This is a genomic window from Kosakonia oryziphila, assembly GCF_900094795.1.
Classification (GTDB): domain Bacteria; phylum Pseudomonadota; class Gammaproteobacteria; order Enterobacterales; family Enterobacteriaceae; genus Kosakonia; species Kosakonia oryziphila.
In genome coordinates this window covers 1-56,933 of record NZ_FMBC01000007.1, presented here as the reverse complement: position 1 = coordinate 56,933, position 56,933 = coordinate 1, and the positions used below count along the sequence as shown (strand labels likewise).

Annotated in this window: 54 protein-coding genes and 5 pseudogenes (1 of these 59 running past the window's edge); 32 read left to right on the top strand and 27 right to left on the bottom strand. The window is 52.5% G+C overall.

Annotation, left to right across the window (positions count from 1 at the left end):
* The 4 genes from GA0061070_RS05005 to GA0061070_RS04990 all read left to right on the top strand — a co-directional run.
* On the top strand, positions 1-96 hold the 3' end of the coding sequence (locus GA0061070_RS05005; protein ID WP_090134192.1) for a MarR family winged helix-turn-helix transcriptional regulator. The gene continues 357 nt to the left of window position 1, outside the view; 96 of the gene's 453 nt are visible here — the last part of the coding sequence; its start codon lies beyond the left edge, outside the window; the stop codon is at positions 94-96.
* 68 nt (positions 97-164) lie between these two features.
* The gene (locus GA0061070_RS05000) at positions 165-440 is read left to right on the top strand and encodes a metal/formaldehyde-sensitive transcriptional repressor (RefSeq protein WP_090120487.1); all 276 of its coding nucleotides are present in this window, start codon (positions 165-167) and stop codon (positions 438-440) included.
* A gap of 32 nt (positions 441-472) precedes the next feature.
* Positions 473-1,591: an S-(hydroxymethyl)glutathione dehydrogenase/class III alcohol dehydrogenase gene (locus tag GA0061070_RS04995; protein WP_090134190.1), complete on the top strand. Its 1,119-nt coding sequence runs from the start codon at positions 473-475 to the stop codon at positions 1,589-1,591.
* Between the two features lie 153 nt (positions 1,592-1,744).
* Positions 1,745-3,439, top strand: coding sequence for a methyl-accepting chemotaxis protein (locus GA0061070_RS04990; RefSeq protein WP_090134188.1), 1,695 nt, complete (start codon positions 1,745-1,747; stop codon positions 3,437-3,439).
* Between the two features lie 70 nt (positions 3,440-3,509).
* Here GA0061070_RS04990 and GA0061070_RS04985 read toward each other — a convergent pair whose 3' ends face one another.
* The 4 genes and pseudogenes from GA0061070_RS04985 to GA0061070_RS04975 form a co-directional block, all read right to left on the bottom strand.
* On the bottom strand, positions 3,510-4,199 hold the full coding sequence (locus GA0061070_RS04985; RefSeq protein WP_090134186.1) for a DUF2076 domain-containing protein: 690 nt from the start codon (positions 4,197-4,199) through the stop codon (positions 3,510-3,512).
* 162 nt (positions 4,200-4,361) lie between these two features.
* Positions 4,362-5,643 (bottom strand): annotated as a pseudogene (locus GA0061070_RS04980) (molybdopterin dinucleotide binding domain-containing protein); the annotation flags it as partial.
* Positions 5,574-5,825, bottom strand: a complete 252-nt coding sequence (locus tag GA0061070_RS25925) for a hypothetical protein (RefSeq protein ID WP_425256037.1) — start codon at positions 5,823-5,825, stop codon at positions 5,574-5,576. The pseudogene GA0061070_RS04980 and the gene GA0061070_RS25925, both read right to left, overlap by 70 nt.
* 139 nt (positions 5,826-5,964) lie before the next feature.
* Positions 5,965-6,888 (bottom strand): LysR substrate-binding domain-containing protein, encoded by a 924-nt coding sequence (locus tag GA0061070_RS04975; protein ID WP_090134184.1) that lies wholly within the window; start codon positions 6,886-6,888, stop codon positions 5,965-5,967.
* 300 nt (positions 6,889-7,188) lie between these two features.
* Between GA0061070_RS04975 and hglS the strand changes: the two genes are divergently transcribed.
* The 6 genes and pseudogenes from hglS (at position 7,189) to rimL (ending at position 14,751) form a co-directional block, all read left to right on the top strand.
* Positions 7,189-8,532, top strand: coding sequence for a 2-oxoadipate dioxygenase/decarboxylase HglS (hglS, locus tag GA0061070_RS04970; RefSeq protein ID WP_090134182.1), 1,344 nt, complete (start codon positions 7,189-7,191; stop codon positions 8,530-8,532).
* A gap of 44 nt (positions 8,533-8,576) precedes the next feature.
* Positions 8,577-10,085, top strand: coding sequence for a carboxylesterase/lipase family protein (locus tag GA0061070_RS04965; RefSeq protein WP_090134286.1), 1,509 nt, complete (start codon positions 8,577-8,579; stop codon positions 10,083-10,085).
* Between the two features lie 152 nt (positions 10,086-10,237).
* Entirely contained in the window at positions 10,238-11,047 is an 810-nt protein-coding gene (locus GA0061070_RS04960) for a DUF4225 domain-containing protein (protein ID WP_090134180.1), read from the top strand.
* A gap of 651 nt (positions 11,048-11,698) precedes the next feature.
* Positions 11,699-12,214: pseudogene (locus GA0061070_RS04950) on the top strand (type 2 periplasmic-binding domain-containing protein); the annotation flags it as partial.
* Between the two features lie 269 nt (positions 12,215-12,483).
* Positions 12,484-14,139, top strand: a complete 1,656-nt coding sequence (locus GA0061070_RS04945; RefSeq protein WP_090134176.1) for a glucan biosynthesis protein D — start codon at positions 12,484-12,486, stop codon at positions 14,137-14,139.
* Between the two features lie 45 nt (positions 14,140-14,184).
* On the top strand, positions 14,185-14,751 hold the full coding sequence (gene rimL, locus GA0061070_RS04940) for a 50S ribosomal protein L7/L12-serine acetyltransferase (protein ID WP_090134174.1): 567 nt from the start codon (positions 14,185-14,187) through the stop codon (positions 14,749-14,751).
* A 42-nt stretch (positions 14,752-14,793) separates the two neighbouring features.
* Here the strand turns inward: rimL and GA0061070_RS25450 are convergent.
* Both GA0061070_RS25450 and ydcK read right to left on the bottom strand, forming a co-directional pair.
* Positions 14,794-14,910, bottom strand: a pseudogene (locus tag GA0061070_RS25450) (cytochrome b); the annotation flags it as partial.
* A gap of 122 nt (positions 14,911-15,032) precedes the next feature.
* Complete coding sequence (gene ydcK / locus GA0061070_RS04930) at positions 15,033-16,013, bottom strand: YdcK family protein (protein WP_090134172.1); 981 nt, start codon at positions 16,011-16,013, stop codon at positions 15,033-15,035.
* A 114-nt stretch (positions 16,014-16,127) separates the two neighbouring features.
* Between ydcK and tehB the strand changes: the two genes are divergently transcribed.
* Positions 16,128-16,724: a tellurite resistance methyltransferase TehB gene (gene tehB, locus GA0061070_RS04925; RefSeq protein WP_090134169.1), complete on the top strand. Its 597-nt coding sequence runs from the start codon at positions 16,128-16,130 to the stop codon at positions 16,722-16,724.
* Positions 16,725-16,849: 125 nt separating this feature from the next.
* Here tehB and pepT read toward each other — a convergent pair whose 3' ends face one another.
* The gene (pepT, locus tag GA0061070_RS04920) at positions 16,850-18,079 is read right to left on the bottom strand and encodes a peptidase T (protein WP_090134167.1); all 1,230 of its coding nucleotides are present in this window, start codon (positions 18,077-18,079) and stop codon (positions 16,850-16,852) included.
* A gap of 106 nt (positions 18,080-18,185) precedes the next feature.
* Here pepT and GA0061070_RS04915 point away from each other — a divergent pair, with 106 nt between their 5' ends.
* The 3 genes and pseudogenes from GA0061070_RS04915 to GA0061070_RS04905 all read left to right on the top strand — a co-directional run bounded on the left by GA0061070_RS04915 (position 18,186) and on the right by GA0061070_RS04905 (position 21,734).
* The gene (locus tag GA0061070_RS04915; protein ID WP_090134165.1) at positions 18,186-19,781 is read left to right on the top strand and encodes an ABC transporter substrate-binding protein; all 1,596 of its coding nucleotides are present in this window, start codon (positions 18,186-18,188) and stop codon (positions 19,779-19,781) included.
* A 327-nt stretch (positions 19,782-20,108) separates the two neighbouring features.
* Positions 20,109-20,306: pseudogene (locus GA0061070_RS04910) on the top strand (IS3 family transposase); the annotation flags it as partial.
* A 759-nt stretch (positions 20,307-21,065) separates the two neighbouring features.
* Positions 21,066-21,734, top strand: a complete 669-nt coding sequence (locus GA0061070_RS04905; RefSeq protein WP_090134163.1) for a DUF3313 domain-containing protein — start codon at positions 21,066-21,068, stop codon at positions 21,732-21,734.
* Here GA0061070_RS04905 and GA0061070_RS04900 read toward each other — a convergent pair.
* A complete protein-coding gene (locus tag GA0061070_RS04900; protein ID WP_090134161.1) occupies positions 21,721-22,635 on the bottom strand; it encodes a DMT family transporter in 915 nt (304 codons plus the stop codon). The two genes, GA0061070_RS04905 and GA0061070_RS04900, sit on opposite strands and share 14 nt — an antisense overlap.
* A gap of 173 nt (positions 22,636-22,808) precedes the next feature.
* Between GA0061070_RS04900 and GA0061070_RS04895 the strand changes: the two genes are divergently transcribed.
* Positions 22,809-23,684, top strand: a complete 876-nt coding sequence (locus GA0061070_RS04895; protein WP_090134159.1) for a helix-turn-helix domain-containing protein — start codon at positions 22,809-22,811, stop codon at positions 23,682-23,684.
* On the opposite strand, the gene GA0061070_RS04890 is transcribed toward GA0061070_RS04895, so the two are convergent.
* On the bottom strand, positions 23,661-24,845 hold the full coding sequence (locus GA0061070_RS04890) for a benzoate/H(+) symporter BenE family transporter (protein WP_090134157.1): 1,185 nt from the start codon (positions 24,843-24,845) through the stop codon (positions 23,661-23,663). The two genes, GA0061070_RS04895 and GA0061070_RS04890, sit on opposite strands and share 24 nt — an antisense overlap.
* Positions 24,846-24,921: 76 nt before the next feature.
* On the opposite strand from GA0061070_RS04890, the gene GA0061070_RS04885 reads away from it, so the two are divergent.
* Both GA0061070_RS04885 and GA0061070_RS04880 read left to right on the top strand, forming a co-directional pair.
* The gene (locus tag GA0061070_RS04885) at positions 24,922-25,515 is read left to right on the top strand and encodes a helix-turn-helix domain-containing protein (protein WP_090134155.1); all 594 of its coding nucleotides are present in this window, start codon (positions 24,922-24,924) and stop codon (positions 25,513-25,515) included.
* A gap of 228 nt (positions 25,516-25,743) precedes the next feature.
* Positions 25,744-27,702, top strand: a complete 1,959-nt coding sequence (locus GA0061070_RS04880; protein WP_090134285.1) for a peptidase U32 family protein — start codon at positions 25,744-25,746, stop codon at positions 27,700-27,702.
* Between the two features lie 30 nt (positions 27,703-27,732).
* On the opposite strand, the gene GA0061070_RS04875 is transcribed toward GA0061070_RS04880, so the two are convergent.
* Both GA0061070_RS04875 and GA0061070_RS04870 read right to left on the bottom strand, forming a co-directional pair.
* Entirely contained in the window at positions 27,733-27,987 is a 255-nt protein-coding gene (locus GA0061070_RS04875; protein WP_090134153.1) for a hypothetical protein, read from the bottom strand.
* A 70-nt stretch (positions 27,988-28,057) separates the two neighbouring features.
* Positions 28,058-29,020 (bottom strand): LysR family transcriptional regulator, encoded by a 963-nt coding sequence (locus tag GA0061070_RS04870; RefSeq protein ID WP_090134151.1) that lies wholly within the window; start codon positions 29,018-29,020, stop codon positions 28,058-28,060.
* Positions 29,021-29,116: 96 nt separating this feature from the next.
* On the opposite strand from GA0061070_RS04870, the gene GA0061070_RS04865 reads away from it, so the two are divergent.
* On the top strand, positions 29,117-29,797 hold the full coding sequence (locus GA0061070_RS04865; RefSeq protein ID WP_090134150.1) for a nitroreductase: 681 nt from the start codon (positions 29,117-29,119) through the stop codon (positions 29,795-29,797).
* Between the two features lie 742 nt (positions 29,798-30,539).
* On the opposite strand, the gene GA0061070_RS04855 is transcribed toward GA0061070_RS04865, so the two are convergent.
* Positions 30,540-30,842: a hypothetical protein gene (locus GA0061070_RS04855; protein WP_090134148.1), complete on the bottom strand. Its 303-nt coding sequence runs from the start codon at positions 30,840-30,842 to the stop codon at positions 30,540-30,542.
* Between the two features lie 904 nt (positions 30,843-31,746).
* Here GA0061070_RS04855 and GA0061070_RS04845 point away from each other — a divergent pair.
* Entirely contained in the window at positions 31,747-32,202 is a 456-nt protein-coding gene (locus GA0061070_RS04845; protein ID WP_090134145.1) for a hypothetical protein, read from the top strand.
* A gap of 190 nt (positions 32,203-32,392) precedes the next feature.
* On the opposite strand, the gene GA0061070_RS04840 is transcribed toward GA0061070_RS04845, so the two are convergent.
* Positions 32,393-33,280 (bottom strand): LysR family transcriptional regulator, encoded by an 888-nt coding sequence (locus GA0061070_RS04840; protein ID WP_090134143.1) that lies wholly within the window; start codon positions 33,278-33,280, stop codon positions 32,393-32,395.
* A 126-nt stretch (positions 33,281-33,406) separates the two neighbouring features.
* Between GA0061070_RS04840 and GA0061070_RS04835 the strand changes: the two genes are divergently transcribed.
* Positions 33,407-34,921 (top strand): MFS transporter, encoded by a 1,515-nt coding sequence (locus GA0061070_RS04835; RefSeq protein ID WP_090134142.1) that lies wholly within the window; start codon positions 33,407-33,409, stop codon positions 34,919-34,921.
* A 192-nt stretch (positions 34,922-35,113) separates the two neighbouring features.
* Here GA0061070_RS04835 and GA0061070_RS04830 read toward each other — a convergent pair whose 3' ends face one another.
* Positions 35,114-36,334 (bottom strand): MFS transporter, encoded by a 1,221-nt coding sequence (locus GA0061070_RS04830; protein ID WP_090134140.1) that lies wholly within the window; start codon positions 36,332-36,334, stop codon positions 35,114-35,116.
* Between the two features lie 305 nt (positions 36,335-36,639).
* Here GA0061070_RS04830 and GA0061070_RS25785 point away from each other — a divergent pair, with 305 nt between their 5' ends.
* The gene (locus GA0061070_RS25785) at positions 36,640-36,882 is read left to right on the top strand and encodes a triphosphoribosyl-dephospho-CoA synthase (RefSeq protein ID WP_279616056.1); all 243 of its coding nucleotides are present in this window, start codon (positions 36,640-36,642) and stop codon (positions 36,880-36,882) included.
* A gap of 33 nt (positions 36,883-36,915) precedes the next feature.
* On the top strand, positions 36,916-37,479 hold the full coding sequence (locus tag GA0061070_RS04820; RefSeq protein WP_167353531.1) for an RBBP9/YdeN family alpha/beta hydrolase: 564 nt from the start codon (positions 36,916-36,918) through the stop codon (positions 37,477-37,479).
* 130 nt (positions 37,480-37,609) lie between these two features.
* Here the strand turns inward: GA0061070_RS04820 and GA0061070_RS04815 are convergent, their stop codons facing one another.
* The gene (locus GA0061070_RS04815; protein WP_090134137.1) at positions 37,610-38,005 is read right to left on the bottom strand and encodes a RidA family protein; all 396 of its coding nucleotides are present in this window, start codon (positions 38,003-38,005) and stop codon (positions 37,610-37,612) included.
* A 118-nt stretch (positions 38,006-38,123) separates the two neighbouring features.
* Here GA0061070_RS04815 and GA0061070_RS04810 point away from each other — a divergent pair, with 118 nt between their 5' ends.
* Positions 38,124-38,708, top strand: a complete 585-nt coding sequence (locus GA0061070_RS04810; protein ID WP_090134135.1) for a TetR/AcrR family transcriptional regulator — start codon at positions 38,124-38,126, stop codon at positions 38,706-38,708.
* Between the two features lie 182 nt (positions 38,709-38,890).
* Here the strand turns inward: GA0061070_RS04810 and GA0061070_RS04805 are convergent, their stop codons facing one another.
* The 5 genes from GA0061070_RS04805 to GA0061070_RS04785 all read right to left on the bottom strand — a co-directional run bounded on the left by GA0061070_RS04805 (position 38,891) and on the right by GA0061070_RS04785 (position 43,759).
* Positions 38,891-39,778 (bottom strand): metal ABC transporter permease, encoded by an 888-nt coding sequence (locus tag GA0061070_RS04805; RefSeq protein WP_090134133.1) that lies wholly within the window; start codon positions 39,776-39,778, stop codon positions 38,891-38,893.
* Positions 39,775-40,632, bottom strand: coding sequence for a metal ABC transporter permease (locus GA0061070_RS04800; RefSeq protein ID WP_139109730.1), 858 nt, complete (start codon positions 40,630-40,632; stop codon positions 39,775-39,777). The genes GA0061070_RS04805 and GA0061070_RS04800 overlap by 4 nt, the downstream gene beginning before the upstream one ends.
* Positions 40,633-40,639: 7 nt before the next feature.
* Positions 40,640-41,470 carry a metal ABC transporter ATP-binding protein gene (locus GA0061070_RS04795; protein ID WP_090134130.1) on the bottom strand — a complete coding sequence of 277 codons (831 nt, stop codon included), beginning with the start codon at positions 41,468-41,470 and terminating at the stop codon, positions 40,640-40,642.
* Positions 41,457-42,347, bottom strand: coding sequence for a metal ABC transporter substrate-binding protein (locus GA0061070_RS04790; RefSeq protein WP_208598152.1), 891 nt, complete (start codon positions 42,345-42,347; stop codon positions 41,457-41,459). The genes GA0061070_RS04795 and GA0061070_RS04790 overlap by 14 nt, the downstream gene beginning before the upstream one ends.
* A gap of 650 nt (positions 42,348-42,997) precedes the next feature.
* Positions 42,998-43,759, bottom strand: coding sequence for a sulfite exporter TauE/SafE family protein (locus tag GA0061070_RS04785; protein WP_090134126.1), 762 nt, complete (start codon positions 43,757-43,759; stop codon positions 42,998-43,000).
* Positions 43,760-43,914: 155 nt separating this feature from the next.
* Between GA0061070_RS04785 and GA0061070_RS04780 the strand changes: the two genes are divergently transcribed.
* On the top strand, positions 43,915-44,826 hold the full coding sequence (locus GA0061070_RS04780; protein WP_090134125.1) for a LysR substrate-binding domain-containing protein: 912 nt from the start codon (positions 43,915-43,917) through the stop codon (positions 44,824-44,826).
* Between the two features lie 91 nt (positions 44,827-44,917).
* Here GA0061070_RS04780 and GA0061070_RS04775 read toward each other — a convergent pair whose 3' ends face one another.
* Positions 44,918-45,076, bottom strand: coding sequence for a hypothetical protein (locus GA0061070_RS04775; RefSeq protein ID WP_341844368.1), 159 nt, complete (start codon positions 45,074-45,076; stop codon positions 44,918-44,920).
* Positions 45,077-45,282: 206 nt separating this feature from the next.
* On the opposite strand from GA0061070_RS04775, the gene GA0061070_RS04770 reads away from it, so the two are divergent.
* A complete protein-coding gene (locus GA0061070_RS04770; RefSeq protein WP_090134123.1) occupies positions 45,283-45,612 on the top strand; it encodes a hypothetical protein in 330 nt (109 codons plus the stop codon).
* On the opposite strand, the pseudogene GA0061070_RS04765 reads toward GA0061070_RS04770, so the two are convergent.
* From GA0061070_RS04765 to GA0061070_RS04745, 5 genes and pseudogenes are all read right to left on the bottom strand, one after another.
* Positions 45,596-45,956, bottom strand: a pseudogene (locus GA0061070_RS04765) (DUF4225 domain-containing protein). The gene GA0061070_RS04770 and the pseudogene GA0061070_RS04765 overlap by 17 nt on opposite strands.
* A gap of 18 nt (positions 45,957-45,974) precedes the next feature.
* Positions 45,975-46,337, bottom strand: coding sequence for a recombinase family protein (locus tag GA0061070_RS04760; RefSeq protein ID WP_208598150.1), 363 nt, complete (start codon positions 46,335-46,337; stop codon positions 45,975-45,977).
* Between the two features lie 175 nt (positions 46,338-46,512).
* Positions 46,513-46,641, bottom strand: a complete 129-nt coding sequence (locus tag GA0061070_RS04755) for a DUF2474 domain-containing protein (protein WP_007372080.1) — start codon at positions 46,639-46,641, stop codon at positions 46,513-46,515.
* On the bottom strand, positions 46,641-47,651 hold the full coding sequence (cydB, locus tag GA0061070_RS04750; protein ID WP_090134121.1) for a cytochrome d ubiquinol oxidase subunit II: 1,011 nt from the start codon (positions 47,649-47,651) through the stop codon (positions 46,641-46,643). The genes GA0061070_RS04755 and cydB overlap by 1 nt, the downstream gene beginning before the upstream one ends.
* Complete coding sequence (locus tag GA0061070_RS04745) at positions 47,651-48,991, bottom strand: cytochrome ubiquinol oxidase subunit I (RefSeq protein ID WP_090134283.1); 1,341 nt, start codon at positions 48,989-48,991, stop codon at positions 47,651-47,653. The genes cydB and GA0061070_RS04745 overlap by 1 nt, the downstream gene beginning before the upstream one ends.
* Before the next feature lie 182 nt (positions 48,992-49,173).
* On the opposite strand from GA0061070_RS04745, the gene GA0061070_RS04740 reads away from it, so the two are divergent.
* From GA0061070_RS04740 to GA0061070_RS04710, 7 genes are all read left to right on the top strand, one after another.
* Positions 49,174-50,580, top strand: a complete 1,407-nt coding sequence (locus tag GA0061070_RS04740) for an aminotransferase-like domain-containing protein (protein ID WP_090134120.1) — start codon at positions 49,174-49,176, stop codon at positions 50,578-50,580.
* Between the two features lie 345 nt (positions 50,581-50,925).
* The gene (ydcS, locus tag GA0061070_RS04735) at positions 50,926-52,068 is read left to right on the top strand and encodes a putative ABC transporter substrate-binding protein YdcS (RefSeq protein WP_090134118.1); all 1,143 of its coding nucleotides are present in this window, start codon (positions 50,926-50,928) and stop codon (positions 52,066-52,068) included.
* A gap of 17 nt (positions 52,069-52,085) precedes the next feature.
* Positions 52,086-53,099 carry an ABC transporter ATP-binding protein gene (locus GA0061070_RS04730; RefSeq protein ID WP_090134116.1) on the top strand — a complete coding sequence of 338 codons (1,014 nt, stop codon included), beginning with the start codon at positions 52,086-52,088 and terminating at the stop codon, positions 53,097-53,099.
* A 1-nt stretch (position 53,100) separates the two neighbouring features.
* Positions 53,101-54,036, top strand: coding sequence for an ABC transporter permease (locus tag GA0061070_RS04725; RefSeq protein ID WP_090134114.1), 936 nt, complete (start codon positions 53,101-53,103; stop codon positions 54,034-54,036).
* A complete protein-coding gene (locus GA0061070_RS04720) occupies positions 54,026-54,832 on the top strand; it encodes an ABC transporter permease (RefSeq protein ID WP_090134112.1) in 807 nt (268 codons plus the stop codon). The genes GA0061070_RS04725 and GA0061070_RS04720 overlap by 11 nt, the downstream gene beginning before the upstream one ends.
* A gap of 24 nt (positions 54,833-54,856) precedes the next feature.
* Positions 54,857-56,281: an aminobutyraldehyde dehydrogenase gene (gene patD / locus GA0061070_RS04715; RefSeq protein WP_090134110.1), complete on the top strand. Its 1,425-nt coding sequence runs from the start codon at positions 54,857-54,859 to the stop codon at positions 56,279-56,281.
* 267 nt (positions 56,282-56,548) lie between these two features.
* Positions 56,549-56,770 (top strand): hypothetical protein, encoded by a 222-nt coding sequence (locus tag GA0061070_RS04710; RefSeq protein ID WP_090134107.1) that lies wholly within the window; start codon positions 56,549-56,551, stop codon positions 56,768-56,770.
* Positions 56,771-56,803: 33 nt separating this feature from the next.
* On the opposite strand, the gene GA0061070_RS25445 is transcribed toward GA0061070_RS04710, so the two are convergent.
* The coding region (locus GA0061070_RS25445) for a hypothetical protein (RefSeq protein WP_230887330.1) at positions 56,804-56,933 on the bottom strand (130 nt) is incomplete at its 5' end.

Here is a 56,933-nt window from a genome sequence, read left to right as displayed (position 1 = left end):
GCAATGGCTGAATTGACCCATCAGATGGGAAGTGAATCACTTAGCTTAACAACGCAGAAGATGAGGCATCTCGCTAAAATCAGCACTTCTTTGTGATCCTGCCAGCGTTGCCAGGATATGATATTTTTGCTTAGTATACTCCTCTATAGTATTAAGGAGGTTGTATGCCCCATTCACCAGAAGACAAGAAACGCGTTTTGACACGGGTGCGCCGTATCCGTGGTCAGGTCGATGCGCTTGAACGTGCGCTGGAAAGCGGTGAGCCCTGCATCGCCATTTTGCAGCAAATCGCCGCCGTGCGCGGCGCTGCCAACGGCCTGATGGGCGAAATGGTTGAAATTCACCTTAAAGATGAGCTGGTCAATGGCGACACCACTGCGGACCAGCGCGCGGTTCGTATGGCAGAAGTCGGTCATCTTTTGCGCTCTTATCTAAAATAAGCACCAGGGTATTCACAAAAAGGAAGAGACTTATGAAATCACGTGCAGCCGTTGCCTTCGGGCCGGGTCAACCGCTTAAAATTGTCGAAATCGACGTTGCGCCGCCGAAAAAAGGCGAAGTGCTGGTACGCATCACCCATACCGGGGTTTGCCATACCGACGCGTTTACGCTCTCGGGTGACGATCCGGAAGGTGTATTCCCGGCGGTACTCGGCCATGAAGGTGGCGGGATTGTTGTTGAAGTCGGAGAGGGCGTTACCAGCCTGAAACCGGGCGACCATGTAATTCCGCTGTACACCGCAGAGTGTGGCGAATGTAAGTTCTGTAAATCCGGAAAAACGAACCTCTGCCAGGCCGTACGCGCCACGCAGGGTAAGGGTCTGATGCCGGACGGTACCACCCGTTTTTCTTACAACGGCGAGCCGATTTTCCACTATATGGGTACCAGTACCTTCAGCGAATACACCGTGTGCGCGGAAATATCGCTGGCAAAAGTGAACGAACAGGCACCACTGGATAAAGTCTGTCTGCTCGGTTGCGGGGTCACTACCGGTATTGGCGCGGTGCATAACACGGCGAAAGTGAAAGAGGGCGACACCGTTGCGATCTTCGGTCTTGGCGGTATCGGTCTGGCGGCGATTCAGGGCGCGGTTCAGGCAAAAGCCGGTCGGATTCTGGCTATCGATACCAATCCGGATAAATTCGCGCTGGCGAAAGAGATGGGGGCAACTGACTTTATCAACCCGAAAGATCATGAGCGTCCCATTCAGGATGTGATTGTTGAGATGACCGACGGCGGTGTTGATTTCAGTTTTGAATGTATTGGTAACGTTAACGTCATGCGTTCTGCGCTTGAGTGCTGCCATAAAGGCTGGGGCGAAAGCGTGATTATCGGCGTTGCGGCCGCGGGCCAGGAGATTAGCACTCGTCCATTCCAACTGGTGACTGGTCGCGTATGGCGCGGTTCCGCTTTTGGCGGTGTGAAAGGCCGCAGCCAGTTACCGGGCATGGTGGAAGATGCGATGGCGGGTAAAATTCGCCTTGATCCGTTCATTACTCATCGTATGCCGCTGGAGCAGATCAATGACGCGTTTGAACTGATGCACGAAGGTAAATCTATCCGCACCGTTATCCATTTCGGCGATAACTAATCCTGCCTCAAGCCAGCGGTGTAACCGCTGGCGCTATCAATATCCAAATCTGTGATCGCTGTTACGATTTTCTCCATAAGAAAAATCCAATTATTGCCGATGCATATATATCATCGTGATGAATGCATTAGACAAATATGAGAGTCGATAGCCATGGATAAAAAAGCAGCAATGCAAAGACCGCAACGCATTGGTTTTATGCACAATATTCGATTGGTTCCCCTGTTTTCCTCCATTCTCAGCGGTATTCTGGTGCTGTTTGCGCTCAGCTCCGGCCTGGCGGGATATTTTCTGATGCAAGCGGATCGCGATCAGCGTGATGTGACGCAGGAAATCCAGGTTCGCATGGGATTATCTAACAGTTCTAACAACTTACGTACAGCTCGTCTTAATCTTATCCATGCCGGCGCGGCAAGCCGTATTGCCGAAATGGAAGACATGAAAAATAACATCACGGAAGCGGATAAACGTATTCAACAATCGCAGGATGGTTTCAAGGTCTATATGGCGCGCGAAGTTAAAACGCCAGAGGACGTTGCGCTGGATGACGATCTGACTCGCCTGTTTAACGCCTATATCGCAGGCATGCAGCCGATGTTGAAATACGCGAAAAACGGCATGTTTGAAGCCATCATCAACCATGAAAGCGAGCAGGCACGCCAGCTTGATGCCGGGTATAACACCGTGCTGCTGAAGGCGATTAAGATCCGTACCGACCGCGCAGAACATCTGACCGAGTTGGCACATAACCGTACGCAGTTAGGGCTTATTTTTATGGCCGCCGCTTTCGCGTTTGCGTTGGTGCTAACGGTCATCACTTTCACCGTGCTACGCCGCGTGGTGATCAATCCGCTGAAGCGTGCAGCGCAACGTATTGAGCGCATTGCCTCCGGTGATTTGACCGTTGCGGATGAACCAACTGGCCGCAGCGAGATTGGCCGTCTGAGCAATGATTTGCAGGCGATGCAGCACTCGCTGGTCACAACCGTAGCTACAGTTCGCCAGGGGGCGGAAGAGATCTATCGTGGTACCAGCGAAATCTCCGCCGGTAACACCGATCTCTCTTCGCGCACCGAGCAGCAGGCGGCGGCAATTGAAGAAACGGCCGCCAGCATGGAACAACTGACCGCGACGGTGAAACAGAACGCCGATAACGCACACCATGCTAGCGGTCTGGCACGCGACGCGTCCGGCAAAGCGACCAAAGGCGGACAGATTGTCTCTGGCGTGGTGCAGACGATGGGCAACATCACCACTAGCTCACATAAAATCTCTGAAATTACCGCAGTAATCAACAGCATTGCCTTCCAGACCAACATCCTCGCGCTCAACGCCGCAGTAGAAGCGGCGCGTGCCGGTGAGCAGGGCCGCGGTTTTGCCGTGGTGGCTAGCGAAGTGCGTACGCTGGCGAGCCGCAGTGCGCAGGCGGCAAAAGAGATCGAAGCGCTGATCAGCGAATCCGTCAGCCTGATTGAGCAAGGTTCCGGTGAAGTGGTTTCTGCTGGCGAAACGATGGATGAGATTGTGACGGCAGTGAAACGTGTAACCGATATCATGCTGGAAATTGCGGCGGCATCCGATGAGCAGAGCAAAGGTATCACCCAGGTGAGCCAGGCGATTACGGAAATGGACAACGTAACGCAACAAAACGCCTCACTGGTAGAAGAAGCGTCCGCCGCAGCCGCCTCGCTGGAAGAGCAGGCTGCGCGTCTGACCGAAGCGGTAGGCGCTTTCCGACTGACCGGTGCCGCGCCGCAGCGCCAGAACAGCGCGTCTTCGCCAACAGCAAAACCGTTTAAACCACAGCGTACTGCGTTGGCAGATGGCGATAACTGGGAAACCTTCTGATAATCCGCAAACAAAGAAGAGAGGCCGCGAGGCCTCTCTTCTATCCAACTTCTATCCAACGCTTACCGCGTTAAATAAAGCTGTCGTCATCATTGCTGTAGTCGTTGTCATCAAAATCGTCGTTCTGCCAGGCGTCGTTGTTATTTCCGAACTGATCATCCTGGTTGAGAAAGCGGGTGTCAGAGACGTTATTAACGTCGCCGTATTGATTGCCGACAAACGGCTCACCACCTGCGGGAGTTGCCGGTTCTTCGATAATATTCACGATCTCTTCTGGCCGCGACTGATGGAACATACTGGTCAGCATTTCGGCCAGCACAACGCCACCGGCCACGCCGGCGGCAGTTTGTAGCGCGCCTGCCATAAAACCGCCGCTACGGGGAGCAGCGGCTGGCGCTGCCGCCCGTGAATAATCCTGGACTGGTGGTTGTTGTTGCGCCTGAGCATTCCAGCCGTTGTCCGGCTGAGGGGCGCTTTTCCCACCACCAAACAGGCCGCCGAGGAAACTGCCTCCCGTCGAGGGCTTGCTTTTTTGCGCGGCTAATTCGCTTTCAAGCGCCTGAACACGGGCTTGCATGCGTTTCAGCGCCGCTTCCTGAATCAAAATCGATTGCGCCATATAGTAAGGGGCTGCAGGCTGCTGTCGTACGAATTCCGCGATCTGACGCTCTGCATCTGCATCTCGTTGGCTGTTTTGCTGTCCGGTCTGTTTCAGACGTTCGAAAAGGCCGTTGATAAGCTGCTGTTCTTCATATTGCATGACAATAACCTTCGCTCTCCAGGGTGGATACCATGTAGTTTATCAGCGGCGACAACCTGTGTCTGGCGAGTGAAATGTTTGTTTAAGATTGGTTGCAGGTTGGCTGAAATCCGCTCTGCATTTGGGCCTTAGGAGAAAAAGGCCCGAATGCAGGCGGGAAGGTCAGGCAATACGCCGGGTTGCGCGTGTTTGCGCCGGAGTGACGCTAACGGGGATTGATTTTGAGGTGGGCGTACCGGTACCGTCGCCAAAACGGGTCAAAGGAACAAGTGGGTTCGTCTCCGGGTAGTAAGCCGCGAGGTTGCCGCGCGGAATATCGTAGGCGACGAGGCGAAAATCCGCCACGCGACGAATCACGCCGTCAGTAGCCAGGGTTTCAATATCCACGCGATCGCCATCGCTCAGGCCAAGCGCAGCAATATCGGCCGGATGCATAAACAGCACATCGCGCTGACCATAAACCCCACGGTAGCGATCGTCGAGACCATAAATCGTAGTGTTGTACTGATCGTGTGAGCGTAACGTCTGCAACACAAACGGTGCGACAATTTCCGGGCAGACCGCGTCAGGCAGTGTTGCGGCACTGAATTCCGCTTTACCGGACGGCGTATTGAAACGCAGCTCTGCCGCAGCATTGCCCAGCCAGAAGCCGCCGGGTTCATCGCAACGGGAATTGAAGTTTTGAAAACCGGGAATAGTGGCAGCGATATGATCGCGAATCAGGTTGTAATCTGCGGCCAGAGCCAGCCAGTCGAGTTGCGCTGTTCCTAACGTCGCATGGGCAATCCCGGCGACAATCGCTGTTTCTGAGCGCTGTGTTGCTGCCAGCGGTTTGCCGATCCCTTCGGATGCATGCACCATGCTGAAGGAGTCTTCGACGGTGATAAACTGGCGGCCCGAGGCTTGTACATCCTCTTCAGTGCGGCCCAGCGTCGGCAGAATAAGCGACTGTTTACCCGGCATTAAATGGCTACGGTTGAGTTTGGTGCTGATATAGACCGTTAGCCCGCAACGGCGTAGCGCTTTGCAGGTCAGCGGCGTGTCCGGTGCGGCGGCAGCAAGGTTACCGCCCAGCGCCAGCAACACTTTCACTTCATCGCGCAGCATCGTCTGAATAGCTTCAACCGTATGGTGACCGTGCTCGCGCGGCGGTTCGAAATGAAAGTGGCGGGCAAGGTTGTCGAGTAATGTCACCGGCGGTTTTTCATCGATCCCCATCGTGCGGTTGCCCTGCACATTGCTGTGGCCGCGCACTGGGCACAGCCCCGGCGCCCGGTTTACCCAGATGGCCGCCGAGCAGTTGCAGGTTGGTAATTTCCCGCACCGTATCCAGTGAGTGTTTGTGCTGGGTAATGCCCATCGCCCAGGAGCAGATCACCCGCTCTGCCGTCTGCCAGACCGCAGCCGCATTACGCAACTGCTGCTGGCTGAGGCCGGACTGCTGCTATTATCATCACCCCAGGTGCAACCGGGGCAGTCGAAACCCCGTGCTTTGTTCATGCGCAACAGATTGCGCATATTTTTGAGGACATTTTTGCTGTCAATGACGAAGCGAGTAGTGGCTTCCAGAGAGCCCAGACCACCGGCAGCGGCGTGGTAGGGTTTAATCGCTGTTTTAAATTTCATTGGTTCTTCCGGATGCGGGGTATTACAGCGCAAGTCTATTTTGCGTAACAACAACCCTTAATCAACAACCACTTTTTATCACACAATTAACGAGATGTTTACCATTTGCGCAACAAGAAGAACCGGCTAAAAACCGGGGTTACCCCGGCATGATTTTACGGATCGCGCTGATAAGCGTATGCGCAGCAGGTGGCAGCGGTGTATCGACACGAGTGATAATCCCGACCGGATCGCCGATTCCCAGTGGCGGGATCGGCAGGGCAACCAGCGAGCCGAGACGCAAATCGTCTTTTACCGCGCCAGACGGCACAAACCAGACATAGTCAAAACCAACGGTTAACTGGCGCGACAGCGAGGCGGAGAGCGTCTCGATACAACCAGCGGGCAGTTTGCAATTCTGGCTGGCCAGCAGTTGTTCAGCGTTATCACGCGGGGGAGTACCTTCCGGCAATACCACCACTGGCCACTCCAGTACCCGGCTTAATGTGATAGTACTTTGCAGCAGGGGATGATTCGGGCGCACCACCAGTTTCAGTGATTCCAGAAACAGCAGCTCATAATTAAGGCCGCTCATTAGATCTGGATCTGACATCCGGCCAATGCCCAGATCGAGCTTGCCGGATTTCAGCCCGGCCAGCAGCATTGGATTAGTGGCGGTAGCGACCTGAATTTTAAGGTCCGGCTGTTGTTTATGGAGCTGACCAATCACCGCCGGCAAAATACCCAGCGCGGCGGTCGGCAGGGCACCGATACGGATCAGATCGCTTTTCTGTTCCGTTTTATGATCCAGCGATTGCCCGGCAATATTGATAGCATCCAGCACACGTACCGCGTGCGTCAGAAACTGCTCGCCCACATGCGTCAACTGTGCGCCGAGACGGCCGCGCTCGAACAGGCGCTTGCCGGTCAGTTGTTCCAGTTCATTCAGGGTCTTCGACAGCGCAGGTTGACTTAAATTAAGGGTTTCAGCCGCGCGCCCCAGCGTTCCTTGCTGAGCAACAGCCACGAAAGTATGTAAATGGCGCAGGCGAATGCGCTGTGAAAAGAGACCATTTTTTTCCATAGGATAATGTTAAAAACTTAGCGAATTCGATGACAGGTAATGTTATTTATTTTGATAACTTGATTGCAAAATACTCTTAACATTTAATTCATTTGAGTTACAAATGGATTTTCCGCGCTGTGTGACGAAACTTACAACTTTGTATGAGTTTTTCCGGCGATTTCCATAATCTTTCGTTATGTTTTTTTGCGTTTCAGCGGCATCCGTTGTCTGCCACGATCACATTTTGTAAATTTCCCATCACGCGGATGGATGTGCTTCCTACACTCCAGAAGAAGAGCACACAGGAAGGAAAATGAAATGGGTTACGACATCACGGCCGATGAGATTCGCGAACAATTTTCACAGGCCATGTCGGCAATGTACCAGCAGGAAGTTCCGCAATACGGCACACTGCTGGAACTGGTAGCTGATGTGAACCTTGCCGTTCTGGAACACAATCCCCGGTTGCACGAACAACTGGTCAATGCGGATGAACTGACGCGGCTTAATGTTGAGCGCCACGGCGCGATCCGTGTGGGTACTGCGGAAGAGTTATCCTGGCTGCGGCGGATGTTTGCCGTTATGGGGATGTACCCGGTGAGCTATTACGATCTGTCACAGGCGGGCGTACCGGTACACTCTACCGCGTTTCGTCCGGTGGATGATGCCGCGCTGGCGCGCAATCCGTTTCGCATTTTTACCTCGCTGCTGCGGCTGGAGTTGATAGAGAACGAGTCGTTGCGCAACAAAGCGGCAGCGATTCTGGCGAAGCGCGATATCTTTACGCCGGCTTGCCGCCAGTTGATTGAACTGCATGAACTGAATGGCAGTTTTACCGCGCCGCAGGCCGAGGCTTTTGTGCAGGAGGCACTGGAGACCTTCCGCTGGCATCGTCATGCTACGGTCGATGAGCAAACCTACCGGGCGTTGCACAACGAGCACCGACTGATTGCCGATGTGGTCTGCTTCCCTGGCTGCCATATCAATCACTTAACGCCGCGCACGCTGGATATCGATCGTGTGCAGGCGCTGATGCCGAAATACGGTATCGAGCCGAAGGTTCTTATCGAAGGGCCGCCGCGCCGTGATGTGCCGATTTTACTGCGTCAGACTAGCTTCAAAGCGCTGGATGAACCGGTGCTGTTCAACGGTGAACACCAGGGAACGCATACCGCACGCTTCGGTGAAATTGAGCAGCGTGGCGTGGCGCTGACGCCAAAAGGGCGTGCGTTGTACGATCAGTTATTGGCAGAGGCGGGCACAGGCAAAGACAATCTCACGCACCAGTTACATTTACAGGACGTGTTCAAAGCCTTCCCGGACAGCGAAATGCTGTTGCGCAAGCAGGGTCTGGCGTGGTTCCGCTACCGGCTGACGCCGACCGGCGAAGCGCATCGCCAGGCGATCCGCCCCGGCGAGGATCCGCAACCGCTGATCGAACGCGGCTGGGTAGTGGCGCAGCCCATCATCTATGAAGATTTTCTGCCGGTCAGCGCGGCGGGGATCTTCCAGTCCAACCTCGGCAATGAAACCCAGGCGCGCAGCCACGGCAATGCCAGCAAAGCGCAGTTTGAAATGGCACTCGGTTGCCCGGTATTCGACGAGTTTACCCTTTATCAGGAGGCATCTGAGCGTAGCAAACGACGTTGCGGTCTGCTGTAAAACAGGTAATCTCCAGAAATCAGTTATTTCTGGATAATATTGTTATGGAGAAACCTTCTGCGCCGCTGGCGCACACCTGCCACGGCAGTGTTCTGGGTTGTCGCGAAGCGGCATTTGATATCTGGCGTGGTATTCCGTTTGCCGCGCCTCCCGTTGGCCCGCTGCGCTGGCGTGCGCCGCAGCCGGTGGAACCCAGGCAAGGGGTTCGCATCGCCGACTGTTTTTCTGCCGCCAGTTGGCAAGACGGCGAGTCTTGTCAGCAGATTGGCGGTGGCGATCCGGGGCAATTCTCTGAAGATTGCCTCTACCTTAATGTCTGGTCGCCCGCCAAACGCGAAAAACCGCTGCCGGTAATGGTCTGGTTGCACGGTGGCGGGTTTATCATGGGGTCCGGCGGGCTGCCGCCGTACGACGGCAAAGCGCTGGCCGATCGCGGCGTGGTGCTGGTGACGCTCAATTATCGGCTCGGCCATCTCGGCTTTTTCGCTCATCCGTCGCTGGAAGCCGAAGAGGGCGAACGCGTATATAACTTCGGCCTGCTCGATCAAATCGCCGCCTTGCGCTGGGTGCAAGAGAATATTGCCGCGTTTGGCGGCGATGCGAAAAACGTTACGCTGTTTGGCGAATCTGCCGGGGCGCGTAGCGTGATGGCGCTGATGGCTTCTCCACTGGCAAAAGGGCTGTTTCATAAGAGCATTATTCAGAGCAGCTATACCTTGCCGGATACGCCGCGGGAAGCCGCACTGGTAAAAGGCGAAGCGATTGCTGCGCATTTTGGCCTGACAAACGCCAGTGCAGAGCAGTTGCGGGCGATCCCGGCCGATGCGTTCTGGCCGCTGGTTGCGCCGCTGAAAATTGCTCCCGCGCCGATTGTCGGCGACAAGGTACTACCGGAATCGACACTGGATGTGTTTTTTGCCGCAAAGCAGCACCCGATGCCGGTGATTATTGGCTCGAACAGCGATGAAGCCAGCATAATGGCGGAGTTTGGCGTCGATCTTGCCGGACAAATTGAGAAAATGCGCCGCGAACAGCGTCTTGGGTTAGGGCTGATTAAATTGCTTTATCCGGGTGTGAAGGGCGATGCCGAGCTGGGTCGCCAGGTGTGTCGCGATATGGCATTTACCACGCTCGGGCTGGTGGTGATGCAGGCACAACAGCGGGTGCGACGACCCTGCTGGCGCTACTGGTTTGATTACGTCGCGGAAGCGGCACATGACACTTATATCAACGGCGCGTGGCACGGTAACGAAGTACCGTACGTATTCGACAACCTTATGCTTGCAGAACCGGCGTGCAGCTACGTAAACCCGCGCGATCTGGCGTTTGCCGCGCATCTTGCCGATTACTGGGTGCAGTTTGCCCACCATGCCAACCGCCATTGTGAATCGCTTGCTGGTCCGGTGAACTGGCTGGCCTGCGCGCGCGGGCGCGACAGACTCCTGCGTATCGGACTGAATAAACATGCAGGATTTCGCATGGTTAATCGCTTTATGCGTACGCGTCTGAGCTTTTTTCGCCGGGTGATGCACCATCACGTTAAGCTGGATTAGCTGTCGGCTCTTGCGCTGATTAGGCAGGGTGTTTCATTTAAGGTCGTATCGGAGAAAACAGGGATATCGAGACCGACATATTTCCGGCTGAGACAGTTTACAGCTGAAAATAGAGGTATCATTGGCGACGTAATGTACAGGGAGAACAAAAAATGGACGCTGCATTGCTTGATATGATGCGCTCAGGTGGAAGAAATAAAAACTGGGCGGAGACAATGGTTAATCTGGAAGCCCGTAAGCTGATTAATACAGCTAATACGCTGTCTGCTTTCCACCTCAATGATGGTCAGACTCGAATGAAATTTGTCCAGGAGATAAAAGAGGTTGTTGAGCAGCAGTTCGTCGCGGCCCGGCGTGCAAAATCTGATGAAGAGTGCATGGCCTGCATAAAAAAACTCAGGGCAGAAAAAGAAAACCTTGATGAGCAGGCCCGGATGCTGCGCATGAAGATGGCCAAATTGTACGCTAAAGTGGAGTTCGTCCGGGAAAATAACAAAATTGTCGGGTATGTAATCAGTGCTGTTAAAATTATTGTTTACGGACTAACCACCATCACTGGCGGAATAATGATCGCAACGATGCCAGCCGTCGGTATGCTAGCGGGTGCTATACTTGTTGCCGATGGATTGAATGGAATATCAAAAGAAGTGAACCATTTAAATGGTGGGAAACCAGGATATGAAGGATATTTAGCTAATAAGTGTATGGATGCTGCACAATTTATGGGTTTCAAGCCTGAGTCCGGACTAGCGGTCTACAACTCTATATCACTGGCGGCCAGTGTTTACAGTATAGTTGGGTTGTCCAGAAGACCGGAGGCATGGCGACTTTTCCGTTACCTGGCAGGCGACTTTTACAGGAAAGTAAACACCATGAGCAAACCAAGGCTAACCATGAAAATAGCCGGATATGGCGTTAAGGCCAAAGTGATATTTGACCTTATAAGTACAGATAGTAACTAAGCCTTATTTACCCTACAGAACCGCCAGCATTTAAATGAAATTACTGGCGGCTGAAGAAATGTAACTAATGTAGATACAACAAGGGTTGATATTCCAAGAGGTATAGTTTCATCCGACGATGAGAAAAAAACAGCATAAATAAATAATAAAAACATAATAACGACTGTGAAAAAAGTCCTTTTAAACCTCTTAGCCAAATCTCTGACAACTTCTTCGAACGTACCGCCAAAGTTATCGATATTATGCTGAAGTTTCTGTAATTCCTTCGCCGTAAAACCTGATGCCAGAAGACGCTCTTTACTGAAGTCCGTTGTCATTTCATCAAATTCCTTATCCTAATCAATCCGACACTTGTTCTTCGGTTTTTGTAGGTCTGCATAGTTTAATCCTGACTTCAATAGCGTAGATTCACTCATTTTCACAGTGTTTCCACCTTTCATCCATAAAATTATAGATTCCTCATGACGAATATACGAAACAAACTGACAAAATGACTATTACCAGCAGCAAAGGAAATTAAATAATTTATACAACAATATCAATGGATTAACTTATTATCGTGTTTTTTTATACCATTGACCGTCAACCCCCGATTACGGTTCGTTCAGCGATGAGAGTGACAGCGAGACAGTCAAACGCCTGATTACCGATAACATCATCTGCAAAGCCGCACAACTGAAGTGCAGTTGGGTAGAAACCTCGTTTGGTATTCCTTCGCAACTGGTCGATAAAAGCGGCGACGGGATGGAAGCCACTGCGGAAGGGCTGAAAGGGAAAAGCATCGGCGTGTTGCAGGGGGCGATTCAGGAAACTTACGCTAAAGAGCACCGGGAAAAGTACGGTGTCATGGTGGTGTCGTATAAAGATCAGAACATGGCGTGGGGAGATTTGCTGAACGGCCGTATTGACGCCTCACTGGTGATGTCGGCGGCGGAGCAAACAGGTTTCCTCAACAAGCCGCAGGGGAAAGGGTTTGGCTTTATCGGCAAACCGGTATCTGACGATACGATCCTCGGCAGCGGCATCGGTTTTGGGCTGCGCAAAGGTGACAATGCGACGAAAAAACAGCTTGATGCCGCCATTGATAAAGTACGTGCTGACAGCACCATCAAAACCCTGGCGGAAAAGCACTTCCCCGGTATTGATGTTAGCGTGAGCGCACAATAACGATTCACTGCTCTGGCCCCTGCTGTCTGATGTCCGGCAGGGGCTTTTTTCTCTCTGCGCGATTCCAGCGTTATACCTCGCTTCATATTATTTTCAGCCTGATCTTATCGACAGGAAATATTTTCGCATTTGCGTAAATTCTCAACTGCCAACAATTGGATTCTCAATGAATTTTGTCTAGAGTGTGCGTTCAATAAAGAAATGCTTTTGTCGCTATTTCGCACAATTGCGAAATGCCATTCTACGACCAGAAGGACGTGTTACCAGGCATGAACCGCAGACGATTTATTCAGGCATCCATGGCCCTTGCTGCAACCTACGGCACCACCGGTGTTGCATCTCTTTTCTCCCGCGCGGCGTTTGCGGCAGAGACGGATATTGCTGATGGACAGAGCCGCCGTTTTGACTTCTCTATGCTGCAATCAATGGCACACGATCTGTCGGAGCAGCCATGGGGAGGTGCGCCGAAAGCTTTGCCGAATACGCTGGCAAACCTGACGCCGCAGGCTTACAACAGCATCCAGTATGATGCTCAGCATTCGCTGTGGAATAACGTCAAAGGGCGTCAACTGGATGTGCAATTCTTCCACGTCGGTATGGGTTTCCGCCGCCGCGTGCGCATGTTCTCGCTGGATCAGGAAACGCATCAGGCGCGTGAGATTCACTTCCGCCCGGAGCTGTTCAACTATCACGATGCGGGCGTGGATACCAAACAACTGGAAGGCCAGAGCGACCTCGGTTTTGCCGGTTTCCGTGCCTTTAAAGCGCCGGAACTGGCGCGCCGCGATATCGTCTCTTTCCTCGGCGCAAGTTATTTCCGCGCGGTGGACAGCACCTTCCAGTACGGTCTCTCCGCGCGCGGCGTGGCCATTGATACTTTTACCGATCAGCCGGAAGAGTTCCCGGACTTTACCGCCTTCTGGTTCGAAACCGCGAAACCGTCTGATACCTCTTTTACTGTCTATGCGCTGCTTGACAGCCCGAGCATCACCGGGGCATACAAATTCGTGATCAACTGTGAAGAGAGCCAGGTGATCATGGATGTGGATAACCGCTTGTATGCGCGCAAAGACATCAAACAACTCGGCATCGCGCCGATGACCAGCATGTTCAGCTGTGGCAACAATGAACGTCGCGTTTGCGACACCATTCATCCACAAATTCACGACTCTGACCGTCTGGCTATGTGGCGTGGCAACGGTGAGTGGGTCTGTCGTCCGCTGAATAACCCGCAGAAATTGCAGTTCAACGCTTTCCAGGATGAAAACCCAAAAGGCTTTGGCCTGTTGCAACTGGATCGCGATTTCTCCCATTACCAGGATGTGATGGGCTGGTATAACAAACGTCCAGGTTTGTGGGTCGAGCCGCGCAACCGCTGGGGAAAAGGGGCGGTAAGCCTGATGGAGATCCCGACTACCGGCGAAACGCTGGATAACATTGTGTGCTTCTGGCAGCCAGAAAAACCGGTGAAAGCGGGCGACGAGTTTGCTTTCCAGTATCGTCTGTACTGGAGCGCGATGCCGCCGGTGCGTTCACCACTGGCACGCGTCTACGCCACCCGTACCGGGATGGGTGGCTTCCCTGAAGGCTGGGCGCCGGGCGAGCATTACCCGGAAAAATGGGCGCGCCGCTTTGCCATCGATTTCGTCGGCGGCGATCTGAAAGCTGCCGCGCCGAAAGGCATTGAGCCGGTGATCACGCTCTCCAGCGGCGAAGCGAAACAGGTGGAAATTCTGTATGTAGAACCGTTCGACGGTTACCGCATTCTCTTTGACTGGTATCCGACCAATGATTCCACCGATGCAGTGGAGATGCGTATGTTCCTGCGCTGTCAGGGGGATGCCATCAGTGAAACCTGGTTGTATCAATATTTCCCGCCCGCGGCGGACAAGCGTAACTACGTTGACGACCGCGTGATGCGTTAATCGTCCTTCGCCCCCGTTTGGGGGCGAAAGTTTTCCGGAGGCGCAATGGCAACGGAACACCGCTCAGATACCACCATTCCCGTTAACGACCGTATTACGCTACATGCCGCAGACGATCGATTTGTGCATGAATTACACCAATTGATCGTGAAAAATCGCGACAATTTGCAGCAGTTTCTCGACTGGCCGCAGTATGTTCGCACGGTGGACGATACGCGTAAGACGCTACAGAGCAATATGCTGCTGCACCAGCGTGGCTACGCGAAGATGTTTATGATCGTCGTTGATGAGGTTGTCACTGGCGTGCTGGCGTTTAATTCCATCGAACCGCTAAACAAGACAGCCTATATCGGCTACTGGTTGGATAAAGAAGCTCAGGGGCAGGGGATTTTGTCGCAGGCGTTGCAAGCGATGATGGCTTTCTATACCCGCCGGGGCGATGTACGGCGCTTTGTTATTAAATGCCGGGTGGCGAATCATGCCAGTAATCAGGTGGCGAAACGTAACGGTTTTACGCTGGAAGGCTGTCTGAAACAGGCGGAGTTTCTCAACGGCAACTATGACGATCAGAATATCTGGGCAAAAATTATTGTGGATAATTGTTGCGTGTAAATAGCGGCGCATTTTGCCTCCGTCAGCTAACATAAATAGCCTTTATCGCTTGCGGGCTCCGGACATACTTTCAAATACCCCGTCGCGTAGTATTAACGCGTGTAATAAGGCGGCGGCCAGATGCAGCATCACCGTAATAAATAGCGCTAACGCCACCAAGACCCAATGAACCCGGGCGCGTTGGATGACGGTAACGCCTACGGCATGGGGAGCGCCTGGCAGATACTCCGCCAGGCGAGAAGATTACTTAATCACAACATTGTCTTTCCAGCGGGAATCATTTATATCGCCCCAGCCAGCGGCGTGCGGGTAATACGCTGATCGCTGTTAATGACTTTGGGGCCGCGCAGCAGAATATTTTCGCCCTCCAGTGCCTCGACAACCGCATCGTCGCTTAGCGTTACCTGGTGCTCGACCAGCACATTTCCACGAATGCACGCGTTGCCCTGAACCACAACTTTTTCGTCGAGTTGAAGCGGGCCACCGCTCAGATGCGCATTGCCGCCAACCAACACATGGTGTTTGAGCACACAATTGCCTTCCACCACGGCGTTTTCCGCCACCTGAGAGCTGTAACGTAACGTCGGGATGTCATCGTCCCCGGTGCCAGCGATCACTCTGGCGTTACCGTAAACTTTGGCACAGTCGCACACCCAGACATCGTTCAGGTCATTCCCTTCAAGCAGGGCAAAATCGAAAATTTCTGCCCGATGTTCAATAAAGGCGTAATTGACGATAGCATCGCCATAGATCTGCGCCTGATGCACCACGCGCGAGTGGGTAACGGTGGCCCGGTCATAAATTTGCAGGATTTGCTCGCATTCTGGCGTTAACCCTTTAGCGGCAAAGATATTGCAACCGTGCAGAATACGCGCATCGCCGCGTAAACGGCACTCACCGCGCACCGTCGATAGCTGAACAGTGACGTTGTCACTTAATTCGGCGCCGTGGCTGATTTCACAGCCATCCACCCAGGCGTTATCTTTGATCACCACGTCATGGCAGATAACGCAGGGCTGTGTGATCCGCGCGTTGCCAATGATGCGGCTGCCGAGAAAAACCATGCTGTTTTCAGCATAAATCCAGCAGTTTCCTTGTTGATCGACGACGTTCTCTTCATCGTTCCAGCCGCCATAACCGCCAGCTTTGACGTCATTAAAATCACGCAGCGCGATAATCTGGCGCAGCGCAACCGTTTTTTTCTCGCCGCCAATCTGATAACTAAAAGTGCGCGACTCATCACTGAGACGATATTTATTCATGCTACGTATCTCCCGTCAGCCTGAGTTAAACGTAGCAAATTTTCTGCCGCTGGCTATCGGCGGATGAAATTTATAAAATGCATGCTAAATGCACATTAAAGGTACTGACTGACCATGACAAATCGCCCTGAAAATTACTTTACGGAAAAATATGCGCTGACCGCGACACACTCGGAAGTGCTGAACGCCCTGAAATACATCCAGCCGGGAAAAGCGCTGGATCTGGGCTGCGGCAATGGCCGCAATAGCCTGTGGCTGGCAAGCCAGGGTTTTGAGGTTACCGCCTGGGATAAAAACCCGAACAGTCTTAACAACCTGAAAGCGATTCGCGATGCCGAAGGGCTGGAAAACCTGCATATTGATGCGGCGGATTTAAACACCCTGCAATTCGACGGTGAATACGATTTTATTCTCTCTACCGTGGTGCTGATGTTCCTCGAAGCGCAAACCATTCCTGGTCTTATCAATAACATGCAATGTTGCACTAAAGCCGGGGGATATAACCTGATTGTAGCGGCGATGGATACGGCGGATTTCCCGTGTACGGTCGGGTTCCCGTTTGCCTTTAAAGAGAGTGAACTGCGCAAATACTACACAGGTTGGGAGATGCTGAAATACAACGAAGAGGTCGGCGAACTGCACCGCACCGACGCCAATGGTAACCGCATTAAACTGCGCTTCGCCACGATGCTGGCGCGCAAACCTGCCTGAACCCGTCTTACTGCGGGCAGCAGCTGCCCGCACTTGCTGGTTTTTTAGCGGTGTCACACTCACTGTTCGCCGTTTTAGGGTTTTAACAGCCGCTTAGTAGCGAGCATCACCGGGTTGCTGGCGCGTTAGCGCGCTGCCAGCAGGCAGAGTTGCAACGCCACGTTATACGAGGCTTCAAACGATTTCAGTGGCAGAAATTCAAAGCGCGAATGGAAGTTATGCGCACCGGTAAAGAAGTTCGGCGTCAGCAACCCCTTGGCTGAGAGCGCTGCGCCATCGGTACCACCACGCATCGGCGTCGGTTTCGGCGTAATGCCAAGCGATGTCATCGCTTCAAACATCAAATCGATCGCCCGACGATCGTCGCCGATAGCATTACTGATATTGCTGTAGGTATCGCTGATGCTGTATTCCACTTTGGCGGTGGGATATTGGGCAGCGATTTTGGCGGCAACATCGGCGATTTGCTGCTTACGGCGGGCAAAACTGTCACTGTCAAAATCACGGATACTGGCGCTCAAATCGGCATGTCCCTGTAGTGCATTGATACCGTTAAACCAGACATAACCTTCGCGGCCAGCGGTGTGTTCCGGCGTTTGTTGTCGGTCAAAATGGCTGATGTAATCCATTGCCATCAGCAGCGGGTTAACCAGTACGCCTTTTGCTGACATCGGGTGTGCGGTCACCCCGGTAAAGCGGATCTGCGCGCTGGCGGCGTTAAAGTTCTCATAGACGATCTCGCCCAGTTCGCAACAGTCGATGGTCCAGGCAAAATCAACGTCAAAACGGGTTAAATCCAGCGCTTTCGCCCCACGCAGCCCAACTTCTTCATCCGGCACAAAGGCCACCACAATATCGCCGTGGCGATGTTCGGCGGTGAGGTTTTCCAGCAGCGTCATGACGACGGTTACCGCCGCTTTGTTATCCGCGCCGAGCACGCTGGTGCCATCGCTGAAAATAATCTCTTCATTGGCATAAGCCAGAATCTCCGGGTGTTCCGCCACACGCAGCCAGATATCTTCGCGAGCATTCAGGCAGAGATCTTCTCCTTGAAAACGCAGGATCTGCGGATGAACATGCGGCGACAAACCGACATCAACGGTATCAATATGGGTAATAAAACCGATGCGCGGCGCGCCCGGAACATTGCCTTTTTTCACGGCGGTCACTGTCGCATGATCATCAATCACGATCTCATCCAGCCCCAGTGTTTTCAGCTCATTCGCCAACTCACGTGCCATATCAAACTGCCCGACAGTGGTCGGCAGTGTTGTCGCCGCGGGATCGCTCTGGCTGGTGATAGCGAGGTAACGAAAGAAGCGATGAGTTAATTGACTGGTGAGCGACGACGACATAGCGATTCCTTCTTTATTTGAATTATCAGGTGATTGCAAATTCACTTTAATGTTATTTATGAAAGGGCAAACAACAAGCATTTAAAAGAAAACAACAGGAAAAACTATGATTAGCAAACCGACAACACTTGCTCTGGTAGTGGCTTCGCTTGTAGTCAGTTCTTCTGTCACCGCTAAGACCCTGGTCTATTGTTCAGAGGGATCGCCAGAGAACTTCAACCCGCAACTTTACACCTCCGGCACCAGTGTGGATGCCAGCGCCGTACCGATTTACAATCGGCTGGTGGATTTTAAAGTTGGCACCACCGAGTTGCAGCCGAGCCTTGCGGAAAGCTGGGACGTGAGCGAAGACGGTAAGGTTTATACCTTCCACCTGCGCAAAGGAGTGAAGTTTCAAAGCAATAAATACTTCACGCCGACACGCGATTTTAATGCCGACGATGTGATCTTCTCGTTTATGCGGCAAAAAGATGCTAATAACCCGTACCACAATGTCTCAAACGGTACCTATTCCAACTTTGAAAGCCTGGAATTCGGTTCGTTGATCACCGCTATCGATAAACTCGACGACCATACCGTGCGCTTTACGCTGGCACATCCGGAAGCGCCGTTTGTCGCCGATCTGGGGTGGTATTTTGCCTCGATACTTTCCGCTGAATATGCCGACGCGATGCTGAAAGCTGGCACGCCGGAACGGGTAGATATGGATCCGATCGGCACCGGGCCGTACCGTCTGGCGCAGTACCAGAAAGATTCGCGCATTCTGTTTACCGCGTTTGATAATTACTGGCAGGGCAAAGCGAAAATCGACCGCCTGGTGTTCAGCATCACCCCGGATGCCTCAGTACGTGTGGCAAAACTGGAGAAAAACGAGTGTCAGGTGATGCCGTTCCCCAATCCGGCGGATCTGCCGCGTCTGAAAGAGAATAAAGATATCACCCTGTTGAGTAAGGCCGGGCTGAACACCGGTTTCCTCGCCTTCAACACGCAAAAAGCGCCGCTGGATAATGTTAAAGTACGCCAGGCGCTGGCGATGGCCATTAATAAACCGGCCATTATTCAGGCGGTATTCCAGGGCACTGGCACGGCGGCGAAAAATCTGCTGCCACCGGGGGTGTGGAGTGCCGACAGCGAGCTGAAAGATTACGATTACGACCCGGAAAAAGCGAAAGCGCTGCTGAAAGAGGCCGGGCTACCGGCGGGTACCACCATCGATTTGTGGGCGATGCCGGTTCAGCGTCCCTATAATCCGAACGCCAAACGCATGGCGGAGATGATTCAGGCAGACTGGGCGAAAGTGGGCGTGCAGGCGAAAATCGTCACCTATGAGTGGGGAGAATACCTGAAACGCGTGAAGGGCGGCGAACATCAGGCGGCGCTGATGGGCTGGACGACGGCTACCGGCGATCCGGATAACTTCTTCGGTCCGCTGTTTACCTGTACCTCGGCCAATGGCGGCTCTAACTCGGCGAAATGGTGCTACAAACCGTTTGATAACCTGATCGCTGAAGCGAAAGCCACCACCGATCACGAGAAACGCGCGGCGCTTTACAAACAGGCGCAGCAAATGATGCACGACCAAATGCCTGCTGTGATGATTGCCCACTCAACGATTTTCGAACCGGTACGCAAAGAGGTGCAGGGCTATGAAATCGATCCATTTGGCAAACATATTTTCTGGCAGGTGGATGTGAAAAAATAACCTTTTGCCGCCTGGCTTACTCAGGCGGCAATAAGTAAATTACACAGAAATTGCCTTAAAATTTTTAGGAATTTTCGAGGGTGGGGTCAACACATTCAAAACAACTCTGCTTTACCGACGCCTTTATTATAAAACTTAGAGTGGGTTATGTTGGGGATAGTTATAGTGAGTGTCCGGATTATGGCAATTGTGTAAAATTTGACTATCGAATGGAAGGGTATGGCGCTGTACGATGTGTTAAAAACGGCCATTATTTTAGGTTATCTCGTGACCAGGTGCTCAAGCCTAAAAGAAACAGGGATTTTTCTATTGGTTGGGGAGGGAATTAAAGGAAATTGCCTGGATAATATTGTGATGAAGAACTTCTCCGGTACGCTGAAATCGGGATGTTTTTATCTGAACCAGTTCAGTTATGTTAACGAACCAAGGAAAAGGAAAGCGCTAGAGGACTATATCCATTACTACAACAACGAGCGGATAAACCTGAAATTGAAAGGCCTGAATCCGGTAGGATACCGAACCCAAGCCCTGAAAGGTGCTCAACATGAACTGCCCAACTTTATTGAGTCAGTCCATAACAGCTGTGGCCCTTTCATGATCTATCACCAAGGGAAAAGACCTGGGTTGTTAGGGTCAATGCACCCGGCTCCAGGAATATAAATACCATCTCCAGGACAATTGCCATCTTTATATTGAGCATTCGATGAAGTAGTGGCAGCATGTGACAAAGTTGATACGCCAAAAGATAGGGATGCGCTGAGTATTAGTAACTTTAATAATTTCATATTTTTTCCTGAAGGTTAAATAATTAAAATCAAGAAAATAATTATTACCATCATTAGCATAAACGAAAGCTAAACAGCCATATATTTTGCCAGCCTGTGGACGCTGTCGCAATTAGCGACTTTTTTGAATATAGCGGCTCAATGTTAAATGCTCGGGATTCGATCCGCAGGTTTTCCGCCAGGTTTACCACGTAATGTGAGCCGGGAGCATTTTTCATTTGCAGTTAATGTGAGCCGAAATTGGTGATGATTGCGAGTCGGAGGGATTTCGATTATGCACCGCTACAGTCAGGGATACTGAGGCCATTCTTTTCTCTTTATTTGTCGTTATTCCCTCGCCAAACAGAAAATCACAGGCATTGTAGTGAATAAATTCAGCACGAATAATAGATTATCTTCGGTAGGCAATTTTTTGATCTCGCGCAGTTTTTTGCCCTGCCGTACTGTGAATGCATTTGCTATAACTTAATTGCAATCGTGCACTCACAGGGAATTTCTTATGCGTAATCATGCGTTAGTTAGCGTTGCCTTATTGACCGGTCTGCTGGCGTTATCAGGTTGCGCTTCAAAAGTGACCGCGCCGGAAAAATACTCCGGTTTTTTGAAAGATTATTCAGGCTTGCAGGAAACCACCTCCGCAACCGGCAAACCGGTATTGCGCTGGGTGGCACCGGGATTCGACCTGGCAAAATATGACAGCATTGTTTATCACCCGGTAACGTATTATCCGGCTGCCAAAGCCACCAGCCAGGTAAATCAGCAGGTACTGGATGGTGTGCTCAGTTACACCAACAGCAAACTAAAAGCCGCCGCCGCAGCGCGCAAACCGCTGGTCACCTCGCCGGGGCCGCACAGCCTGATCTTCCGCGGTGCGATTACCGGTGTTGACGCCAGCAAACAGGGATTGCAGTTCTATGAAGTGATCCCGGTTGCCTTGGTAGTTGCCGGTACGCAGATGGCAACTGGCCACCGTACCATGAATACGAATCTCTACTTTGAAGGCGAGCTAATTGACGCCCAAACCAATGCGCCGGTACTGAAGGTGGTGCGCAAAGGCGAGGGCAAAGATGTGAGCAATGAAAAGGCGCAGGTCACCGTCGCTTCCCTGAAACAGGTGATTGACGATATGGCGACCGACGCCACGATGTTTGATATCAGCAAGCGTTAGCTTTCCGTCGCCATCCGCGTCCGCCCGGCCAGTTTTCCGGGCGGGCAAACATCACCAGATTGCCGGTAAGGATCAGCAGTAAGCCGGCAATCGCATTCAGATGCCAGACATAACCCTCATAAAAGGTCGAAATGCTCAGCGCAACCAGCGGAAACAGCAAGGTGCTGTATGCCGCCTTGCTCGGACCAATTCGGCCAACCAGCGTAAAATATGCGCCAAAGCCGATCACCGAACCGAACAGCGCCAGATAGACCAGCGCGCCGAGGTAACTTGCCGTCCACTGCGGTGTAAAATCGTCGCCGCGCAGCAGACCAATGACTCCCATGATCAGCGTACCATACAGCATCGCCCAGCTATTGGTGGTCAGGGTTTCCAGCCCTTTACGTTGATGGCGCAGACTTATCATATTGCCAAACGAAAAACCCAGCGTCCCCAGCATCGACAGACCAATACCCAGCAGCAGCGTGCTGCTCCAGCCGCTGGTGACCAGATCTTGCCAAAACAGCGTCACAATACCGGTCAGCCCTAGCGCCGCAGCAACAAAGAAGCGCGCTGGCGGTTTTTGCCCGAAGAACAGGTAACTGTTGACGGCATTAAACAGTACCGCCATTGAAAAGATCACCGATTCCAGCCCGGTGTTAATCCACGTGGTGGCGGTATAAAAACACCAGAAGTTAAAGCCGAAGACACAACTGCCTTGCAGCAGACAAAACAGGTGATCGCGCAGCGGTAAACCACGCAGTTTGCGCCGGACCAGCAGTATCAGCATGATTGCCGCCGTTGCCAGCGCAAAACGCCAGAAAATCGACACTGGCGCTGCCACCGGGCCTTGTTGCAGAAAAATAGCAATCCACGTCGTTCCCCAAATAATTACCACCAGACCGTACAGCAATGCGTTCATAGTTATTTCCGATACGAAAAACGAATCCTGAGTGTGGCAAAACGCGGGCAGGGACGATTGCAGGAGATTGCGCCGGACTTGCATATTCTTGCGTTTTTCTTTGCACAACGCTGGAATCCGGCTTCAGCTATTCATAGACTGGGATTCTGGTTGAACAATGATGATGTCCGCGAATGCCTGACCACTACGAAGCCTTTGAAAACCTGAGCAAACACAACGCCGTATTGCACAATTCGGTGGCGCTTAACTCTGGCATTCAATTAGCAGTCTGGTCGAACAAACGCGACAACATTACGCAGTACTGCAATCACCATACGCTGAGCCTGTACGTGGCCGATGGCTATGAGAGTTACCACAAAACCGCGTATGGCTGGAAAAACGGCGGCGGGCCGGATCGTTTTTGTCTGATGCCGAAAGAGAGCGAATCGGTGTGGGACATTCGCGATGATTTGACCTTCGTCCACCTTTACTGTACCGATGAGCATCTGCGGGACGTCGGTGAACGGGTCTGGGATCGCAGCCCGGCCGCGTTCACCCTTGATGAGAAAACCTTCTCGCAGGATGCGCGCATCACCGCACTTTATCGCCAGTTTCTGCTGGATTGCGACTGGCAGCAAAATGCCAACCAGCTTACTTTGAGTACTGCTTCGACACTGCTGCTGACGCATCTTGTGCAGCACTACAGCAATGTGCAGTGGCAATTGCCCGTGGTGAACGGCGGTCTGGCCCCGGCGGCGCTGCGTAATGTGCTGGATTATATCGAAGCGCATCTTGCACAGGCGTTGTTACTGTCGGATCTGGCGGCGCAGGTTGCGCTCAGTGAATATCACTTTGCTCGCATGTTTCGCCAGTCGATGGGCGTTGCGCCGCACCAGTTTGTGATGCAGCGCCGGATGGTACGGGCGAACGATTTGTTGCTCAACAGCGCACTTCCTCTGACCGATATCGCCCTGGCCTGCGGTTTTAGTTCCGCCAGCCACTTCAGCAACCGTTTTAAAGCGGCGAAAGGGCTGACACCGTCACAGCTACGCGCGACGCGCCAGCGTTAATGTGCCGTAGCAGATACCGCCAGCCACTAATCCCCAGAATGCCGAACTAATGCCCAGCAGCGTGACGCCGCTGGCGGTCACCAGGAAGGTGACAACTGCGGCATCGCGATCCGTTTCCTTAACCAGCGCCTGATGAAGGCTACCGCTGATAGTACCCAGTAGCGCCAGCCCGGCGAGCGTCTGGATCCAGCTCAATGGCAGGGCGGCCAGCAAACCGGTGATCGAGCCGCCAAATATTCCCGCCAATAGATAAAACAGGCCAGCCGCTGCCGCGGCCACCCAGCGTTTGCTGGCGTCCGGGTGCGCATCCGGGCTTTGGCAAATGGCGGCCGTAATTGCTGCGATACAGATCGAATAGACACCAAACGGCGACAACAGCAGCGCCAGCGCGCCGGTAAAAATAATCAGCGGTGAAACCGGAATGGGGTAACCGGACGCCTGCATTGTGGCGAAGCCGGGGGCATTTTGTGACGCCATCGTCACCAGAAAAAAGGGAATGCCGATGCTGATAAGCGATGCCCAGTGAAATTCCGGCGCGGTGTAAACCGGAGAGACGACAGAAAATGTTACTCTTTCCGTGACAACGTCACCATGTATAACGGCGACCAGCGCACCAATAAGTAAAGTTGCAACAATAGCATAGCGCGGGGCGAGGGCTTTACAGACCAGCCAGGCCAGTAGCATACTGCCGCACAATGCAAAATGGTTCTCAATATTAGTGAAGATCTGTAAACCAAAACGCAGCAGAATACCGGCCAGCATCGCGGCCGCCAGCGTGTGCGGAATGATTTTCATCAGCCGGGCGAATAACCCAGTGACGCCGCACAGCACGATGAGCGCGTTGGCAAAGACAAAAATACCGACCGCTTCACCGGGTGTTGCGCCTTGCAGGCTGGTCGCCAGCAGCGCCGCGCCGGGGGTAGACCATGCAGTGAGCACCGGCATGCGATACCAGAGCGTCAGCGCCAGCGTGCTGATGCCCATGCCGAAGCCAAGTGCGGTCATCCATCCGGCGATTTGCGCAGGGCTCGCGCCAGCAGCGGAGGCCGCCTGCCAGATAATGGCGGCAGAACTGGCGTAACCAACCAGCACGGCGACGAAGCCCGCAAGAATGCTGGTAAACGGCAGTGAAGACGTTGTGGAAAGTGTTGCAGGGCGCATTGGTACTCCTTGTGCGTTATAGCATCCAGATAATTTAGCATTGTGCGTTATAGCGCACAAGTAAGCAGGAGGAATAATGGATCTCACCGTTTATCTGGCAACCATGCTGAAAAGCCTGCGTCAGGGCCGCGGCTGGAGCCTTTCCCGGTTGGCAGAGGAGACGGGCGTTTCCAAAGCGATGCTCGGGCAGATAGAACGTAACGAGTCCAGCCCGACCGTGTCGACGTTATGGAAAATCGCCACCGGCCTGAATGTCCCTTTTTCCACCTTTATCGCTCCGCCTGAAGAGGAAAGGCCGCAGGCCTACGATCCGCAGCAGCAGGCGATGGTGATCACGCCGATTTTTCCGTGGGATGAAAAACTGCACTTTGATCTCTTCTCTGTTAATCTCGCGCCTGGTGCTATCAGCGAGTCCACGCCACACGAAGCTGGGGTTATAGAGCATGTGATTGTGATTAGCGGTGTGCTGGATATGTGCACTGGCGGGCAGTGGCGAACCATTGTGGCGGGCAGCGGCCTGCGTTTTGCCGGGGATGAAGCGCACGCCTACCGCAACAGCACCGCACAAACGACGCATTTCCACTCGCTTATCCATTACCCAAAAGAAAAAGCCGCAGGCAAGCCTGCGGCAAAAACGACGACGATTAACGAATCAGATAACCCAAAATAATTCGTGGTACAGGAGAGCTAATGCCTCTGTAACCTGAAGTATGCCGGGTTAACAACATGACGAGGAATGTCCGGGTCACTACCTTACTGTTAAGCAAAACGCAGCGGAAATAGCAATTTCGACATTGCATTACCATCTGGCGCAAATTCCCCTTGTGGCAGGTGGTGAAACGCCCCGGTTGTGACTACAATAGCCGCCATTTTGTACATAATGGATAACGACGATTGTATGCGCCTGCAACCCCATCATCTTGAACTGTTAAGCCCGGCCCGCGATGCCGCCATTGCCCGTGAGGCTATCCTGCACGGTGCGGATGCCGTCTACATCGGCGGGCCGGGTTTTGGCGCTCGCCACAATGCCGGTAATAGCTTGCAGGATATCGCCGAACTGGTGCCGTTCGCCCATCGCTACGGCGCGAAAGTGTTTATTACTCTGAACACCATTCTTCATGATGACGAACTGGAACCGGCGCGGCGCCTGATAGGCGATCTCTACCAGGTGGGTGTTGATGCGCTGATTGTGCAGGACATGGGTATTCTGGAGCTGGATATTCCGCCGATTGAGTTGCACGCCAGCACCCAGTGCGATATCCGCAGTGTGGAAAAAGCCAAATTCCTTTCCGATGTGGGTTTCAGCCAGATCGTTCTGGCGCGCGAACTCAACCTTGAGCAGATCCGCGCTATTCACAACGCGACGGATGCCACCATTGAGTTCTTTATTCACGGTGCGTTATGTGTCGCGTATTCCGGGCAGTGCAATATTTCCCATGCGCAAACCGGGCGCAGCGCCAACCGTGGCGACTGCTCGCAGGCCTGTCGTCTGCCGTACACCCTGAAAGATGATCAGGGACGCGTGGTGGCCTATGAAAAACACCTGTTGTCGATGAAAGATAATGACCAGACCGCCAACCTGGCGGCGCTGATCGACGCGGGCGTGCGCTCCTTCAAGATTGAAGGGCGTTACAAAGATATGAGTTATGTGAAGAACATCACCTCGCATTACCGCCAGATGCTTGATGCGATCATTGAAGATCGCGGCGACCTCGCGCGCGCCTCCGCCGGGCGTACCGAGCACTTTTTTATTCCCTCGACGGATAAAACGTTCCATCGCGGCAGCACCGATTACTTTGTTAATGCCCGCAAAGGTGATATCGGTGCCTTTGATTCACCGAAATTTATCGGCCTGCCGGTAGGTGAAGTGCTGAAAGTAGGCAAAGATCATCTCGATATCGACGTCACCGAGCCGCTGGCGAACGGTGATGGTTTGAACGTACTGGTGAAACGTGAAGTGGTCGGTTTTCGTGTCAACGTGGCGGAGAAAACTGCTGAAAACCGTTATCGCGTTTTCCCGAATGAAATGCCGGAGGTGCTGAAAACCCTGCGTCCGCATCACCCACTGAACCGCAACCTCGATCATAACTGGCAGCAGGCGTTGCTGAAAACTTCCAGCGAGCGGCGGATCGCGGTGGATATTGAGCTGGGCGGCTGGCAGGAACAACTGGTGTTAACGCTGACCAGCGAAGATGGTGTCTCGGTGACACATACGCTGGAAGAGCAATTCGATGAAGCCAATAATGCGCAAAAAGCGCTGGATAACCTGAAAGATGGCCTAATGAAGCTGGGGCAAACCCGCTACTACGCCAGAGAGGTTCAGGTAAATCTGCCAGGCGCGCTGTTTGTGCCTAACAGCCAGCTAAACCAGTTACGCCGTGAAGCGGTGGAGATGCTGGAAGAGGCGCGTCTGGCCAGCTACCAGCGTGGTAGCCGTAAAGCGGTAGCCACACCGCCTCCGGTCTACCCGGAAACGCATCTTTCATTCCTGGCTAACGTTTATAACCATAAAGCGCGTGAATTTTATCATCGCTATGGTGTACAGCTGATCGATGCTGCTTTTGAAGCGCATGAAGAGAAGGGGGACGTACCGGTAATGATCACCAAGCACTGCCTGCGTTTTGCCTTCAACCTGTGCCCGAAACAGGCGAAAGGCAATATCAAAAGCTGGCGCGCCACGCCGATGCAACTGGTGCACGGTGATGAAGTGCTGACGCTAAAATTTGACTGCCGTCCGTGCGAAATGCACGTCATCGGGAAAATTAAAAACCACATCCTGAAGATGCCGCTCTCCGGCAGTGTGGTGGCATCCATCAGCCCGGATGATTTGCTGAAGACGTTACCGAAAAACAGATAGCAAGACGGGTGGCTAAGCCACCCGTTTCTTTTAGCGGTTATTTTCCGGCAGTGGCGGTTTCTTGGCGTGATCGCTTTGGTGCTTGTCGTCATGTTTTTCATCATGACGCGGCGCTTTATCACCCTTGTGTTTTGGCGGCGGCACTTCACGCGACGGCTTCTTATCACCTTTATGGTGTTCTCCGGTCGGGTATTGATCCTGCGGTACTGGAGCACGGTTGTCAGCGAATACCATTGAAGAGAAGCTCACGGCCAGAATGGCAGACATTAGTGCAATCTTTTTCATATTACGTCCTTACACGCGCTATTGCGTGGCGCTGATTTCACGCCCAAAAAGTGAAGATTTTATGGAGCCGTTAACCTTCTTTAATATACCTGGAAGATGGCGGCAGATAGCGCCAGTAGGGCGGTGAACCGAAACTCGCCAGTAAGAAATCGATTAGCACGCGGGTGTTGAGCGACGGGTATTTCCCGCCAGGGTAGAGCAAATAAATCGATTGCGCTTCGGCGGAATAAGTTGGCGAAAATTCTGGCAGCAAATCTACCAGTTCACCACGGTTCAGCATCTCGCCTACCTGCCAGTCCGGGTAAAGCAGTATCCCTGCGTCATTTATTGCCGCCTGGAGTAACAATTCGCCATTGTCAGAAACAATTTTTGCCTGCGGGAAAAACTGATATTGCTGTTCGCCCTTGTGAAAGCGCCAACGTTGCAATCCCGTTTTTCCGCGATAAGCCAGTAACTGATGATGCTGTAGTGCTTCCGGTGATTCCGGCCGCCCGTGACGGCGAAGGTAGGAGGGCGTTGCCACCAGGTGACAGCGCTGGCTGGCGATCAAACGGCCATGCAGTTCTGAATCTTTCAGCGAGGCGATGCGCAGCAGCAGATCCGTGCCGTCGGCGAACGGATCGATATAGTCATCATTCAGGTTCAGCTCGATGTACAGCGCCGGGTAACGCGCACTCAGTTCGCTGATGCGCGGCCCGATATGCCGTAAACCGAAGGAGGTTGGGGCGTTAATGCGAATGCGACCGCCGGGTTCGTTGCGTCGTTCGCCCACCTGCGTTTGCGCATCGGCAAGCTGCTGGAGCATGACGCGAAAGGCTTCGGCATAGATATGACCGGCATCGGTGGTGGTCACCGCGCGGGTGTTGCGATACAGCAGTTGCGTTTCCAGCGCCTGTTCCAGTTGCTGAACAACGCGGGAAAGCGACGAGGCGGCAAGCCCTTCGTTACGCGCCACTTCTGACAAGTTCCCTTCGCGCACAATGGCGAGAAACAGGTGCATCGAACGGGCGCTAATCTGGTTGAGTGATTTCATCTTTGCGTGATCCGCAATGGTCCATAGCGCATTGTAGTGTTTTTACGCACAGGATTCATCGCTAAGCTACGCGAACAATAATCACCGGAGAGTATGATGAATAACCCTGTTTTAGCATTCGATGAAACCGTCCGTTCGCGTTCTTCCGTCCGTGCGTTTTTACCTACACCGCTCAGCGATGAGCAGATCCGAGCGGTTTTGCAGGATGCGCAATACTCACCGTCGAACTGCAACACGCAGCCGTGGCATGTGCATGTGGTTTCCGGCGAGACCAAAGCTCGGCTGGCAAAAATGATGACAGTTAACGACCTGGAAGGGCGACAGACACCGGATTTCACTTTTTCTTATGAAGATTTCCACGGTGACTATATTGAACGTGCGTACGAACAGGCAAGGCTTTACTACGAGGCCATTGGCATTGACCGTGACGACAAGGTGCGCCGCAAAGAGGCCTACCTGCGTAACTACCAGTTCTTCAATGCGCCGCACGCTGCGTTTCTGTTTATGCCGTCCTTTGGCGATAACATCCGCGTCGCATCGGACATTGGCATGTATGCGCAAAGTTTTCTGCTCTCTCTGACTGCGCGCGGTTTTGCCGGTATTCCGCAAACTATGCTTGGTTTTCACGCCGATATGATCCGCAACGAGTTGGGTGTTTCCGACGAATACCGGCTGCTGTTTGGTATCTCGTTTGGCTATGCCGATACAAGCGCCGCTGCCGCCAATACCCGCATGCCGCGCGTACCGGTGGAAAACAGTGTGGTGATGCACGGGTAAGATATGCTGGCCGGGGCAGGCCGAACGCTGGCACGGTTCAAGCTCCAGGCCAGATAGATCAGCGCTGCCATTTGTTTCAATAATGGCTATAGCCCAACTTATTTGTAGGCCGGATAAGGCAACGCCGCCATCCAGCAATCAACGCGCAAGTCGCCGCTGCACTGCCGACAAAGTGCGACGGCGTATTCAGCCGCTCACCAGGCGAATCACTGCCCAGTAACACGCCAGTCGCCGCTTCACCATTGTGGTCGGAAAATGAATAAAATTTTCAGTGCGCAAACATGAACCAAAACGTCCAGCGCCCCCTCATTTGCTGGACGTCGATTCAGATTCTTATAGGAATAAGAAAAATTTAGAGCCTGGCCCATTAGACTATTTTATTTGCCATTTTGGTCCAGGGCAGTGCTCACACAACATGTTATGGCATTTTGAACGCCGCTTGCGGCGGCCCTTAGGGCGAGCGAAGCGAGTAATCCTCACGTACTGCGTGTACGCTCCGGTTGTTATGCGCTGTCCGTGCCCAAACTGGCTGCAACAATAAACGCTTACTGGGCCAGGCTCTTATAATTTATATATATTATTAATGAAGGCTCAGAATTATTTGAAACCGCCTTTGACCAATGTTCCTGTCTCATCATGAGTCCAGGTAATGGCGCCTGGACAAGCAGCCGAACCTCTCGATAAAGTAGAAATGGTTCCCTGTAATTTGCCATTGTTTCCGGTTGGCGGAAGGAATTTTACTTCATATAGAGGTATCATTTCTGAAGCTACTGAATAATACCATAAACTGCCGTTTACCATCTTTAGTGTTTTTAGTAGGCTGAATACCTGTATAGCCAATACCACCGCCTCCGGTGAAACCAAACTGGTTAGCAAAATAAAACTCATCGACTGGGGCTGCTGCATTGATTGTTATACCAAAAGTAATTTGATTTATTGGTTCTGAAGATTTTATCTTCCAGTTCATACTGGGAGTTGCAGCAACACAGAAACCAGCGAAACCGAGCAGACCAGTAGCAATAATGCTTTGTTTAAAAAAACTCATAAAAACTCCTTAATTGAGTGTATAAAACTTCCTGTATAACAAAAAGATATTAGCACAACTTGCTTTCCAGGCAATGCCAATAACATACTGATAAGACTATGAAAATACACTATAGAATGTATGTGCCATTAATATGGTAAGTTTAACAGAAAAAACATCAATAACAATTCGGTGATGATATTTTGCTTCATCACCAGACAGTATCTTTTTATCAAAATAATCATCATCAAGCCCTGCATTATAGAAGTTATAGGTGATTCCTCAAGGGCCATGATTGCAATATATATCACTGGCATGAATGAATCGTCCATAACGAGAAACAAGTACCTTCTCCCACTTCGCTTTTAGCTCATTCATGATGAACATATTGTTGTTACTGAATGCATGTGCCGTAAAATATCTCTATTTTTTAATTACATTGAACTCATTACTATGTTTACAGCAGCATTAACCTTAAACACCATAGCAAGGACATAATCAATTGCATACAGAAAAGGTAAAGTCTGTGAGTGATTATGTCTGTTCCTCACTCACAGCGGACTTATATTAGTCACTCCCTGACTTTTTATCGTCCAGAACATCTATATGAGGTTTCATATATTTTCTTCATTTTCTGAGAGGTGCTTCCCAGTAATTCCCGTTGCGGCCTATCTCTCCTCATCGTATCTTGTTGCCGCACCTGCAAACACAGGTGTCGGGGTTAGCCTCCTGATAAAACTTAGTGACGGTACAAGCCTAATTTTGTACTGTACAGCCTGCTATATCTCAATGGTGGGCTGGACGGGGGCGCTGCAAAGCGCGCCGGTTTCACTAAGGCCGGTAAGGCTAACTTCGTTCAGTCCGCCACCCGCGAGATTAGCCTCTCCGGTGGCGAAGTTAAAAACACACTTAGTGAGGCTGCCTTATGGCTACAACCCCCAACCACATTCATTCTCTGTTAGCACTGCCTTTTTCCTGTTCAACCGATTTCACTGAGCTGGCCGACAACTGCGAGCGCTTTGCCGAAGTGCTGGTTGAAACCCATGAACCAGCGGAAAAACTGGCGCTTTGCGGCAAACTCGGTTCCTGCCTTAATTTATTACACACGACGTTACATGAGCCAATCCCCGCGCATTTAACTGAATCACTGACCGTCGAGTTTTTACCTTATATTCCGGAGTTCGCACCGGAAAGCGATGCGCTGTGCCGTTATTGTGAAGAGCTAACGCGGTTGCTGATTAATGGTTCGCTGTCCGCTGATCAGTCCCGCGTGATAGGGGATTTATTGCTGGATTTGGTGATGTTTTTTGCTGAGCGCCTGAAAGCGCCGCGCTGGATAAAAACCGGGCAGGGCGTTATAGCGCTGGACGTGCTGAATTAAATCCTGGCGAGGATGAAAAAAAAGAGTTTGCTGTTTATTGCAGCAAACTCTACTTCGATCCACTCCACTGACTTCAGCAGCTAAAACCCCATATTCTGGTTGTGTGCGCTAAAACAGAAAGCCGCCGACTATTCACTTTTCGTTACTGATATGCAGCATTTCGGCTTCAATTACACGGTTTGTGCGTGAATTAGCCAATCCAGTTTGCCGCCATAAAATCGATAAAACAGCGTATCCGGGGAGAAAGATAACGGCTGGCTGGCCACAGCGCGGAAAAAGTACCCTGAGTGATACAACAACCAGCTAAAACCTCTTGCAGATCTCCCTGGCTGAGTGCTTCTCGCACGGCGAAATCAGGGACATAACTGATACCCAGCCCTGAGGTGCTGATACGGATCACTGCTTCGATATTATTGGCGGTTAACACGGACGCAGGTTTGTAATCGCCTGTTATACGTAACCCCTTTAGTTCCCACGGCTGGATAAGCCCGGTCGAAGGGAAGCGGAAGAGAACGCATTTATGGTTTTTCAGATCGTCGGGGGAGGCTGGTTCACCATGCTCGCGCAGATAAGCCGGGCTGGCACAAAGAACAAAACTAAACTTGCCGAGTGTTTTTGATGTCAGTCTGGAGTCGGCTATTTTCCCGCTGCGTATTGCCACATCGAACCCTTCATCGACAATATTGACCAGCCGATCGCTGAAATCCAGCTCCAGCTCAATATCAGGATAACGCCGGGTGAAGGACGGAAGCAGGGGAAGCAGCAAACGGTAGCCGATAACAGGGAGCGACACTCTTAGTTTTCCGGCGGGTTGCTCCACCGTGGTGGTCAGTTCGGCCTCGGCTTCGCGCAACTGCTCCAGAATATGCTGGCAGCGTGACAGTAAAACTGTCCCTTCAGCCGTGAGGCTGACGTTACGTGTGCTGCGATTAAAAAGTCTTACACCCAGTTTATTTTCCAGCCGGGCTACGTTTTTACCCACTGCCGATGCGGAAATGCCCAGCGACCTCGCAGCCTGTACAAAGCTGAGGGTTTCCGCTGTTCTTACAAAAGAAGTAAGCGAGGTGAAACTGTCCATCGATTATAAACTTTTTGTCTCTTCATAAGGTATTCCCAGTCTATTTATCTAATTTAAAATCCGCAATAACATGGCCGGACATTGTTTATTTCCTTTTTAAGAACGCTGAATTTTAAAGGTAATCTCATGTCCTCACTCATCGCATCCTCTTCCCGTGCCACCAGAATGACCGCCGCGATGGCTGTGTTCCTGGCGGCTATGTTATTACCGTTGAGCTTCACCGGTGGCGTTGTTACCACACCTGCCATTAGCCATGCGCTGGGAGGCAGTCCTGCTGCGCTCACCTGGCTGACGAACGGCTTCATGTTGACCTTCGGCAGTTTGCTGCTGACAGCAGGTATTGCTGCGGATATGGCAGGCAGAAAGCGAATATTTATCGCCGGATTAATCATTTTTTGCGTCAGCAATCTGTTTATTTATTTGGCGCAAAGCACCGCCATTATCGGCGTATTCAGGGCGCTACAGGGCATCGCTGCGGCAATGACGTTAGCCGGAGGCAGCGCAGCGCTGGCGCAGTTATATAACGGAAATGCCCGAACCCGGGCGTTTAGTCTGCTTGGTACCATGTTCGGTGCCGGATTAGCTTTCGGGCCGCTGCTTATTGGACTGATTACCGACGTTTTTGGCTGGCGCTGGGTTTATGCTTCAATGGCAATGCTCTCTGGTATCGTCGCGCTGACCGGGAGCGCATTTTTACCGCCGTCAGAAAAACAGCCGCCGCAGAAAGCGGATATCGCTGGCATCGCGCTCTTTACCCTGGCGCTGATCCTGTTCACTTCAGCTGTGATGCTGTTGCCGGTTTATGGATTTTTATCCCTGCCTGTGCTGGCTTTGTTTATAGCTTCCACGCTGCTTATTCGCTGGTTTGTGAATCACTGCCGAAAAATTAAACATCCTGTTTTTGATATTGCGCTCTTACGCAGCCCACGCTTTGCAGGAGTCCTGTTATTGCCGGTTGCCACCTGTTATTGCTACGTTGTGCTGCTGATAATTATTCCGCTGCACTTTATGGGCGGTGACGGGTTAAGCGAGACACAAAGTGCGTTTTATCTGCTGGCCCTGACGGGACCGATGTTGGTATTTCCCTCGCTCGCAGCCTTTCTGACCCGATGGTTTACGCCTGGTGCGGTTTCGGCCACCGGGTTGATTTTAGCTGCCGCCGGTTTACTTGCGCTTGGGCAGGCATTGCAGGGTGGCAGCATCAGTCTGCTGTTGTTTTCACTGGTGATCATCGGCGCAGGTGCGGCGCTTCCGTGGGGGCTAATGGACGGGCTTGCTGTTTCTGCCGTCCCGGTGGAACAAGCCGGTATGGCGGCAGGGTTGTTTAATACGGTTCGCGTTGCCGGTGAAGGAATTGCACTGGCGATGGTTACGGCATTGCTGGTGGCGATAAACCATCTGAAGCTTAGAGAGGTGGCCGCTGATTACTCACCCGATGTCATCAACGACGCTGTTAACTGGCTGGGTGGTGGCAATATTGATCGGGCGGCGGATCTTCTGCCCACTGTTTCCCGGATGTTGCTGCGAGAGAGTTACGATTCCGCCTATACCTTTTTATTTCAGGCGCTGGCGGGAATGACGCTGGTCTGCGCTTTTATGGTCTGGAAGATGTTACGTAAAAACGGTCACGGTCAAACTTAAGTGTTATGTCGCCCCCTGACCGCGCAACGATCTTGACAGCGTTTTACGACTTTCCCTCGCGACAAAAACCGGAACATAGAGGCAGGACAATTTCCCATTTTCTAAAAAATCCATAAGGGAGATGTTTGTTTGCTCAATCTGGCTGAATAACTCAATTGCCCGTTACGTGCGGCGGCTATATCCGAAAGCAGATCACCCCGCACCCACCTTTAATGCCCGTGCAGATGCATGCTCAATAAGTACGCTTGCATATCGCCACCAGATAAGCAGTGCCACAAGCGCAATGGCGCTCAGCACGCTGAACGCGGTGGCAAAGGAGTAATTACCGGCAATCATCCCTGTTAATGCCGGGCTCATTGACGCACCGATGCCCTGCATTAGCATCACCACGCTTTGCCCGGCATTAACGTGCCCGCTATCGCACAGCAGCGCCACAATAAAACCGGGTACCACCACGCCAAGGATACCCGCAGCCGCGCCATCCAGTATTTGCACTGGCACCATCATCAGCGGGGCAGCCGAGATTGCTGCCAGCGCAGCCCGCAGAGGCATTATCAGCAATGCCAACATAATTAATCGCCAGTAACCGTACTTATCGATTCGCCGGGCAACCCAAATGGCCACCGGAATCATCACCGCCTGAGAAATAATCACCGTGGCGGCAGCATACAAACCGGGATTCATGGCGCCAGGCGCGGCGGCGACGCGCATGCTGAGCATGGGTAACAGCGCAGCATTGGCCAGATGAAACAGCATCAGGGTCAATCCGGTAATAAACAGTGCCCTGTTTTGGGTGAGTACCGAAAGCCCCGGCAGCGGTTGAGGAACAGAGAACTGTATACCTCGCGCCGCATCGTTATCGATATCTTGACTGCGAATGGCCAGCAGCGCGCACAGCGTTAACACGGTCGTACAGGCCATCAACAGGAAAATACCGCCGACGCCCCAGTACCAGGCAATACCTCCGGCAATCAGCGCGGTAAAGAAATTTCCTGCGTGATTGAATGCCTCATTTTTACCCATTTGACCATTAAAGCCGCGTTGCCCTGTCAGACCCAGCGTAATCCCGGTGATCAGAGGGCCGACAAAAGCCGCGCATATTCCGCTGACTATTTGCGAAAGCGCGACGACGGTGTTTTGCTGGCTGAACCAGAGCAGAAACGTACTTGCGGTAATCATTATGCAGAGCAGCGCCAGCAGAGTCCGTTTGTTTTTGGACGTGTCGGTGACAAATCCTGCCGGGAGTGTCGCCAATAACCCTGCCACGCCGCCCAGCGTCATCAGCAAGCCGATATCATCCGGTTGCCAGTGGCGCTGGGTGAGAAATATCCCCAGAAAAGGGCCGAGACCATCGCGGACATCAGCAATAAAAAAACTTGTCAGGCACAGCGCCCTCAGGGAACGAAGAGACATATTTCCGGCCTTTAGCATAGTTAACTCACTCTGTTAGCAATGGTATATGCTTCAACCAAACTCGCGAAATCATTCTCATTAAGTGTATCGGCATTTGATGAAAATAAGATGGTTAGCCAGGTCCGTGCCGGTATGGTGAGCCGGGAGTTGAAGCAAAATAGCGAGGCGAAAACCAAAGGGGAACAACTGTTTCGTGAGTATGGCGTTACGGGGGCGTGTGGAGAGGCAGAAAGCGGGTTTGCTACGGTAAGGGTTTATGATTACCTGCATGGGAAAAAGCCATCAACGCGGGTTATGCGCTGCGGGTGTTACTTTCGTTAATTGCTCACAATCCTGACACCAATATCCTCGCACGTGGGGGGCTAAAAGGATTACGCTATGCACAGCGATATGCGGCCAGGATCCTGCGCATTAAACACCTCACTGGCAACAGATTCAGGCAGGCGCTTTTACATATGGACACTGCGTTCATCGCCCGAAATTTAAGCCCAGGAGGAAGTGCGGACCTGCTGGCAGTAACCTGGCTACTGGCTCATTTCCCACCCTAAGGGATGGAAAACTAAGGACTGATGGAATTTACCATGACAATACCGCGTCTGTTAAAGCTGGATGACTCTTTCACAACGATTCTTGTTCCAGGATTAAGAGATAGCGACGATTACCACTGGCAAACCTGTTGGGCGCGTCGTTTACCTCGCTGGAAAAGAATAAGCCAACGAAACTGGTTGCAGCCGGATATTGAAAGTTGGGGCGCAGCGATTCGCAGAGAATTAGCCACCTGTACGTTGCCCGTTATTTTGATTGGGCATAGTTTTGGCGCGCTTGCATCCTGGTACCAGGTCCAGAGTAGAGCAACAAATGTTGCCGGGATTGTTATGGTTGCGCCTGCTGAACCTTCACGTTTTGAACTTGAAGAAGTTATCACCGCGTCGAAGTTAAAAATACCCGGAATGGTCTTTGCCAGTCACAATGATCCGCTTATGTCATTCAATCGCACTGTATTTTGGTCTGACAGCTGGGGATGTGAGCTGGTAGATGTCGGCGATGCTGGTCATATTAATTCGGAATCCGGATTTGGTGAGTGGGAGTACGGTCTTGAAAAAATATCACAATTTGGAGAGATGCTATTAAAAATAGACAGATGAATTTTTAATATAGATGGCACCCTGCACATTTTTCAATTTCCTGTTATAAAGTCGCGATCCTATGATGGCGTAATACCGGCAGGGAATACATTTCCTGCCGGTATTGTCCGACCCGGGCGCGTTCCTCTTTCTAGCGGGCAGGAATGCGGGCAATGACCTTAATTTCAAAATCAAATCCTGCAAGCCAGGTGACGCCAACGGCTGTCCAGTTTGGATAGGGTGGCTGCGGGAAAATCGACTGTTTTATCTGCATAATTGTCGGAAACTGGTTTTGCGGATCGGTATGAAAAGTCGTGACATCAATCAGATCATCAAACGTACAACCTGCGGCAGCAAGCGTCGCTTGCAGATTATCGAATGCTCGTTGCACCTGAGCGGCAAAATCCGGCTCCGGCGTACCGTCGGCGCGGCTGCCGACCTGGCCGGAAACAAACAACAAATCTCCGGAACGGATGGCGGCTGAATAACCATGTTCTTCATAAAGCGCATGGCGGTTAGCCGGGAAAACGGGTTCACGCTGGATCATTGGATTTCCTTTTTCAGTGAATGTTGAAAACGAGAGCAGGGAGCTGACAAATCGTTTAATATACGCGGCGTATATTAAATTAATATCACATACGCTACGTATGTCAAAAGGAGATCGCATGATCAAGCGTCGCAGCGAAACGATGGAAGAGAACCGGGCCAAATTGATCGGTGCAGCGCGAAAGGCGTTTGCAGAAAGAGGCTATGCCGCCGCATCAATGGATGAATTAACGGCCAGTGTTGGCCTGACGCGCGGCGCGCTCTATCACAACTTTGGTGATAAAAAAGGGTTGCTTGCCGCTGTTGTCGCGCAGGTTGATGGTGAAATGGCGCAACGAGCGAAAGCGGCAGCGGCCACGGCCGACGATGAGTGGGAGAGGTTATTGGCCGAAGGCATTGCCTATATAAAAATGGCTCTCGACCCGGAAGTGCAACGTATTGTGTTGCTGGATGGTCCGGCTTTTCTCGGCGACCCGGCGCAGTGGCCAAGCCAGAATAGCTGCCTCGAATCCACCCACCAGGCGGTGCTGGAAATGATCGAGCGCGGCATCCTCAAACCGGTGGATGCCGATGCTGCTGCGCACATGTTAAATGGCGCGGCAATGAATGCCGCACTGTCGATTGCGGCCAGCGACGATCCGCAAAAAGCGCTCCCCAACTATATTGAGGTGTTTACGCGACTGGCGAGCGGCTTACGTAATTAAGCCTTACCGATTAATGTCACAGATTTTGTAAATGAACCTTTATCCGGAATTCAGACAATTCCTGCCATGATTTCTGGCAGATAAACGGCCCTTAAGCGGAACACCGATTGTTATTCAGCATGGCAACCGTCGACTGCTCACGCCTGAGCACCGTCCCGGGATAAACACAAAACCAGCGTGACTCAGACAGGCTTTCTGCTCATCCTGTCACCGCCTCGGGTGCGGGGCCTATTGCGCTGCAGCAGTCCATTTCGCGGCGCAAACAGGAATGCCAGCAGGAACAGGACAGCCTGAACCAGCACGATGGTTGCACCTGTTTCACCGTTCAGCCAGAAACTGGCGAACGTCCCCACGACGGTGGCGGTTACGGCTGACAGTACTGAAACCAGGAGCATGGGGTAAAAACGCCGGGTAAGCAGGAATCCGATGCACCCCGGGGCTATCAGCATGGCCACAACGAGCACGATGCCGGTTACCTGCAGTGCCGTCACGGCCGTGGCCGCAACCAGTACCAGTAAAATCAGCTCAAGCCGGGCCGGCAAAAGTCCGATGACGCTGGCCTGACAGGGGTCAAAACAGAACAGGATGAGGTCTTTACGCATAATCAGCACCGCCAGAAGCGTCAACGTCCCGATGACGACAGTCTGAATGAGAACGTTGGTTTCAATTCCCAGCAGATTCCCGAACAGGATATGCATGAAATGCACGTTATCCGGTGTTGCCACCAGTAAAATCATCCCCACGCCGAGAAATCCCGTAAAGGAAATCCCCAGCAGGGCGTCCGGTTTTACCGTGGTCTGATTTCTCGCCGCACCGGCAATCATTACGCAAGCCACGCCGCTGACGATCGCCCCCAGAGCCATCGGCACGCCGATGATATAGGCGAAGATAACCCCGGGCAGAATAGCGTGAGACATGGCATCACCAATCAACGCCCAGCCTTTCAGCACAATAAAACAGGAGAGTACCGCACACACTGAACAGACAAAGACGCCGGTCGCCATCGCCCTCAGCATAAAGTCATACCGCAGCGGCTGAAGCAGCGATTCCAGTATTACGTCGAAACTCATCGGGCTGCCTCCCTGTTGAGCGCCTTACGGCGGCGGCTTGCCAGAATGCCCTTTGCCGGCGCGAAGAGTAAAGCGAGGATAAACATCACGGTCTGTAGCACAACGATGGCACCTCCGGTTGAGCCGTCCAGGAAGTAACTGACATAGGCCCCCCCCGCACACGCCAGTGCGGCAAGCAGAGGTGCAATGAATAACATCCGGGCGAACTGCTGAGTCAGAAGCTGCGCGGTTGCTCCGGGCGTAATCAGCATGGCCACCACCAGTAACGCCCCAACCGCCTGCAGCGCCGCAACTGCAGCCAGAGACAGCAGTATCAGCAGTAGCAGGTGCAGCGCGCTGACGTTAAGACCGATGGCCCGCGCGTGACTCGGGTCAAAACAGTAAATCAGCAGGTCTTTCCACTTTACCGCAAACGTGATGATGCAGATGACACCAATAACTGCCACCTGTACCAGGTCAGCCGTCGAGATCCCCAGCAGATTACCGAAGAGAATGGTCTGGATACGGATGTTGGTGGGGAAGACAGAAATAATAAACAGCCCTGCCGCAAAAAAAGCGGTGAACACAACGCCAATCACGGCATCATTTTTCAGCACGGAATTTCGCTCTATCAGCCCGATCCCCAGCACCGCCAGTAGGCCGGCCACGAACGCGCCGAGGGCAAAGGGACCGCCAGCCAGTGCCGCAACCGCCACACCCGGCACAACAGAATGCGAGAGTGCATCACCCAGCAGCGACCAGCCTTTAAGTGTCACAAAGCAGGATAAAAGGCCGCACAGTGCGCCAACCGCTGCGCCACCAAACATCGCTTTTATCATGAAGGCGTAGCTGAAAGGTTGCGCAAGCAGTGTCAGAAGAGATTCACTCAGCATGATGGCACACCTTCCCCGCGTCACCCTGTACTCCGGGAGATGCCAGACCAACTGGAAGCTGATTGATCGCACCACCGAAGGTTTTGCCGAGGTTATCCGGGGTGTAAACCTCACTCACCGGGCCGGAAGCAATCAGGGTGACGTTGATCATCATCACCTCATCACAGTAGCCCGGTACGCTTGCCAGATTATGGGTGGAGACAATGATGATATGTCCCGCTTCTCTGAGTTCGCGCAGAATATCAATAATGGCGTGCTCAGTCTTGATATCGACCCCGGTGAACGGCTCATCAAGCAGCATAATCCTGCTCTGCTGCGCCAGCGCGCGCGCCAGAAAGACGCGTTTACGCTGGCCACCGGACAGCTCACCAATCTGACGATCAGCGAAGGCCTCCATGCCAACACGCTTCAGGCTGTAGGAGACGATTTCCTTATCCTTTTCAGAAGGGATACGTAAGAAGCCCATACGACCCTGACGCCCCATCATCACGACATCATGCACTGATACAGGAAAAGTCCAGTCCACTTCTTCGGTCTGAGGGACATACGCGATAATATTCTGCTTTTGCGCCCATCTGACGGGGTGATGGCAGACATCTACCTTACCGGAGGCTGGCGAAACGAACCCCATAATCGCCCTGAACAGCGTTGACTTCCCGGCTCCGTTCATGCCGATGAGCCCACAGATAGTAGGCTTGCTGAGTTCAAAGCTGACATCTGAGAGGCCGATATTGCCGCCCCGGTAAGAAACGCTCAGATCCGCTACGCTGACAGCCGGAGCGAGGGAATGACGCCCGGTATTATCATTAATTACTGACATTGAATGCCTTCAGAATGGTTTTAGCGTTGTAGTCAAGAAGCTTAATGTAGGTGGGGGCCGGGCCGTCATCAGTGGTCAGGCTGTCAACGAACAGCGTTCCGCCAAATTTCGCGCCTGTTTCAGAAGCCACCTGTTTCATGGCTTTATCGTTAACCGTACTTTCACAGAACACGGCGGGCACATGGTTTTTGCGTACCTGATCGATTACATGGCGCACCTGCTGCGGTGTTCCTTCTTCGTCAGCGTTAACGCCCCACAGATACAGCTCATTGAGATGATAGTTGCGCGTCAGGTAGGAAAATGCACCTTCGCAGGAAACCAGTGTGCGCTGGTTTGCCGGAATTTTCGCGAGCATGTTGGAAATAGGCGCATTCAGGGCTTCAATTTTTTTCGTGTACTCTGCCGCGTTGCGGTCATAGGTGGCGGCATTCTCCGGGTCAATCTTATCCAGCGCTTTACGGATATTTTCAACGTATATCACCGCATTTGCTGGCGACATCCACGAATGTGGGTTGGGCTTACCTGAATACTCACCATCCTTAATCATCATGGGCTCAATGCCATCAGACACGACGACGCTCGGCACGTTATGAACGCCCTGGAAAAATTTATCGAACCAGCGCTCCAGGCCGAATCCGTTACGCAGAACCAGATCGGCTGACTGCGCTTTCACAATGTCCAGCGGCGTAGGCTGATAATCATGAATTTCCGCGCCGGGTTTGGTGATGGACTCCACAATGGCTTTATCCCCCGCCACGTTCTGCGCGATATCCTGCAGGATGGTGAATGTGGTCAGGATTCTTTTAGGCTTTGCATCCTGTGCCATGGCCGGGATGACGGTCAGTACATACGAGACCACTGCCACAGAGGCAATCATAAAACGTCTGGTTTTGTTCAGCATTTACATTTCCTTCTTGATGAAAAATAAAACACATATAGCCAATGCTATAACTTATAGCAATTGCTATATGTTATAGCATTGGTTGAATTAAATGAGAACAATAATCATTTAATGTCATCCGGGTGAATGCTCCTGATGCGGCCTTTGCTCTGCACGGGTGAAGAGTAATGTCTTTATGGCGAGCAGTAACTTCAGGTTACTGTATGGGATATCTAAATGATTTAATTGATAAATAAAACTCAGGCGGGAAGTGTAAGCTGATATCAGCGTGGGGTGTTTTGAAAACGTATCTTTACCGACAAAGCATCAGGTAGCCATACCGACAGGAACGGACTGGATCTGCTCAGTATGAATGATGTAAAAATTATTGGTGCCAGATATAACCGGGGCACAAATCCAAGCCTGGAAAGTATCAAACTTTGATTGATGAACATATTGCCCGGCTGTCACCACTGATACACGGGCATATCAATATGCTGGGGCATTATACATTCACGCTACCGGAGGATATTCTGAAGGGAGAACTCCGTCCATTAAACCTCAATATAAACAATGAAGTATCGCCTTAATGTGTTTTTTTTACATCATTGACCGTCAAACCCCTTAACCAACAGGGCTTCCGCTGGTCAGTGAATTGTCTCCCATAACAGCTTGATCAGCAGGCTGCACGCCAATAACAGGAAAAGTCGGCGTATCCATTGATTTCCTCCCTTGAGTGCAATCTGTACGCCGATAAAGGAACCACTGATTGCCGCGATCCCCAGCGGAATAGCCAGCCCATAATCAATAAGGCCGTGTGGAATAAGAAAAAACAACGTCGCGAAGTTCGTCCCAAAATTGACGACTTTTGCGCAGGCGGTTGCCCGCAAAAAATCAAAATGAAAGAAACGGATAAACAAGAACAGCAGAAAACTTCCCGTTCCCGGGCCGATAAAACCGTCATAAAAACCGATAGCAAAACCCAGGCAAACACCTTTGATAAGATCGGCCCGCGTAGGTGGCTGACTGGTATCATGATGACCGAACTGGGGTTTGAACCAGGTGTATGCCACCATCACCGCCAGGACAACGATAACGATCGGGCGCATCCACGCAGACGGCATAAAATCCAGCAGCCTGATCCCTGAGTAAGCGCCGACAACGGCACTCGCAGCAGTGGGCAGGATCAGTTGCCAGGGCAGACGTAACCTTGTCATAAACTGCCTGACCGACATCAGATGCCCCATAACAGAAGAGAGCTTGTCGATCCCCATGATTTGGGCAGGGGTGAAATGTGGCAGGGTGCTATAAAATGTCGGAATAGTGATCAATCCGCCGCCACCGACAGCCGCGTTAATGATCCCGGCAATAAATGCGACGGGAAGCAACAGGTAAAGCTCGTAATGCATTTGTGTTCCTTTCTGAAACGCTGTGGTCTGATGTAGCAGGAAAAGGCGATAAATGTTTGCATCGGCGTCATCGTCGCTGGCGGCTAATGGTAGGATTGCATTGTTTTACTGTCCAATATATAAATAAGCATCAATTTATATATTCGGACATATAAGTGGAATTTCGTCATCTCCGCTATTTTCTGACCGTCGCGCAAGAGCTGCACTTCACGCGCGCCGCAGAAAAACTCAATATTGGCCAGCCCCCGTTGTCGCAGCAGATCCAGTCACTGGAAGCTGAGTTGGGGGTGAAGCTGTTTAACCGGACGAGACGCCATGTGGCCCTGACTGAAGCAGGTGAGCACCTTGTCATTCAGGCGAAGGAAATATTACGCATTAGCGGTAATCTGCCCGCTGAATTACGTGATATTGAGCAAGGGAAAAGGGGGGAATTGCGAATAGGTTTTACCACCACCGGTTTATTTGTGGACGAACTCAGTCAGCCGCTTAAAACTTACCGACGCCATTATCCTGACGTCAGGATCACACTCAGTGAGATGTACTCCCGCCAGCAGTTTGATGCGCTTCTTCAGCAGGAAATTGATATCGGCTACGTGCGTCTTACACCCGGTACCCGGCAGGATGGGCTGGACATCCGCATCCTCAGGCGTGACCGACTCTGCGTTGTTCTGCCAGCAGATCATCCAGAAGCGGCAGCCGATACTCTGCCCATTGCTGCCATGCACAACGCGTCTTTTATCTTTTACCCGGAGACATCAGGAGCGGCAGTCCCTGAACTGGTTAGACGGCTTTGTCATCAGGCCGGGTTCACACCAACCGTTGTCCAGGAAGCCGCTGAGGTTTTGACGCATATTGGGCTTGTCGCGGCGGGGGTGGGAATTTCTGTTCTGCCAAAACCGGTTGACAGCCTCAGGCCCGGCGGGGTGGTGTTTATTCCTTTGGCGGAGGACGATGCGGAGTTATGCATGGCCCTGGTGACGCGAAGCGAAGAGAGAAATATGAGGATCCTGAACTACCTTAATCTGGTTGCGTTAACTTCTCAGGATCCGAAAGGCGAGCCTGATTAATTTATTTTGGCTCTCTCAAAAGCCGGAAATATCCGGCTTAGCTCTTCAATAAGATCCATAGGATAACCCCAAAATCAGCCCGCTGATCCGCTCACGAACGCGTGGTTAACGCGCGATTAATACAGCTCAGGCCGATTGAAGTGGTACGCACGGCCTCAATAAGCGGGGTATGTGGTTCATGTCCTAAAAAATCGACCAGTTTTGCATTGTCCATCTGCATTTCATGCAGTGTGGTATTGAACGTCGCCATCGCAAAGATGAGCCACCAGGGAAATGATTTTACCTTCGTTTTAATACGGGGTTTGAGGGCCAATCGTGTAAAAAACACGTTAAAAAGATAATTTACTGTTTTAGTTATAAAAAATTAACAAAACCAATGTCCAGCTTTGCCCGGAATTTTTGTGTATACTTGCTGCAAAGAGGTGTCTACATTTTAAGGATGGAAGGTGGAACGCGATGAAAGTGAGTGATGCCGCGCTACTCAAGTCAGGGTTTAGCCATGCAGATCTACAAAAACTGAAAAATAATATTGCTAATTATGGAGGATCTCTGGATTCCGTGACCCATGATCTTGCTAACCGCTTTAACGCCTCAAAGTGGATTACTATCGCTGCCTTTACCATACTTGTTCTCACGCTGATGCTGGCATCCATAGATACCAGCATCACGCTTGCGGCCACACTTGCGATTGTATTACCTTTTATATGGTATTTAACGCCAGCAAAACTTGCGTACAAGTCATGGCGCTATCGCAGATTAACGACTAATTCTAAACCGCGTCAGTAACAGACATAAGGTCAAATATGACCTTAGCTTTAACACCATAACCGACAATTTTCATTGTGAGCTTTGAACGGCTCATGGTGCTGACTTTCCGGTAATAATCGGTGGGCAGATATCGGAATAAACGCCATGTTCCAGGGCGTCTGAACAGACCGAATATGCTATTGCTGCTCAACAACATCTTTTATTTCCTGGACGAAATTCATCCGGGTGAGACTATCTCTGAGATGGAAAGCAGACAGCGTATTAGCTGTATTGATAAGCTTTCTGGCCTCTAGATTAACCATTGTTTCTGCCCAGTTCTTATTCCTGCCTGAGCGCATCATATCAAGTAATGCAGCATCCATTTTTGTTCTCCCTGTATATTACATCGCCGATAATACCCCTTTATTTTCAACTGTAAACAGCCGTCGTTTCAACCGGAAATATGTTGGTCTTGATATGCCTGTTTTCTCTGATACAGCCTTAAAGGACAGTCCCTGCTGAATCAAAGTCAGAGACGAAGCTGTCGCCGGATGGGGTTTCCTACCGAACCTAACACCTGAGGCCATTGCAACAACCCGTCCGTCATTGGTTCGTTCCAGAATGCGCTCACGCTCGGCTTCTGCAACAACGGCCAAGATTTGAATCACCATTTTCCCCATCGTACCTTCGGTACCCAGACCATTTTCCAGAAAACGGATAGCGATGCCTTTTTCTTTGGCGGAGGACGATGCGGAGTTATGCATGGCCCTGGTGACGCGAAGCGAAGAGAGAAATATGAGGATCCTGAACTACCTTAATCTGGCTGCGTTAACTGCTCAGGATCCGAAAGGCGAGCCTGATTAATTTATTTTGGCTCTCTCAAAAGCCGGAAATATCTGGCTTCAGACTGCTGTGGAAACACTGCAAACTCTGTACACATCAGTGGGATTTAAACCCGGCAGCTGACATCAGCAGGCGGAACACCATACTCACCGCAGCCAGCGCCAGTACGCTGCCACCCCAAATCAATACCAGCCACATCAGGCGATTGAAAAACGAATGTTTCATCAGTGATAACCCTCGCCAGGTTGTACTTTGCCGCGAAACACGTAATAGCTCCATGCGGTATAGACCAGGATAATCGGGATAATCAGCAGCGCGCCGACCAGCATAAAGCCCTGGCTTTGTGGCGGTGCGGCGGCCTGCCAGAAGGTGATATCCGGCGGAATGATGTGCGGCCAGATGCTGATGCCCAGCCCGCTAAAGCCGAGGAAAATCAGGCCCAACGTCTGCACAAACGGTAATGCATGATGCTGCGGATTGTTGAGGCTGCGCCATAGCCAGACACTGAACGCAATAACCAACAGGGGTACCGGCGCGAAGAAAAACAGGTTTGGTAGGCTGAACCAGCGGGAAGCAATCGCCGGGTGCGCCAGCGGTGTCCACAGGCTAATGATCGCAATAACCACCAGTAAAACCAGCAGCAATTTCTTCGCTGCTGCACGCATTTTATCCTGCAACGGTGCGTCGCTTTTCATCACCAGCCAGCTTGCGCCCAGCAGCGCGTAGGCAATCACCAGCCCAACGCCGCAGAACAAGGTGAAAGGGGTTAGCCAGTCCAGCGCGCCGCCACTAAAACGCCGTCCGTTGACCGGAAAACCATTCAGCACTGCACCAACCACCACGCCCTGAGTAAAGGTCGCCAGCACGGAACCCGCCATAAATGCTTTATCCCAGAACGGGCGGTGGGCAGGTGTCGCTTTGAAACGAAACTCGAATGCCACGCCGCGAAAAATTAGCCCCAGCAGCATGAGTGTCAGCGGAAGGGTCAGCGCATCAACAATCACCGCATAAGCTAGCGGAAACGCACCGAATAGCCCCGCGCCGCCGAGCACCAGCCAGGTTTCGTTGCCGTCCCAGACTGGCGCAACGCTGTTCACCATCACATCGCGATCGTGCGTGTTACGGATCAGTGGAAACAGAATGCCGATCCCCAGATCAAAACCGTCCATCACGATGTACATCAGGGTGGCAAAAACAATAATCACAAACCAGATCAACGGAAGATCGATACCCATTATTTTGCCTCCTCATCATGCCAGGCTTGCGGGCCTTTGCAGATCAACCGCACCATATAGCTGTAGCCGACACCGAAAACGGCGCTGTAGACGACGAAAAATGTCAGCAGGCTGAGACTCATCTGCATCACGCCGTGCGCCGAAACCGCATCGGCTGTACGCAACAACCCGGTGACGACCCACGGTTGACGGCCAACTTCTGTGGTGACCCAACCGGCGAGAATGGCGATCAACCCGGCAGGCCCCATCCACAAAGCAAAATGCAGGAACGGTCGCGACTGGTAGAGCCGCTGTTTATAGCGCAACCACAATGCGCCGACGCCCAGTACTATCATCAGCACGCCGAGGCCGACCATCACACGGAATGACCAGAACACCAGCGGCGAATAAGGGCGCTCGTCTTTGGGAAATTCTTTCAACGCCGGAACCTGTTTATGCAGGCTGTGGGTGAGGATCAGGCTACCAAGCGCCGGGATCGCTACTGCGTAACGGGTGCGTTCCTGTTGCATATCCGGCAGGCCGAACAGCAGCAGCGGGGTGGCTTCGCCAGGCGGGTTCTCCCAGTGGCCTTCAATGGCGGCAATTTTTGCCGGTTGATGCTCCAGCGTGTTCAACCCGTGCATATCGCCCACCATTGCCTGGATCGGCGCGACTATCAGCGCCATCCACATCGCCATCGAGAACATTTTGCGCATCGCGGGCGTATCGTTACCACGCAGCAAATGCCAGGCGGCAGATGCGCCGACAAACAACGCGCTGCTGAGAAACGCGGCGATGGTCATATGCATCAGGCGATAGGGGAAGGATGGGTTGAAGATCACTTTCAGCCAGTCCACTGGCACCACCTGGCCCTGTTCGATAATGTAACCCTGCGGCGTGTGCATCCAGCTATTGGAGGCGAGGATCCAGAAAGTGGACATCAGCGTGCCCAGTGCCACCATGCAGGTGGCAAAATAGTGCAACCCCGGCCCGACACGGTTCCAGCCAAACAGCATCACGCCGAGAAAACCAGCTTCCAGAAAGAACGCAGTTAGCACTTCATAGGTCAGTAATGGCCCGGTAATGCTGCCGGCAAACTGGGAAAAGCCGCTCCAGTTGGTGCCAAATTGGTAGGCCATCACCAACCCGGAAACCACGCCCATACCGAAGTTAACAGCGAAAATCTTCGACCAGAAATGGTACAGCGTACGCCAGTCCGGGTTACGGGTTTTCAGCCATAAACCTTCCAGCACCGCCAGAAAACTGGCCAGCCCGATGGTGATCGCCGGAAAAATAATGTGAAACGAAACGGTGAAGGCGAACTGTATTCTCGCCAGATGAAACGCATCTAAACCAAACATGGACAACCTCAGATCAACTGCTGTGAGGGGTATGGTAATAAGCGCGAGCCGGAACTTGCAGAAACAGATTGGCGAATTTTTTGTATAACAGTTTTTTTTAGTACCACCTTTTTTATTACTGATATAGCAAGGAGCCGTATCCCGTGCCATGATATTCACCATCCTCAACCCGGTGAATATGCATGAAAAAATACCAGCGCCTGGCGCAACAAATCAGCGAACAAATTGAGCTTGGCGTCTGGCGTCCGGGGGAAAAGCTGCCATCGTTGCGCGAGCAGGTCACCAGCAGCGGGTTAAGTTTTATGACGGTGGGTCACGCTTATCAGTTGCTGGAAAGCCAGGGCCGCGTGATTGCCCGGCCGCAATCTGGTTATTTTGTCGCGCCAACATCCGGTGTGCCGCGCGTAGCGGCGGCGCAGGTCACCCGTGATGAAGCGGTGGATATCAATACCTATATTTTCGATGTGTTGCAAGCCAGTTGCGATGCCTCGGTGTTGCCGTTTGGCTCAGCATTTCCCGATCCGAAACTGTTTCCGATGCCGCAGCTTAACCGTTCGTTGGCGAAAGTAAGTAAAAGCGCCACTGCCATGAGCGTGATTGAAAACCTGCCGCCGGGCAACAACCAGTTGCGCCATGCCATCGCCCGTCGCTACGCCCGTCAGGGGATGAACATCTCCCCGGATGAAATTGTTATTACCGCCGGGGCGCTAGAGGCGCTGAACCTCAGTTTGCAGGCGGTCACCGAACCGGGCGACTGGGTGATCATTGAAAGCCCGTGCTTCTATGGCGCGTTGCAGGCGCTGGAACGGTTGAAGCTGAAAGCGCTGTCGGTGCCGACGGATGTGAAAGAGGGGATCGATCTTGATGCGCTGGCACAGGCACTGGCCGACTATCCAGTAAAAGCCTGCTGGCTGATGACCAATAGCCAGAACCCGTTGGGTTTTACACTGGGTGCGGAGAAAAAAGCGCGTCTGGTGGCGATGCTGGCGGAACATAACGTCACGCTTATCGAAGACGATGTTTATAGCGAACTCTATTACGGGCGCGAACAGCCGTTACCGGCAAAAGCCTGGGATAAGCAGGATATGACGCTGCACTGTTCCTCTTTTTCTAAATGTCTGGTGGCCGGTTTCCGCGTTGGCTGGGTGGCAGCCGGTCGTCACGCGCGGCGCATTCAGCAACTGCAGTTAATGAGTACGCTCTCCACCAGTTCGCCGCTGCAACTGGCACTGGTCGATTATCTCACCACCCATCACTACGACGCACATCTGCGCCGCCTGCGGCGCGTGCTGGCGGAGCGCAAACATCTGACCTGGCAGGCGCTGCTGCGCCATCTTCCGCCAGAGGTAAAAATTTACCGCAATGAGAGCGGTTATTTTCTCTGGCTGGAGCTGCCCGCCGGGCTGGATGCCGGGGTGCTGAGCCAGCAGGCGCTGGCGAACCATATCAGCATTGCGCCGGGGAAAATGTTCTCGACATCTGACCGCTGGCAATCCTTTTTCCGCTTTAATTGCGCCTGGGCGTGGGGTGATAAAGAGGAACGCGCGGCAATTCGCTTAGGAGAATTGATTCGTCAAATGATGAAATAAACTCGCTCATTCTATTCTTATTTTCTGAATATCTTGTTCTCGTTTTAAAAATAGTGACGGTGAAAAACTTCAGAGTGTCGTCATTATTTTCTGTGCTTTTGTTTTGTTTATTCATAGGAAATGTGAATAGCAACACAAATTAACCGCTAACCAGCTAACCCCTTGTCTATACTAAAAAAGACGGTCAGCTATTATTTTCATTCGAAACGTAATGCGTTATGTGTCACATCCTGGTGAAATTTACGCTGGGTGACATTATGACTGTCCACGTGCCGTCTACTTTTATTAAGGGAGATATATTTACGGCAAGGCTGCCGCACTTTTTCATTGCGACAGGAGTAAACAATGAGCAAGAAATTTGCCCGCAGCAGTCTGTGTGCGCTGAGCATGACGATGATGGTCGCGCATGCCGCCGAACCCACCGAAGTGGGAAAAGGGGAAGGTCGGCTGGATATTATTGCCTGGCCGGGGTATATCGAACGCGGCCAGACCGACAAGCAATATGACTGGGTAACCGCCTTTGAAAAGGACACCGGTTGCGCGGTGAACGTCAAAACCGCCGCTACCTCCGATGAAATGGTCAGCCTGATGGCAAAAGGCGGTTACGATCTGGTTACCGCTTCCGGCGATGCCTCGCTACGCCTGATTATGGGGAAACGCGTGCAGCCGATTAATACTGCGCTTATCCCGAACTGGAAAACCCTCGACCCGAAACTGGTTAACGGTGCATGGTTTAACGTTGGCGGCAAAGTGTATGGCACGCCGTATCAGTGGGGGCCGAACCTGCTGATGTATAACACCAAAACCTTCCCGACGCCGCCGGATAGCTGGTCGGTGGTGTTTGTGCAACAAAACCTGCCGGATGGCAAAACCAATAAAGGGCGCGTACAGGCTTATGACGGCCCGATCTACATCGCTGATGCAGCACTGTTCCTGAAAGCCACACAGCCACAACTGGGCATTGACGATCCCTACCAGCTCACCGAAGCGCAATACCAGGCGGTACTGAAAGTATTGCGAGATCAGCACATGCTGATCCACCGCTATTGGCATGACACCACGGTACAGATGAGCGACTTTAAAAACGAAGGCGTTGTCGCCTCCAGCGCCTGGCCGTATCAGGCGAATGCGCTGAAAGGTGAAAACCAGCCGATCGCCACTGTATTCCCGAAAGAGGGCGTCACTGGTTGGGCGGATACCACGATGTTGCATGCCGATGCAAAACACCCGAACTGTGCCTACAAATGGATGAACTGGTCGCTGACGCCAAAAGTTCAGGGCGATGTGGCCGCCTGGTTTGGTTCGCTGCCAGTGGTGCCGGAAGGGTGCAAAGCCAGCACGTTGCTGGGAGAGCAAGGCTGCGAAACCAACGGTTACCGCTTCTTTGACAAAATTGCTTTCTGGAAAACGCCGGTCGCTGAAGGTGGCAAATATGTGCCATACAGTCGCTGGACACAGGATTACATCGCCATTATGGGTGGCCGTTAATCTGCCAGGAGCCAGCTATGACCTATGCTGTGGAATTTCTGGATGTTTCGCGGTTATACGGTGACGTCCGGGCGGTTGACCGCGTCAGTGTAGCCATCAATGACGGGGAGTTTTTCTCCATGCTGGGGCCGTCTGGCTCCGGCAAAACCACCTGTCTGCGGCTGATTGCCGGGTTTGAGCAACTGAGCGGTGGCGCAATCCGCATCTTTGGCCGCGAAGCCAGCGAACTACCGCCGTGGGAACGGGATGTCAACACCGTATTCCAGGACTACGCGCTGTTCCCGCATATGTCGATTCTCGACAATGTGGCCTACGGGCTGATGGTAAAAGGTGTGGACAAAAAGCAGCGCCACGCCCGCGCCCGTGAGGCGCTGGAAAAAGTGGCGCTCGGCTTTGTTCATACGCGCAAACCTTCCCAGCTCTCCGGCGGACAGCGGCAACGGGTGGCGATCGCGCGGGCGCTGGTTAACGAGCCGCGCGTCTTGCTACTGGATGAGCCGCTTGGCGCGCTCGATCTGAAACTGCGCGAACAGATGCAACTGGAGCTAAAAAAGCTGCAACAGGATCTGGGCATCACCTTTATTTTCGTCACTCACGATCAGGGCGAAGCGCTGTCAATGTCTGACCGGGTGGCGGTGTTTAATAACGGCCGCATCGAGCAAATCGATACCCCACGCGAACTTTACCTGCGCCCGCGTACGCCGTTTGTCGCCGGGTTTGTCGGTACGTCAAACGTCTTCAGTCAGGAGCTTGCCAGCACACTGTGCGGTATGCAGGGTACTTTTTCATTGCGCCCGGAACATATTCGCCTGAACGCGCCAGGGGAAATTGAAGTCAACGCGGTCGTGCAGGCGGTACAGTATCAGGGAGCAGCGACTCGCTTTGAACTGCTACTGGCGCAAGGGGAGAAAGTTCTGGTCAGCCAGGCGAATCTCTCAGGCGTGTCGCTGACAGAAACGCTGACGTTGGGGCAACAGGTGCAGATTTCATGGTCGCGGGACGCGATGGTACCGTTGCAGGGAGCGGGGTAAAATGGCAATGAGTATTCCGTTAACTGCCCGGCGGCGTGCCAGCCTGAGCGGAGTCTTCTGGCGCAAACCGCTGCTTGGGTTGCTCCTCTTATTATTGGGGCCACTGATGTGGTTCGGCATTGTCTATTTGGGTTCGCTGTTAACTCTGCTGTGGCAGGGTTTTTACACCTTCGACGACTTCACCATGTCGGTTACGCAGGATTTAACGCTCGCCAACCTGCAAGCACTGTTCAACCCGGCGAATTACGACATCATCGTGCGCACCCTGATGATGGCGATTACCGTGACCGTGGCGAGCGCAATTCTCGCTTTCCCGATGGCGTGGTATATGGCGCGTTATGCGCAGGGAAAATGGAAGGCGTTTTTCTATATCGCCGTGATGTTGCCAATGTGGGCCAGTTATATCGTCAAAGCCTATGCGTGGACGTTGTTGCTGGCAAAAGATGGCGTGGCGCAGTGGTTTTTAAGCCATCTGGGGCTGGAGCCGCTTTTAACCACCTTTTTGACGTTACCAGCAGTCGGCGGTAACACGCTTTCCACGTCCGGGCTGGGGCGCTTTTTGGTGTTCGTCTACATCTGGCTGCCGTTTATGATTTTACCGATTCAGGCTGCGCTGGAACGACTGCCGCCCTCGCTGTTGCAGGCATCTGCTGATTTGGGTGCGCATCCACGCCAGACCTTCCGCTATGTGGTATTACCGCTGGCAATCCCAGGTGTGGCGGCCGGGTCGATTTTCACCTTCTCGCTGACACTGGGCGATTTTATCGTGCCGCAACTGGTGGGGCCGCCGGGTTACTTCATTGGTAACATGGTGTATGCGCAGCAGGGCGCGATTGGCAATATGCCGATGGCTGCCGCCTTTACGCTGGTGCCCATCGTGTTGATTGCCCTTTATCTGGCGTTCGTGAAACGTCTGGGAGCATTCGATGCACTCTGACCGCGCACCGTTTTTTCTCAAAGTCACCGCATGGGGTGGCGTTATCTTTCTCCACTTCCCGCTATTGATCATTGCCATCTATGCTTTCAATACCGAGGACGCGGCATTCAGTTTTCCACCACAAGGATTTACGCTGCGCTGGTTCAGCCTTGCGGCGGCTCGCGGGGATATCCTTGATGCGGTGACACTGTCACTTAAGATCGCGGCGCTGGCAACGGCAATCGCCTTGATTCTTGGCACACTTGCTGCAATGGCCTTATGGCGCAGCGAGTTTTTTGGCAAGAACGCGATCTCGCTGTTACTACTGTTGCCGATAGCGTTGCCAGGGATCATTACCGGGCTGGCGCTGCTGACTGCCTTCAAAGCGGTCAATCTGGAGCCGGGTTTTTTCACCATTGTTATCGGGCATGCGACGTTTTGCGTGGTGGTGGTGTTTAACAACGTCATCGCTCGTTTCCGGCGCACCTCGTGGAGCCTGGTTGAAGCCTCGATGGACCTGGGTGCTAACGGTTGGCAGACTTTTCGCTATGTGGTGCTGCCGAATCTCAGTTCGGCACTGCTGGCCGGGGGAATGCTGGCGTTTGCGCTGTCGTTTGACGAAATCATCGTCACCACCTTTACCGCAGGCCATGAGCGCACTCTGCCGCTGTGGCTGCTGAACCAGTTGGGCCGCCCGCGCGATGTGCCAGTGACCAATGTGGTGGCGCTGCTGGTGATGCTGGCGACGATGTTACCTATTCTCGGTGCCTGGTGGCTGACACGCGATACCGACACCGTTGCCGGAACCGGCAAATAACACACCAAGCTGAAGGACAGAACTATGCAACATCACTTGTTTATCAATGGAGAACTGGTTAACGGCGAAGGCGAGAAACAGGCTGTCTACAACCCGGCCACCGGCGAGATGTTGCTGGAAATCGCCGAAGCCTCCGCCGCGCAGGTCGATGCGGCTGTACAGGCAGCCGATCGGGCGTTTGCCCGTTGGGGGCAAACCACGCCGAAAGCGCGGGCTGAATGCCTGCTGCAACTGGCGCAGGTGATAGAGGACAACGCCGAAACCTTCGCACACCTGGAATCCCTCAACTGCGGCAAACCCTACCACTGCGTGCTGAATGATGAAATTCCGGCGGTGGTGGATGTGTTTCGTTTCTTCGCCGGGGCGGCGCGCTGCCTGAACGGGCTGGCGGCCGGGGAGTATCTGGAAGGGCATACCTCGATGATCCGCCGCGATCCGCTGGGTGTTGTCGCATCTATTGCGCCCTGGAACTACCCGCTGATGATGGCGGCATGGAAACTGGGCCCGGCGCTGGCGGCGGGTAACTGCGTGGTGCTCAAACCGTCGGAAATTACCCCGCTGACGGCGCTGAAACTGGCTGAACTGGCGAAAGATATCTTCCCGGCTGGCGTGCTGAATGTGCTGTTTGGTCGCGGTCAGACGGTCGGCGATCCGTTAACCGGCCACGAAAAAGTACGTATGGTGTCGCTCACCGGTTCGATCGCCACTGGCGAACACATTATTGGTCATACCGCGTCGTCAATTAAGCGCACCCATATGGAGCTGGGCGGCAAAGCGCCGGTAATTGTGTTTGATGATGCGGATCTCGACGCGGTGGTGGAGGGCGTGCGCACCTTTGGTTTTTATAACGCCGGGCAAGATTGCACCGCCGCATGCCGGATTTACGCGCAAAAAGGGATCTACGATGCACTGGTAGAAAAACTCGGTGCTGCTGTCGCTAGCCTGAAAATGGGGCCGCCGGAAGAGGAAAGTACTGAGTTGGGGCCGTTGAGTTCTGCCGCCCATTTGGCGCGGGTCAGTAAAGCCGTTGAAGAGGCAAAAACGCTGAGCCACATCAGTGTGGTCACCGGCGGGAAAAAGGGCGAGGGCGCAGGATATTACTATCATCCAACCTTGCTGGCTGGGGCAAAACAGGAAGATGCCATTGTGCAGCGCGAAGTGTTTGGCCCGGTGGTCAGCGTAACGGTGTTTGATGATGAAGAGCAGGTGCTGGGTTGGGCGAATGACTCACAGTATGGGCTGGCATCATCAGTCTGGACGCGTGATGTCGGGCGGGCACATCGCTTAAGCGCGCGTCTGCAATATGGCTGTACCTGGGTGAATACCCATTTTATGCTGGTCAGCGAAATGCCGCACGGCGGGCAGAAACGCTCCGGTTATGGCAAAGATATGTCGTTGTATGGGCTGGAAGATTACACCGTAGTACGCCATGTGATGATCAAACATTAATCATTTAATAAAACCACGGACGGTTTTAAAAAACCTTATAAAACATGAAGCAAATCTCACACTAAATTATCTGTATTGTTATTTATCAAAAACTGATTTAATAATATCCAGTCATCAGCGGAGTGGCGAAATATTACGATCAAATAATACCGCACATCGGCATTTTCTCTGCCTGTCATATAAGTGTCATCTATCCGACAACAGACAGTCATTGCAACAAAAGATAATAGCTGGCTTTTTATAAAAACAGGCAGGGGAAAACCAATAATGAGTAAAATTGTGGTCGTGCTCGCCCCCGGAGGCGCGTCTGAGTTTTTAACAGTCGGTGATAGCGAAACCTCCGTCTTATGGGCTACAGGCAGCGGTAGCGGCGGGGCGCAAGCTGGTTTGTTGCCCATCGAAACGTACTACTGTGAAGGCGAAGCGTTTTATTTTGCGCGTGTGGAAAATCTTTCCAGCAACGAAATCGTCTCCGCATCCCTTAATTAAAATAAGGGCTCCAGTGCGAGTAATGCCAGTCAGTTAAGCAACTGACTGGCTCTTTTTCGGGGCTGTGGGGTATTTCCAGGGCCTCTCCTTTACCACTCTCGGGAAGGCCCTTTCCCTTCTTGTCGGTAATTTCACAAGTTGTCCCATACTTGCAAGATCGCGC

Bases quoted from the DNA above. Each gene is read 5' to 3' on its own strand.
- GA0061070_RS04880 (WP_090134285.1), top strand. From the start codon at position 25,744: ATGCGCCTGCAACCCCATCATCTTGAACTGTTAAGCCCGGCCCGCGAT.
- GA0061070_RS04875 (WP_090134153.1), bottom strand. From the start codon at position 27,987: ATGAAAAAGATTGCACTAATGTCTGCCATTCTGGCCGTGAGCTTCTCT.
- ydcK (WP_090134172.1), bottom strand. From the start codon at position 16,013: ATGAATAAATATCGTCTCAGTGATGAGTCGCGCACTTTTAGTTATCAG.
- ydcS (WP_090134118.1), top strand. From the start codon at position 50,926: ATGAGCAAGAAATTTGCCCGCAGCAGTCTGTGTGCGCTGAGCATGACG.
- GA0061070_RS25925 (WP_425256037.1), bottom strand. From the start codon at position 5,825: ATGAAATTTAAAACAGCGATTAAACCCTACCACGCCGCTGCCGGTGGT.
- tehB (WP_090134169.1), top strand. From the start codon at position 16,128: ATGACAAATCGCCCTGAAAATTACTTTACGGAAAAATATGCGCTGACC.
- GA0061070_RS04740 (WP_090134120.1), top strand. From the start codon at position 49,174: ATGAAAAAATACCAGCGCCTGGCGCAACAAATCAGCGAACAAATTGAG.
- GA0061070_RS04895 (WP_090134159.1), top strand. From the start codon at position 22,809: ATGCCTGACCACTACGAAGCCTTTGAAAACCTGAGCAAACACAACGCC.
- GA0061070_RS04775 (WP_341844368.1), bottom strand. From the start codon at position 45,076: ATGGCGACGTTCAATACCACACTGCATGAAATGCAGATGGACAATGCA.
- pepT (WP_090134167.1), bottom strand. From the start codon at position 18,079: ATGTCGTCGTCGCTCACCAGTCAATTAACTCATCGCTTCTTTCGTTAC.
- cydB (WP_090134121.1), bottom strand. From the start codon at position 47,651: ATGGGTATCGATCTTCCGTTGATCTGGTTTGTGATTATTGTTTTTGCC.
- GA0061070_RS05000 (WP_090120487.1), top strand. From the start codon at position 165: ATGCCCCATTCACCAGAAGACAAGAAACGCGTTTTGACACGGGTGCGC.
- GA0061070_RS04795 (WP_090134130.1), bottom strand. From the start codon at position 41,470: ATGTCAGTAATTAATGATAATACCGGGCGTCATTCCCTCGCTCCGGCT.
- GA0061070_RS04855 (WP_090134148.1), bottom strand. From the start codon at position 30,842: ATGAGTTTTTTTAAACAAAGCATTATTGCTACTGGTCTGCTCGGTTTC.
- GA0061070_RS04805 (WP_090134133.1), bottom strand. From the start codon at position 39,778: ATGAGTTTCGACGTAATACTGGAATCGCTGCTTCAGCCGCTGCGGTAT.
- GA0061070_RS04730 (WP_090134116.1), top strand. From the start codon at position 52,086: ATGACCTATGCTGTGGAATTTCTGGATGTTTCGCGGTTATACGGTGAC.
- GA0061070_RS04820 (WP_167353531.1), top strand. From the start codon at position 36,916: ATGACAATACCGCGTCTGTTAAAGCTGGATGACTCTTTCACAACGATT.
- GA0061070_RS04960 (WP_090134180.1), top strand. From the start codon at position 10,238: ATGGACGCTGCATTGCTTGATATGATGCGCTCAGGTGGAAGAAATAAA.
- GA0061070_RS04710 (WP_090134107.1), top strand. From the start codon at position 56,549: ATGAGTAAAATTGTGGTCGTGCTCGCCCCCGGAGGCGCGTCTGAGTTT.
- GA0061070_RS04810 (WP_090134135.1), top strand. From the start codon at position 38,124: ATGATCAAGCGTCGCAGCGAAACGATGGAAGAGAACCGGGCCAAATTG.
- GA0061070_RS04770 (WP_090134123.1), top strand. From the start codon at position 45,283: ATGAAAGTGAGTGATGCCGCGCTACTCAAGTCAGGGTTTAGCCATGCA.
- GA0061070_RS04840 (WP_090134143.1), bottom strand. From the start codon at position 33,280: ATGGACAGTTTCACCTCGCTTACTTCTTTTGTAAGAACAGCGGAAACC.
- GA0061070_RS04995 (WP_090134190.1), top strand. From the start codon at position 473: ATGAAATCACGTGCAGCCGTTGCCTTCGGGCCGGGTCAACCGCTTAAA.
- GA0061070_RS04785 (WP_090134126.1), bottom strand. From the start codon at position 43,759: ATGCATTACGAGCTTTACCTGTTGCTTCCCGTCGCATTTATTGCCGGG.
- rimL (WP_090134174.1), top strand. From the start codon at position 14,185: ATGGCAACGGAACACCGCTCAGATACCACCATTCCCGTTAACGACCGT.
- GA0061070_RS04720 (WP_090134112.1), top strand. From the start codon at position 54,026: ATGCACTCTGACCGCGCACCGTTTTTTCTCAAAGTCACCGCATGGGGT.
- GA0061070_RS04790 (WP_208598152.1), bottom strand. From the start codon at position 42,347: ATGATTGCCTCTGTGGCAGTGGTCTCGTATGTACTGACCGTCATCCCG.
- GA0061070_RS04745 (WP_090134283.1), bottom strand. From the start codon at position 48,991: ATGTTTGGTTTAGATGCGTTTCATCTGGCGAGAATACAGTTCGCCTTC.
- GA0061070_RS04975 (WP_090134184.1), bottom strand. From the start codon at position 6,888: ATGGAAAAAAATGGTCTCTTTTCACAGCGCATTCGCCTGCGCCATTTA.
- GA0061070_RS04915 (WP_090134165.1), top strand. From the start codon at position 18,186: ATGATTAGCAAACCGACAACACTTGCTCTGGTAGTGGCTTCGCTTGTA.
- GA0061070_RS04965 (WP_090134286.1), top strand. From the start codon at position 8,577: ATGGAGAAACCTTCTGCGCCGCTGGCGCACACCTGCCACGGCAGTGTT.
- GA0061070_RS04725 (WP_090134114.1), top strand. From the start codon at position 53,101: ATGGCAATGAGTATTCCGTTAACTGCCCGGCGGCGTGCCAGCCTGAGC.
- GA0061070_RS04885 (WP_090134155.1), top strand. From the start codon at position 24,922: ATGGATCTCACCGTTTATCTGGCAACCATGCTGAAAAGCCTGCGTCAG.
- GA0061070_RS04990 (WP_090134188.1), top strand. From the start codon at position 1,745: ATGGATAAAAAAGCAGCAATGCAAAGACCGCAACGCATTGGTTTTATG.
- GA0061070_RS04870 (WP_090134151.1), bottom strand. From the start codon at position 29,020: ATGAAATCACTCAACCAGATTAGCGCCCGTTCGATGCACCTGTTTCTC.
- GA0061070_RS04760 (WP_208598150.1), bottom strand. From the start codon at position 46,337: ATGCATAACTCCGCATCGTCCTCCGCCAAAGAAAAAGGCATCGCTATC.
- GA0061070_RS04845 (WP_090134145.1), top strand. From the start codon at position 31,747: ATGGCTACAACCCCCAACCACATTCATTCTCTGTTAGCACTGCCTTTT.
- GA0061070_RS04890 (WP_090134157.1), bottom strand. From the start codon at position 24,845: ATGCGCCCTGCAACACTTTCCACAACGTCTTCACTGCCGTTTACCAGC.
- GA0061070_RS04865 (WP_090134150.1), top strand. From the start codon at position 29,117: ATGAATAACCCTGTTTTAGCATTCGATGAAACCGTCCGTTCGCGTTCT.
- hglS (WP_090134182.1), top strand. From the start codon at position 7,189: ATGGGTTACGACATCACGGCCGATGAGATTCGCGAACAATTTTCACAG.
- GA0061070_RS04945 (WP_090134176.1), top strand. From the start codon at position 12,484: ATGAACCGCAGACGATTTATTCAGGCATCCATGGCCCTTGCTGCAACC.
- GA0061070_RS04830 (WP_090134140.1), bottom strand. From the start codon at position 36,334: ATGTCTCTTCGTTCCCTGAGGGCGCTGTGCCTGACAAGTTTTTTTATT.
- GA0061070_RS04815 (WP_090134137.1), bottom strand. From the start codon at position 38,005: ATGATCCAGCGTGAACCCGTTTTCCCGGCTAACCGCCATGCGCTTTAT.
- GA0061070_RS04835 (WP_090134142.1), top strand. From the start codon at position 33,407: ATGTCCTCACTCATCGCATCCTCTTCCCGTGCCACCAGAATGACCGCC.
- GA0061070_RS04905 (WP_090134163.1), top strand. From the start codon at position 21,066: ATGCGTAATCATGCGTTAGTTAGCGTTGCCTTATTGACCGGTCTGCTG.
- patD (WP_090134110.1), top strand. From the start codon at position 54,857: ATGCAACATCACTTGTTTATCAATGGAGAACTGGTTAACGGCGAAGGC.
- GA0061070_RS04985 (WP_090134186.1), bottom strand. From the start codon at position 4,199: ATGCAATATGAAGAACAGCAGCTTATCAACGGCCTTTTCGAACGTCTG.
- GA0061070_RS04900 (WP_090134161.1), bottom strand. From the start codon at position 22,635: ATGAACGCATTGCTGTACGGTCTGGTGGTAATTATTTGGGGAACGACG.
- GA0061070_RS04755 (WP_007372080.1), bottom strand. From the start codon at position 46,641: ATGAAACATTCGTTTTTCAATCGCCTGATGTGGCTGGTATTGATTTGG.